Below are 57,671 nucleotides of genomic sequence, written 5' to 3'. Positions count from 1 at the left end.
CGCTGCGCCTCGGTTGCGCGGTCGACGGCGGCAGCGCATTCGTCCGCGCCGTCAATTGTGAGCTCGGCTGCAACCTCCTCGGTGGCCGGATTGATCACCCTCAGGGTGTCAGGGACGGTGGAGATGGGGGACATCGAACCAACTTTCTGTGCGTCGTTCATTTCGGTGATCGAATAAGCTTGTAAGGCAGTGGGTTACGAGAATTCGACGCAGACGTCAGATGACTCCGTCGGCGCGCAAGCCAGCGAGCTCACTGTCGTCCAGGTGTAGAAGCTGGGCCAGAATCTCGTCGGTGTGTTCCCCGAGGCCTGGCCCCAGAGTGCGAATCGTGCCCGGGGTGGCGCTCATTTTGGGAAAGGGAGCGGCCATCGGCAGCTCGCCGTATTCGATGTCGTCGACGGTCACGATGGTGCCGCGTTCGCGATAGTGCGGGTCGGACGCGATATCGGCGATGCTCATGAGCGGCGCCGCAGGCACATCAGCGTCGCTGAGTAACTTGACTGCGCCGTCGGCAGTCTGGCCAGCGACCCATTCGGCGATGATCGGATACAAGTGCTGTTGGTTCGCGACTCGGTCCGCTCTCGTGGCAAACCGTCGATCGGTCGCGAGGTGGGGTTGGCCGATCACCGTGGCGAACTTGCGGAAGAGGGCGTCGGTGCCGGCGTGCAGTGATATGCGGCGACCGTCGGCCGTGTCGAAGTCACTGGCCGGCACGATGCCGAGATTGCGGTTGCCGGCGCGTTCACGTACGTGTCCTTCAGCGCCGTAGGTCAGCAGTGCGTTCTCGCACGCGCGGAACCCTGCTTCGTACAGGCCTAGGTCGATGATCTGTCCGGGGCCACCGTGCTGGTCGCGGTGATACAGGGCGGTTACGGCGGCGAACGCGGCGAGATATGCGGACATGTAATCGATCACCGAGTAGCCGGACCGCACCGGGTCTCGCTCGGGTTCTCCGGTGACGTAGGTCAATCCGGAGAATGCGCTTGCGATGCGATCGAATGCGCCCCGCTCACGATATGGGCCGGTCAGGCCGTAGCCGGTGATGCACACAATGATGGCGCGGGGGTTGATCTCGGCCATCGTCTCGGGACTCAATCCCCACTTTTCCAGTGTGGGGGGACGGTAGTTCGTCACGATCACGTCGAAATGCGGGAGCATCCCACGGATCAGCTGACGACCCCGCTCGGTGCGCAGGTCGACGGTCACCGATTTCTTGTTTCGTCCTTCTTGCACCCACTGCAGTGATCGCAGGGAATTACTCTCGCCGCCTCCACGAATGAAGTCACCTGTGCCGGGTTCCTCGATCTTGACGACCTCGGCGCCGAAGTCGCCGAGGTACGTGGCGGTCACTGGCGCAGCCAGGACCGTTGCCATATCCAGGACGCGGATTCCCTTGAGGGGTAGCGCAGTTTCGGTCATGTTCCACCTATTAACGGTTCGTTATTAACGTTTGGTAGGTGTGGACTGTATCTTGTGAAGTGAGTCACGGCAAGCGGTGCTCGTGAACGCTTCGAGGAAGGCTGGGAGCATGGAGAACATGTCCGAAAGAGATGCTTCGACCCCCATCCGGCGCCCGCGAGGCACCAGAGAAGAAACCGAGAACGAGCTGATCGACGCAGTGCTGCGACTGCTCAAGCGCGATGGCGTTCTGGCAGGAATCACGCTGCGCGAGGTCGCTAAAGAGGCCGGGGTCAACCACGGGCAGATCTATCACTACTTCGGCACCCGCCGAGGACTGCTGCGCGCCGCGATTATGCGACTACTCGAAGGCAATCGCCCGGACCCGAAAACGCACTGGGACCAACCATTTGCAGACCGTCGCCGGGCCATGTGGCAGATCGCCCTGTCCAAGCGCGATTTCGTCAAGCTCGAGGCGCTCCTCGCCCTCGACGAGGATCCTGACTTTCAGATCTTCCCGGGTCTCGACGCCACTCGTATTGCGCTCGAACGGGACAAGAAGACGGGCGAACTCCCTGCCGACGCGGACGGCGATGTGATGCACGCGCTCAGTGCTGCAACATATCTCGGATACGGCATATTTCGTGAGAGTATCGCCCGCGACCTCGGGATCGACGCTGTCGAGCTCGACAGCCGCGCTTCCGCGGTGTTCGACCTGATGCTCGACGGGCTACGCGGCGGCCATCAATAACTTATCGCCGGAGAACTGTCGCATCTCGCCCCGGAAGACATCGACACGACAGACCCTCCCCCGCCACCGATGACGCGAGGGTCGCAAACGCCACGTACCCCCTTTGAAGCCAAGGTCATTCCATAACCCAGAGGTATTGATCATTCCTCCGCATTGTCAACCAAAGGCAGTTAGCGTGAATTCAATTGTCCGCTATTCACGGAGGTGAGCATGTCGGCGTTTCGATCCATGCTGGTTGTGGTGGCCGGCCTGGCACTACTGATCGGCTCATCCCGTGCCACTGCGACAGCTGATCCTCAGTATCCCGTTCCCTATGACCTCTTCGTTCAGGACTCGGTCCGCGATCCATACGGATCCGCGGCGGGCTCGAATGATTGGAACTGTGTACCTTCGGCCGCACATCCAGAGCCTGTGGTTCTTCTACACGGATTGGGTGCCAACCGGTTCAATATGTTCACCACAATCTCACCGTTGCTAGCCAACGAGGGATACTGCGTTTTTGCGCCGACGTTCGGGGAAAACGCGAGCCTACCGGCGCCGTTCGATTCGGTGGGCGGCCTGGGACGACTCGAGGACAGCGCCGCAGAGGTTGGGGAATTCGTCGAGCGTGTTCGCACTGCCACAGGCGCGCAGAAGGTCAGCATTGTTGGCGTTTCCGAGGGCACCCTCGTTGGCAACTATTACGTCAAATACTTTGGCGGAGCGCACGTTGTGGATAAATTTGTATCACTGGGTCCAGCCTGGAGGGGTACTCTGGGTACTGGTCCGAACGGCGACGGCCAGTGGATCCTTGATCTGGCTCCCGACGACGCACGGACTTTGATTCCGTTCTGCGCTGGTTGCCCACAAGGGCTTCCGGCGTCAGATTTCCTGGCGAAACTGTGGGCGAGTGACGCAGGGAGTTATGCAGGCCTCTACGCGCCAAGCGTGACGTACACCAACATCATGACCCGGTACGACCAACTGGTGATCCCGTACACCAGTGGATATGCCGAGGCTCCTAATGCTACGAATATCTTTGTGCAGGATGAATGTTCGCTGGACTTCTCGGACCATCTTGCCATTGCGGCATCACGGGTTGCGACAGGGCACGTGCTCAACGCCTTGGACTCGGAGAGTACCCGCGCCGTGCCCTGCGTATTGGTGACTCCGTTTCACGGGGGTTGATTCGCTCGCGGATTCACCGACAACATTGTCCGATCAAGCTTTTGAACTTATCGATTCCCGCCGAAGAGCTGAATAGCCGTGCAAATACATGGTTTTCGATCAAATCTCCGTCAAACCTGTCCGATATGTCCCTAGGAATCGAAATTATGTTCGACTAAAATTAGTTCATGGACAGTCGGGAAGCGTGGCAATACGACGGCGAGGGCCTCAAGACCGAGGTACTCGACCTCGCTCGCGCCCGACACGAGATGCAGTCCCGCATGGTCGTGATGATCACCGAGATGTTCACCCGCGACACCCTCGGCGGCCAAGGATTCCGGGCCATCGCACAGTGGCTGCACCTGTCCACCAACCTCGAGATCGGCGAATGCAGTCAACTTGTCGGCCTGGCGCGGTTGTTCATGCTCGAACCTGTTGTCGGACAATCCTTTCACGACGGTGATATCGACGCGTTGAAAGCACGTCAGGTCGCCCACTTCTGCCAGCACCCGCCCAAGAACATGAACCTCGCCGACGTCGAGAAAGCCCGCGACATCCTCCTGACCCTCGCCTCGAAAAAGATCACCGACTGCGATTCCGTCCGCGCCGCCATTCGGCGGATCCAGAAGCAGTACGGCAACCGCGCCGACGGAGTGCCGGCCGGTGAAGACTCCGAGCTCAACGAGTTCTACGCCTCCCGCGGACTGTACGGGCGAGTCAGCGTGAAAGGTGACCTCGACGCCGTCAACGGTGCCCGTCTCATCGCACTACTGTCCGCCCTCTCGGCGCCCACACCGGAGAAGGACGGTGTGAAAGACGAACGCACCCCGGCACTTCGACGCGCCGACGGATTCTGCGAAATGCTGCGCCGCTACGAAGCCGCGGGCCTCGGTCCCGTCGAAGGCGGCGTGAAACCGCACCTGACGATCACCGCCACCGCAAAAGACATGACCGATCTCCAAGCCCTCAAAGACATGTTGCCTTCCACCGAGGAACTCGGGTACGCGATCACCAACTGGGCCGGCCCCATCAGCCTCGACACCGCCCGAATGCTGGCCTGCGACTGCGAGGGCACCCGAATCCTCCTCGACGGCAACGGTGTTCCCCTCAATCACGGCATGAAGGCACGCCTTGCCAGCGTCCCGCAGCGGCGGGCCCTGACAGTTCGGGACGGCGGATGTGCCTTCCCCGGTTGCGGCACCCCGCCAGGCTGGTGCGACGCCCACCATCTGATCCACTGGCTCGATGACGGCCCAACGGACCTCGACAACCTGATCCTGCTGTGCGGTCACCACCATCGGATGATGCATCACACCGAGTGGCGAGTCGACATCGGAGACGACCGAAAAACCCGGTTCTATCCGCCAATGTCCGTGGATACGTATCAAGTTCCCGTTCCCGGGAACACACCGCCGACAGCGGCCTGAAAAACCAACGTGTGCACCGGGGCAGAAACATGCCCCGGTGCACATTGCTGCTGAGCTAGTGCATGTCGTTCGCGATGATGTTCTCGATATTCCGTTCCGCCAGAGCGGTAATGGTGACAAACGGATTCACACCGACGTTGCCTGGAACCAGGGAGCCATCCATGACATAGAGTCCCGGATACTCGGGAAGCCGGCCGTAATTGTCGGTCGCCTTACCCAGCACGCACCCGCCGAGCGGGTGGTAGGTGAGTTGATCGCCCCACGTCTGGACCGGACCGAAAAGATCGGTGCGATAGATAGTGCCTTCCTTCTTGTTGATCTTGTCGAACACCTTCTTGGCCATGGTGATCGACGGTTGATTCTGGGAGCGTTGCCAATTCAGTCCAACCTTGCCGGTGGTGGAGTTGAACTGGAATTGCGCACGTTCGGGATTCTTGGCAATTGCCAGGTACAGGCTCACCCATAGCTCGGTCCCGGCCGGGAACGGTGCAATCTCCGCGAACACGGGTGCTGTGGAATCGGCCCAGTTGTCGATACCCATCACCGGTATCGACGCTTGCTTTGCCCCTGTCGCGTCCCACATGTGATTGGCGCGGGCCACCATCACGTTACCGTTGTGGCCCCATTCCTGGCCGACGGCTCCCGGTAGGTTCGCAAGTTGCCCTTGCGCTTTCATCGACACGAGCAACTTGCTGGTTCCGATGCTTCCCGCTGCAAAGAAGACCTTGTCGGCAACAACCGTCTTGGTTCCGACTGTGTTTCCCTGCTCGTTGATCTGGTTCATCACTACCTGATACCCACCGCCGGTTGCTGCCGGCGACACACTGGTCACGACGTGCAGTGCGGAAATCGTCAGGCGTCCGGTTGCCGACGCCGCCGCGAGGTAGGTCTTGTCGAGGGACTTCTTGCCCGCGTTGTTTCCGAAAATGACCTCGGACGCCAGGGCGGACTTGGCAACCGCCCCCGAAGCCTCCTGCTTCATGTAGTTGAAGTCGTAGACGTTGGGAACGAATGTTGTTGTGTAACCCGATCTCTCGGCGGTCTTCCGGCCGGTTCTCGCGAATGCGTAATACTCGGTCGACTCGAACCAGGCAGGATCGATATTGTTCACACCCAGCGCAGCGTTGGCCCGCGGGAAGTAGGTCGAGTACATCTCTTCGGAATCGACACCGGGAAGGATTTCCTCGAAGTAGTTACGCTTCGGCGTCACCGCCATTCCGCCGTTGACAAGCGATCCGCCGCCCACCCCGCGACCCTGGTAGACCTTGATCCCACCGAAGTCCTCGGCGTCGAGAACGCCGACGTATCGGCTGATGTTCTTGTCGATCGAACCGCCCGAGAAGTGCGAAACCGGTTGTACTGTGCGATCTCTGAGCCAGAACGAACGACCATCCGGCGAGAGCGTCGGGCAGAAGATCTTACCGTCGGATCCCGGGGTGGTCCAGGATCGGCCCATCTCGACCATGTGCGTGTCGATACCGGCCTGCGTCAATCGCAGTGCGGCGACTGCTCCACCGTAGCCACTACCTATCACCAGGGCCGGAACGCGGTCACCGTCACTCAGCGCCCGTCGGGGCGAGGCCGCTGCCGTCGTCCACGACGAAGACAATGCGGCAGCGCCTACAGCTAATCCTGTTGCGGCAAGGAAGTTTCTACGCGTCAGCCCGGAAGTGGTACGCGCGTATCGGTCCTTGGATCCAGCTCGAATGCTCAAGTGACTCCTTCTTGTTCGGTTGGCCCCCGCGCAGAGATATACCGTTCCCGAACAACTCCGATGAGCAATACCCGTCGGTAACATCGAGCAGTCGTTCATTTCAAACAAAAGTGACCGGTGAACACACGGTTCACCGGTCACTTAAGGAAGATGTGGATCAGGGAAGAGCGATACGCCCCTCGACGGCACCGAGGCCGATATCGGTTCGGAAATGCCCACCGGGAAGCTTCACGAGTGCAATCTTCGCGTAGGCGTCGTCGCGTGCTTCGGCAAGATTCTTACCCACTCCGACAACACTCAGCACACGACCGCCGGCCGACACCACGGCGCCGTCGTCACGCTTTTTTGTGCCGGCATGGAGAACGCCCTCGGCGTCTGCTCCGGTGATCACGTCGCCTGTGCGCGGCGTCGCCGGGTAGTTCTCTGCGGCAATCACGACTGTGACGGCACTGCCGTCGCGCCACTGCAACGGACCAACGGAATCAAGCGTGCCGGTGGACGCGGCGTTGAGCAATCCGCCCAGCGGCGTTTCGAGCAGCGCGAGAACTGCCTGCGTTTCCGGGTCACCGAATCGGCAGTTGAACTCGACCACGGCCGGTCCGTTGACACCCATCGCGAGGCCGGCGTAGAGGAGGCCGGTGAAACCGCTGCCCCGTGCAACCAACTCCGCGGCGACAGGCTTCACGACGTCGTCGACGATCTGCGTGACCATCTCGTCCGGCAACCACGGCAACGGGGTGTACGCACCCATGCCGCCGGTGTTGGGTCCGCTGTCACCGTCGCCGACGCGCTTGTGATCCTGCGCGGGCAGCAATGGAACAACCGTCTCTCCGTCGACGAGGCAGAAGAGCGACACCTCGGGTCCGTCGAGGAATGATTCGAGCAAGACCGGGTGGCCACTCTCGAGCAGTTCGGCAGCGTGGTCACGCGCTGCGCCGCGGTCGGTCGTAACTACGACGCCCTTGCCAGCGGCCAGTCCGTCGTCCTTGACCACCCAGTTGGGGCCGAAACGATCGAGGGCCTCGTCGAGCTTGGCGGGATTGTCGACGATCTCACTGTGAGCGGTCTTGACACCGGCAACAGCCATGACGTCCTTGGCAAAAGCCTTGGAACCTTCGATGCGGGCTGCGTCGGCAGAAGGCCCGAAGCAGGCGATACCGGCTGCTCGCACCGCATCGGCGACACCGAGTACCAGCGGAACCTCAGGACCGATGACAACGAGGTCTGCCTCGACCTTTTTCGCCAACGCAGTGACAGCCTCGCCCGACGCGACGTCGACCGGGTGTTGCTCGGCGATCTTGGCGATACCGGCATTACCGGGCGCGCAGATCAGGGCCGTGACACCTGGATCGCGAGCAAGAGAGAGAAGGAGGGCATGTTCACGGGCTCCGGAGCCGATTACGAGTACGCGCACGTGAACAGACTACGGCCCCACACCGGTGCGTCTCGCAGCGTGTGCCACCTGGGGGTTCCCGGTACACAAGACAGAACAAGGTCGCGCAGTCCGATCGGGTTGACCGGACTGCGCGACCCTGCCGACGGCGCGTGTCAGACCGTCAGGTCGTAGAGAGTCACTCCATCCACTGTGGTCGCCGTGAAGTTCTCGGTCACCCATTTCGAGATCGCGGTGGCCGTTCCTTCGGCGTTCATACCGCCGCCCATTCCGCCGCCTGCGATGAAGAAGTGAATCTTCCCGTCCGCCACGTACTGCTGGAACTGCTCGAGCGTCGGCGACGGATCGCTACCGTTGAAGCCGCCGATCGCCATGACCGGAGACTCCGTCGCGAGTTGGTATCCCGACGCACTGTTCGACCCGATTGCCGCCGCTACCCAGGTGAACTGGTCGGCGTTCTCCTCGAGCTTCTCCACCACAGCCGCACCGGGGGTGCTGCCCCGCAGGAGCCCACCTGCCGAACCGCCCATGCCACCTCGAGCGCCGTCGATTGCAGTCCCCGGCGTGACAGCAGCTCCCGGGGTTGCGCCGGCACCTGGGGCCTGACCCATCCCGGTGGGCGGTGTGCCCATTGCGGCGCCCGCGCCGCCGGTAGATCGGGTGGCGCCCGCGCCGCCAGTAGGTCGGGTGCCGCCGTCGCCTGCTCCACCAAATCCCCCGCGACCACCACCCGGTCCACCCATTCCACCTTGAACACCGGGGCCGGCGGAGACTATCGAACCGGTGTGCGGAGTGTTGATCGTGTCGATCGCATAGGCGCTCGGCCCGGCGAGTCCCGTGAACAGCGCCGCGAGTACCACCGCTACTGCCAGTCGTCCCCGAGTGATCGCGGGAATCAGCATCGCCGCCGCGGCAACAATGCCGACCGAAAGAATGGTCCACCGCAGCCACGGGACAAACGACGGTGTGCGTCCCAGCAATACCCATGCCATCGCCACAGTTGCCGCCAGTGAAACAGCCAGGACGATACGAACCCACACAGTTTCGCGGCGACGCCACAAGAGCACGGAGCCCGATCCGACCAGCGCGGCAATCGCCGGGGCCAGCGCGACCGTGTAGTAGGCGTGGAAAATTCCGGCCATGAAGCTGAAGGTCAGTCCGGTTACCAGCAACCAGAGACCCCACACGATGAACGACGCGCGCTGCGTGTCGACACGAGGTGCCTTACCCCGCACTACGATTCCGGCAACAAGCAAAATGAGTGCTGCCGGAATCAGCCAGGCTATCTGGCCGCCCTGGGCTGATTCGAAAAGCCGCGTGATGCCAGTGGTACCCCACATGCCGCCACCGCCGCCTGCACCACCCGGTGCCGCTCCACCCCCGCCGACGCTGCCGGTCTCGTTGCCGCTCAATCGGCCCAATCCGTTGTAGCCGAGCGTCAATTCGAGAATGGAGTTGTTCTGCGAACCGCCGATCCACGGACGCGAATCAGCCGGCCACAGTTCCACGATCGCCAACCACCAACCGGCGGAAACGATCAGACCGCCGAGTGCGGCAAACAGTTGCAGAACCCGCTTGCCCAACTTCGGAGGACCCGCGATCAGGTAGGTCAGTGCCAGCGGCGGGACGACAAGCATCACTTGCAACTGCTTGGTCAGGAAACCGAAGCCACAGAACACACCGACCAGCACGAGCCATCGGGTTCGGCCGTCTTCGACGGCTCTCATCATCGCCCATACTGCCGCGATCATGAGGAGAACCAGCATCGCGTCCGGGTTGTTGAACCGGAACATCAGTGCGGCAACAGGAGTGAGCGCCAGAACCAGCCCAGCGAGGAGTCCGGCGGCGGCGCCGAAGTACCGGCGAACGGTAGCCCACAGCAGCGCGACCGAACCTACGCCGAGCAACGCCTGCGGCACCAACATCGCCCACGAACTGAGCCCGAAGATGCGCACGGACAACGACATGAGCCACAGCGACATCGGCGGCTTGTCGACGGTAATCGCGTTGGCCGCGTCCGAAGAGCCGAAGAAGAAAGCCTTCCACGACACCGAACCAGCTTGCACCGCAGCGGCATAGAACGAGTTCGCCCAACCGGAAGCTCCCAACCCCCAGATGTAGGCAACACCGGTACCCACAAGAAGCGCACCCAAAGCCCACGGCTCCCAGCGCACGGAACGTGGCGGTTCGGGAAGAGGCGCGACGACACTCTCCTGTTCGACAGTGGCGGTCATCGAGTAACTCCTACAGGTTGTGCGGAACGGAATACCCAGCGAAGTGCAACAAATCGACTCACTGTGGCAACAAGATTGGCGATGACCAGGACGGCCAACTCGATATGTTTGGATGCGTCAGGGGCCGCGGAATGCAGCACGAACAACGATCCACTGGTGAGAAGGAGCCCGAACGCGAATACCAGCAGACCTTGTGCCTGATGGCGCCCGGAACCTTCCGAACCTCGAATACCGAAGGTGAAGGCACGATTGGCCGTGGTGTTGAAGACCGCAGTCACCAGCAGTGCAACTGCGTTGGCCCACTGGGCACCCATCACGGAGTGCAGTGCGAGGTACAGGAGTGCGTAGGCCAGGGTCGAGACAACACCGACAACGGCAAACCTGGCCAACTGCCCGACCATCCCGCGTGGCACACCGGGAACCAGCGGCTCCCGTCCGAAGCTTGCCCGAAGGTCCGCCAGCGGCAGAGATCCGCTCGACAGTGCTCGGCCCACGCGCACTACTCCTTTGATATCGGCAACTGCGGTGGCAACGATGTCGACTCGGCTGTCGGGGTCGTCGACCCAGTCCACCGGTACCTCGTGGATTCGCATCCCGGACCGCTCGGCCAATACGAGCAGTTCCGTGTCGAAGAACCATCCTGTGTCCTCCACCAACGGAAGCAGTTGGCGCGCAACATCGAGGCGCATCGCCTTGAATCCGCACTGGGCGTCGGAGAACCGGGCGTGCAGTGCGCTGCGGAGAATGAGGTTGTAACTGCGTGAGATGAACTCACGTTTGGGGCCGCGAACGACCCGCGACGAACGTGCCAACCGGGATCCGATCGCGATATCCGAATGCCCGGACACCAACGGTGCGATCAGCGGCATCAATGCATTGAGATCGGTGGAGAGATCCACGTCCATGTACGCGACAATGTCGGCGTCGGACGCACTCCATACCTGCCGCAGCGCCCGACCCCGCCCCTTCTCGTCCAGGTGCACAACTCGGACGTCGTCGAATTCCTCGGCGAGAGAGTGTCCGATTGCCAATGTACCGTCGACACTGGCGTTGTCGGCGATCGTTATCCGCGCCGGATAGGGAACGTGGGTTCGTAGGTGGTGGCGCAACCGCCGAACGCACGTGGCGAGGCCGGCTTCCTCGTTGTACACCGGGACCACCACGTCCAGCACTACCGCCGTCGTGGAACGTCCCCCAGCGTCCGTGGTGCCCACGGTCTGCATGGCTTCTGTCGTCATGCGTCTCAGAATCGCCCGCTACGCCGTGATCACTCTGGACACGGGCTGGGAGTTTCCTGGCAACCAGATTCCCAGACGACGAGCTTTCCTGCCAACCGACGGGTTTCCTGCCAAACACTGTGCGGGATAGCCTTTGACCTATGCCTTCAGTATTCAGCGCCATCATCAACGGGGACCTACCTGGCCGTTTTGTGTGGGAGGACGACGACGTCGTTGCCTTCCTTACTATCGCGCCGGTGACACAGGGCCATGTACTGGTAGTTCCTCGTACCGAGGTAGATCAGTGGCAGGACGTCGATCCCGAACTTTTTGCCAAAGTGACCACAGTTGCACGCACGATGGGACAGGCCGTGCGCAAAGCGTTCGACGCGCCGCGCGCCGGGCTCCTGATCGCCGGTTTGGAAGTGCCGCATCTGCACGTCCATGTTTTTCCCGCATACACAATGGGAAATTTCGACATCAGTGGCGCCGATCCGTCGCCGTCGCCTGAATCTCTCGAAGACGCCCAAGCACGTCTGAAGGCAGCACTTCGCGAAATCGGACATACGAGCAACGTTTCAGCGCGCTGACGGTTAACTGTGAGAGTTGCCGCAATGTCCGATCCAGTGTTGCGGCCGTCCACTTTATTCCGTTTATTGACGGTGACCTGCACTTCCACATTCCGAACAGTCCGTTTACGTTGTCGCACAACAACGAGTTTCGCTGCTACCGTTGAGCGCTGGTCGCAGGACCAGCGCCCAACGGGACACACCAGTTGGGACCATTCGGAGGAACGGAAGCAATGCAGGAACGCGCCAAAATCAGTCGCCAGCAGATTCTCCGCGGCGCGGCTGACCGTTTCGAAATCTCTGGGTACGGCAGCACCAGCATGAATGACATCGTGTCCGCGTCACGGATGACCAAGGGCGCGGTTTACTTTCACTTCTCCTCCAAAGACGAACTTGCCCAGGCCGTCATCGACGAGCAGCATCGCATTTCCCTGGCATCGTTCTCTGCAGCTGCGTCTACCGGCGCCCCGGCATTGGAGCAGGTCATCATGGTCTGCAACGAGATCGCTCGACAATTGATCTCCGATCCAGTCGTTCGCGCCGGCATCCGACTCACCTTGGAGCTCAATACTGCCGACGGCCCCTTCGAGCCCTATCTCACCTGGATTCGAGAACTTCAAAGGCTGGCCGACATCGCACAGCAAGAAGGCGATATCCGCCAAGACGTCACACCCGAATCCGTAGGTCGTGTTGTCACGGCGACATTCACGGGCGTGCAAATGGTCTCGAACGTGCTGACGCGTCGAGCGGATCTCTCGGAGCGCATCGACGAGTTGTTCGTACTGCTCCTTGCCGGTGTGGTCTCGGAGAAGCGTCGCGGTGACATCGACACCCTGGTGAGAACCCGCCTCGAGTCCTACGTCGCCTGACCGGACTTTCCGCGAACTCGGCAGCGGTGGGTCGCGCACTCCGCGTGTGGCACTCGACACGCCGAACGTCGATTACCACTTGTCTCGTACAAGCGTGCAACTTCGTCGAGAAGTGCCTGTCGCTGGACTTGTTCGAAGATAACGCAGGTAATCGTTCTTTTTTTCACCTTCGGCGGCAGCAGTTTTCACGATCTTGTCGCCCCGGAACTACCTCGTGACCGGTCTGGCGCCAACGACGTTCGAGTGGTGTTGCGCAGTGGATGCTACACAGTTTTCTCTCCAGGTCAGTCTTCGTGGGGCTCGCGAGGCAGTTCGACCCGGAAGGTCGCACCCTCGCCGGGCGCGCTGGTCACCGAGACGGTTCCATGGTGTGCTTCCACCAACGCGGACACGATCGACAGACCGAGACCCGCACCGCCGGTTTCCCTCGTGCGGGACGTGTCCGCGCGATAGAACCTTTCGAAAATTCGTGCCGCGTCTTCCTCACTGAGCCCTTGGCCGGTATCCGAAACCTCGATGACCACAGTCTCTTCGGTAGTCCCCAATCGAATGACGATCTCAGCGTCCGGCGGAGTGTGCTTGACTGCATTTCCGACCAGGTTCGCGACTACTTGGCGCAGGCGGGCCTGATCCCCGACAACCTCGGGGGTCCCCGGCCCACCCGTCATCGCCAGCGTGACGCTCCGACCGGGCGCGATGGCCCGCGCCGCTTGAATCGAATCTGCCACAACGGCAAGGAGATCCACCGTCTTGTTGTCCAGCGGACGTTGCTCGTCGAGTCGCGCGAGCATCAGGAGGTCTTCGACCAGCAAGCCCATCCTCGACGCTTCCCCTTCGATGCGATTCATCAGTGTGGCCGTATCCGTCATGGCACCTTGGCGATACAGTTCCGAGAACCCGCGGATGGTAGTCAGCGGAGTGCGCAATTCATGGCTCGCATCGCCGACAAAACGTCGCATACGCTCTTCCGAGCGGCGTGCCGATTCTTCCGACGCCTCCGTTGCAGCAAAGGCCCGCTGAATCTGGGCCAGCATTCCGTTGAGCGCCACCGACAATCGACCGATTTCGGTACGATCGTCCCTTTCTGGGACACGTCGGTGGAGATCGCCCGCGGCAATGGCTGCTGCAGTTTCCTCAACTTCTACCAAAGGCCGAAGACTACGACGGACGACGAAGTAGGCCGCACCGCCGAGTACGAGTAACACCACCACACCGATCCCGAACTGGAGACCGATCAGGTCGTCGACAGTCTGCTCGATATCCGTCATGCGGACGCCGATTGTGGTGGTTGTTCCGTCTCGAACAGTGGAGAGCACACGCCACTTCACATCCGAACCGTCCGTCGAACCTGTCGTGACCGGCCCGTTCGTCGCGTCGACAGACAGGTCCGGCGTTGTCGACGACGATTGGTCGTTCAGGGTGATGATTTTTCCGTCCGCAGTCACCGTGCGCACGAAGAACGGGCTCGGCGGACGGGTATTCGGGCCGACGGCGCTGGGCGGCTGGACATCTCGCGAATGCGGCTTTGCCCAACCGTCGATGGCCTCGTACAGAGTCCGATCGGTACGTTGCGTCAGCGAGTTCTCGAGCGCAGACGTCACCGCCACTCCGGATGCGAGCAAACCCATACCAGCCAGAATGAGTAGTGCGGCCACAAGCGTGAATCGGAGCGGAAGCGCATGCACACGGAATCGCCTTCCCGAGGAAGGCTTTTCGGTCTGCGACTGCGAAGTCATCGCCGAGGTTCGCGCATCACGTACCCGACGCCACGCAACGTGTGGATCAACGGAGTCTCACCCGTGTCGACTTTGCGTCGAAGGTAGGAAACATAGGACTCGACCACACCCACCTCGCCGCCGAAGTCGTAGTTCCAGACGTGATCGAGGATGCGCGGCTTGCTCAGGACAGTGCCGGCATTGACCATGAAGTACCGCAGCAGAGTGAACTCCGTCGGAGACAGCGATACCAGCTCTCCGTTCTTCCACACTTCACGCGTGTCGTCGTCAAGTTCGATGTCCGCGAACGTAACCCGAGGGGACTGCTCCGGCGCAACTCCGCGCCCTGCTCGGCGCAGTATGACGCGCAACCGCGTCACCACTTCCTCGAGGCTGAACGGCTTGGTCACGTAATCATCAGCACCCAACGTGAGGCCGGTAATCTTGTCGTCCAACGCGTCCTTCGCCGTCAGAAAAAGCACCGGGGCGTCGACGCCGTCCGCACGCAACCGTCGCAGCAGTCCGAAGCCATCCATTCCGGGCATCATGACGTCCAAGATGATCGCGTCGGGACGGAATGTCCGCGCCACGTCGAGTCCTTCGGCGCCACTGGATGCGGTGGCAACCTCAAAACCTTGAAAACGGAGGCTCACGGAGAGCAACTCCACGATGGTTGGCTCGTCGTCGACTACGAGGATGCGGGCTTCACTTGGCTTGTCGGTCACAAAAACGATCTTCTCCCCTCCTACTGGATTCACGCTGCGTGTTCCCTGGGAAGTTCCTGTGAACCGTTTCGGATGTGACTGGTCTGACCGCCCGAATCAGCCTTCGACCTGCGTTCCGTTGCTATCGTGAAGTGAGTCGGTAACGACATCCGGACGAGCACACCGTACCCGGCCAGCGACAAGACGGTGTTAGGAGTGTTCGTCATGGCATGGATCGTGCTCGTAATTTCCGGAATCTTCGAAGCTGTGTGGGCCACCGCACTGGGCAAATCCGATGGATTCAGCAAGCTGTCACCCACCATCGTGTTCATACTCGGTCTGATCGTCAGCATGGCCGGTCTTGCGTACGCAATGCGGACGCTTCCGATCGGCACTGCGTACGCAATCTGGGTCGGCATCGGCGCCGCGCTGACCGTCGGATACGCCATGATCACGGGTACCGAGTCCTCGTCGATCGTCAAAGTCCTGTTGATTCTGGTCATCATCGGAGCAGTGGTCGGCCTCAAGGTTCTGCACTGACGTTCTTCTGCACTGACGCTCGTATTATCCGGGCGAGTATTTGTGTGTGACCGGTTACAGTTATTCAATGAGACTGGTCGAGATACTCACGCTACCCGTGCGCGCGGGCATCGCCGCCGCAGAAATCAGCCTGGGTATTGCCGAACTGACGGTGACAACCGTACGAGTTGTCATCTCGAACCCAGGCGCCACGACGGTCGGCGCGGCATCCCTGGCAAATCCGCGCGGGCCGTTGCAGATGATTCAACAGTTGTCGTCACTGACAGCGGACGACCGTCCCATCGGGCAGGCTCTCGCCGCCGGCGGGCCACTCGATCGACTGTTGGCCCCCGGCGGACCGGTCGACAAGTTGACTGCACCGGACGGAACACTCGAACGCCTTCTAGCTCCAGGTGGCCCGCTCGAACGCGTGCTCGCGCCGGGCGGCCCGCTGGACCGAGTGCTCGCCGAGGACGGCGCGTTGGAGCGACTGCTTGCACCCGGTGGGCTACTCGACCGGATGACGGCCGAAGACGGCCCATTGGAAAGATTGACGGCCCAGGACGGCGCGGTGGAGCGCCTCACCGCAAAGAACGGCGTCATCGATCGCGCACTGGCAGAAAACGGAATCCTCGAAACGCTGCTCGCAGAGAACGGCGCATTCGAAAGACTTATCGCCGAGGGTGGTCCACTCGATCAGATTGTTGCCCTTTCCGACACTCTGACGTCATTGGCCCCCAACCTCGAACGCATGAGTGCGAGCATCGAAATACTTCAGGACACCGTCGCGGTACTGAGTGCTGCGGTGGGCCCACTCGGAGAACTTGCCGGAAAGCTCCCCAACCGATGGCTCAAAGGCAAGAGCGAGCGGCCGATATCCGATGTAGGCATCGAACCCGCATAACGGGTTCTTACCTGCATAACAGAGTAGTTTCGCGGAGTCAGTTATTGATCACGATATTGAGATTGACGATAATTCCGCCGAAAGTCAGGATCGTGTTCGCCAGGCCGAGGGTGAATCCGCTGTTCAATGCGGCAATAAGTCCATTCATTGTCGTATCCCCTTCACTGTCTTCGGGTTACACGTACAAGTTTGTGCGCTGGCGCTGAGAATAGGCCATGCACGGAGCATCCGGGGACTTGACGAAGAATCTTGTACTACAGTCGCAACTTCTTACGGATGTGTTGCAGCACAACAGATTTAGAGCGAACTGGCGCATACCCATTTCTGCGCGTCGCCAAACGTCACCAGCCAATATGCTCGATGTCTGATTCGTGACAAAGGTAACGAATCCGACGGCAATCCACTCGTTCCGCGACTAAACAGACTGCAGACCAGGTATCCAGGTGCGAGAATGGGACAAATCACCCGAATTTGCGGGCCTGGAAGAAGGGTGTGCAAGTTATGACGCCGCCACACGCCGATATTTGCCATGGAACCGGTTACAGTGCAGGCACTTTCGTACTTCCAGCCCGATTGAGGGCAACCACCGACGCCCTGCGCTCACTCTATGCGCAACCCGATAAGCACACAGATGACGGGCACTTCCTCGAGCAAATCTGCAACCATGCCGTGGACATTATCGACAGCGCCCACCATGCCGGCATCACCGTCGCCGAGTCCGACTCCACCCATCGCACCGTCGCCGCGACCGACGAGCTCGTCCACTCGGTCGACGAGCTGCAATTTCAGCTCGGAGTCGGGCCCGCCGTGGAATCCGCCCACGCCTCATGTGTCGTGCACGCACACTCCAGCGAAGCCAACCGTCGCTGGCCGCAATTTGCCGGTGAGGCGCGGCGTGCCGGAGTGTCGAGCTTCCTCTCCGCACCACTCCCCGGACAGGGGCAGCCGCTCGGGACACTGAATCTGTACAGCCGCGACCAGTACGGATTCACCGATGCCGACGCTGCAATCATCGAACTCTTTGCCCTCACGGCGTACTTCGCGTTGCGCAGTTCGCATCGACTCGAGCTTGCCCGAGCACGCACGAGGGACCTCGAACTCGCCCTCGAATCCCGAGGCGTGATCGAGCAGGCAAAAGGCATCATCATGGGCACCAGACACGTCACCGCCGACGACGCCTTCTCGCTCCTCATCCAAGAATCCCAGACGAGCAACATCAAACTTCGTGTAGTCGCGCAACAACACATCGCCGCTGCGATCAACCCGAGCCAGGCCAACGCGGATACCCACGACACCAGGCCGTCCGCCAACTAGGTCCACCACCAAAAAGGGCGCCCCTCGGCTGATTGCCGGGTGGACGCCCTCTGTATTGGAGCCTCCTGTCGGGATTGAACCGACGACCTTTCGCTTACAAGGCGAGTGCTCTACCACTGAGCTAAGGAGGCGAAGTCGCACGCGTCGCCGCGAACGATCTTTGCGGAGCCATCATATCCAAGCCGTCACAGTGGCCGCGCGCGGGTCACATTAGATACCGTGGGCCCCATGAGCACCCCGCAGAGTCGACCACCGACGCGCCGCCCTTGATGTCGAAACTCGCCGAGGCCCTCGACCGTTTGACCGGCCACCGCCAGGCCACGCTGGACACGGTCACGTCGGCACCCGCGCCTCTACAACCGATCGACCTGACCGACGACGCAGTGGTGGCCGAAGTCCTCGACCTGGCAGTTCGGGTCGGCGAGGTGCTCCTCGCATCGGGAACGGCGGCGATGGACACCGCCGAACAGGTTCAGTTCATCGCAGCGACCTACGGTTTGGCTCAGTGCGATGTCGATGTCACGTACAACTCGATCGTTCTGTCCGCGTATCGAGGACCGACCCGCCCGCCGGCCAGCACGATGCGTATCGTCCACTACCGCTCGATGGACTTCACCCGCCTCGCTGCGGTGGACCGTCTGACGCGTCGCATCAGACGCGAGGCCATCACCCCGAATCAGGCCCACGAGGCACTGACGACGATCACAACCGCGCCCCATCCGTACAGTCGCTGGACCGCAACTCTGGCGTGGTCTGCGATGGCCGCGTCGGTGTCCGTGCTCCTCGGCGGCGGACTCCTGGTTGCCACGGTGTCATTCCTGACGACGATGGTGATCGACCGAGTTAACCGGGTTCTCAACCGTTTCGGATTGCCGTTCTTCTTCCAGCAGGTGATGGGCGGCCTGATCGCCGCTGCCCCGGCCGCAACCCTGTACACCTTTCAGGAACAGTTGGGGATCAGCATCAGACCGTCGCTGATCATCGCGGCCGGGGTGGTGGTTCTGCTCTCGGGGCTGTCGTTGGTCGGCTCGGTGCAGGACGCAATCATGGGCGCGCCCATCACCGCAGTGGCACGTTTCTTCGAAGTCGTGATGATGACGGGCGGCATCATCGCCGGCGTCGCGATCTCGTTGCGCGTCACCGGAATGTTGGGCTCGACGTTGCCACCGATCAACGTCGAAGCCTCCCCGATCACCCAGCTTCCGGTGCTGATGCTCTCCGGCGCATTCGCGTCGGTGTTCTACGCACTTGCCTGTTATGCGGAAAGGCGAGCGTTGACAGCCGCCTTCCTCGGCGGCGCGGCGGGCAGTGGTGTCTCGATCTACGTGCAGACACTCGACGTCGGGCCAGTCATCGCGGCTGCAATCGCAGCGACGGTCGTCGGCCTCGCCGGTGGTTTGATGGCGCGCCGGGCACTGACTCCGCCGCTTGTCGTGGCCGTCGCAGGCATTACGCCACTGCTTCCCGGCCTCTCGCTGTACAAGGGGCTCTATTCGTTGCTCAACGATCAGGTGCTGGTCGGGTTGACTGCCCTGTTGTCGGCCTTCGGTATCGGTTGCGCATTGGCCGCGGGCGTCACACTCGGCGAGTGGGTGGCCCGGACGCTACGACGCCCCCGGATTCTCATGCGTGTGGACTCACTGCGTCGTCCCATGGTCCGAAAGCGGAAACGCCGCACACCGGCAGCCAGCAGGTAGAACTAGCCGAACGCGAAAAGCTGGGCACCTATGTCGGTGCCCAGCTTTTGTCGCGTGTTCCAGGAACGGATCAGCTCTCCGAGCTGCGTCCTGCTGCAGCCTGGTCTGCTTCCATCGCCTCGCGCAGACTCTTGGGACGCATGTCGGTCCAGTTCTTCTCCACGTACTCGAGGCACGCTGCCCGGCTCTCTTCGCCGAACACCACACGCCAGCCCGCAGGGACCTCGGAGAACGTGGGCCACAGCGAATGCTGGTCCTCGTCGTTCACCAGCACGTAGAAGCGTCCGTCTTCGTCATCGAAAGGATTAGTGCTCATCTCGCCTCACTTGTTACGTACGTTTCTTGTGCGCTCAGACTAGCAAGCGCACCGGTCGTCTTCTGGTTGCTCAGAACGGACGCCAGAATCTCGCCCGCACGTACCGCGACGTTCGACAACAGCGACGACGTCAGTCCGTGTGTCCGTTCCGTACCACCCTGCAGGTAGATACCGCCCGTCACGTCATCCGTTACAGCCATACGATAGTCCCGACTTACGGTACGCGGAACGGACGAATCAGACACGAGTTCGCCCAACAACGTATCCAACGGGGCGGCGGTGAAGCCGGTAGCGAGGACCAGTGCGTCGCACTCGAGTGTCTCGGTGAGTCCGTCGAGATTGCTACGAACGGTCAGTTCGATGCCGGATTCGGATTCGGTGGCACTCGTGATCTCCGACGCCTTGTGCATGAACAACCGGCGCGGACCGCGGACCATTTCCTGATACTCGGTGGCATAGAGGCTGTTGATCAATTCGATGTCGACAACCGAGTAATTGGTACTGCGGTGCAGCGCCAGAATCCGCTCACGCTCAGCGGCACTTGCACCGTGCAGAGCGTCGACGGCTTCCGGATCGAAGATGCGGTTGGCATACGGACTGTCGTCGGCGGGGCTGTATCCGTAACGAGAAAAGACACTGTGCACTTCTGCGTTCGGGTAGTGGGAATGCAGGTAGTCGACGATCTCCGCGGCACTCTGGCCTGCGCCGAGGACAACAAACCGGTTGTGTGTCGGTGCCGGCATCGCGTCGAGATGGAACAGGAACTGATGGTTGTGGAAACAGCGGGAGGACAGTTGCGCCCAGTCGGGAATCCGCTCCACCAGACCAGCAGCGACCACGACGTTTCGCGCAGTGACCACGGTCCCATCGTCTAGCCGAACGTCGAAACGGTCGACAATGCCGTCGCCGTTTCGATTTCCGTCGACTGCTTCGACCGCGGTTCCGAAACTCACGTCTGCATCAACCCGACAAGCGGCCCAGCACAGGTAATCGTTGAACTCGTGACGCGTCGGGAAGAAAGTCTGGTGATTGACAAAATCGACGAGGCGCCCGTGCTCGTGAAGGTAGGAGAAGAAGCTGTATCCGCTCTGGGGATTGCGGAACGTCACCAAATCCTTGGGGAAGGCAATTTGCATAGTGGCTCCGTCGAGGAGCATTCCCGGGTGCCAGGCGAACTCGTCCTGCTTCTCGAAGAATCGTGCGGTGACACGATCAACTGCTGCACAGTTTGCGTTGTGTTCCTCGATTGCGATTGCCAAGGCGAGGTTGGCGGGGCCGAACCCGATTCCGACAATATCGACAGTGAGAGATGCAGCACTGAAGTCACTCGGTGATTCACTCATACAGGTTGTCCATCCCCGACATCACGACCAGGCGGCCGATCATCGATCCCAAGTCAGAAGCAAAGGCTATCCTTAATTAGGTGAGGGTATCAACATGGCGACCCATCGCATAGCGCTTGGCGCCCTGCCACAATGCGACGCACGTCATAGTTTGTCGGCCAGGGTGCGAATCGCCTGTTCAGCGCCGGTCCCACGGACCGAACTCGAGCAGAATATCTATCGCAAAGCCGTCATCTTGGGCACGCACCACATGTTCGAGCGCATAGACGCGGAAGCCTTCGGCAGCTCGCGCTAGATCGGAAATGCCCGGCAGGATGTCCGGCTCAGGCGGACCGCCGACCCCTCGGTGATAGTTCTCGATCGAATGCCCGAGGTACATCACTCGCCCACCCGGCGCGACCCACCCGGCGACGCGTCGCAAAGTGTCGACAAGTTCAGCGAGCGGAAGATGCAGAAAGCTCACCAGAACCAGGTCAACGTCACTTTCCGTTGTCCATGACGTCGCATCACCGACTTCCCATTTGACGGCACTGTCCACGTCCGCCGACCGCGCACGGTCGATCGCCACCGACGAGTAGTCGACACCGGTCACCGACCAACCGTGCTCCGCCAGCCAGCGGGCATGACGCCCGTCGCCGCACGCCAGGTCGACGGCAGTTCCCGGGTCCAGGTCGGCCACACGCGTAGCCACCGTTCCGGCCGGGTCGATCCCCCACGGCTGCGTCACTGCTCTGTACCGCTCGTCCCAATCCGATGCATCCATGCGCGTCTCCTCACTTTCCGAACGAGTGTCTTCATCTTCCGGCCGAAATCGACGCCTCAGCCGCTCTCCGCCGACAGCCTAAGCCGACATCGGTACCGCACTTCTCATGGTCCGAGATGTGACAACAAGATACCCCCAGGGGTATACATGAAAGCAATTCGCAAATACCCCCACCCGTATCAGGAGTTGGAATGACGACCGCAACAAGCGCCGATTCGGCGCCACCCGACCAGGGCGCACGCGACGGAGCACTCGCCCGACTCGGACGCACCATGGCCACGCATACCCGCTGGGTTATCGGCATCTGGTTGATCGCCCTCGTGGCACTTGGCGCCGCAGCACCAAGTGTCTTCACGTCATTGGCCGGCGCAGGTTGGCAAGCGAACGGGTCGGAATCGGTACAGGTCCGGGAGTTGGCAGAGCAGCATTTCGGCGGAAATTCCTCGGCCGCAGTCCAGGTTGTCGTGCATTCGGATTCGCAGCAGATCAGCGATCCGGAGTTGCAGGACACCCTCGCCCGCGCAACGGCACTGTTCGCCGAAGACAGTCGATTCGGTGACGTTGTCGCACCACAACCCGGCATGACGATCAGCCCCGACGGACACACCGGCATCCTGATTGCCGGCGCCAACGCGAGTACAGACGACATGGTGAGCGCCATCGACCAACTCGGAGGAAAACTCTCCGACCTCTCGACCAACGAGATCGAGGTGTACCCGACCGGCGCGTCGGCGTTGTGGAGCGATTTCAACGAGGCCAATCACGAAGCCATGATCAAGGCCGAAATGATGTCGTGGCCAGTCACTCTCGCGATCATGGTGCTGGCTTTCGGTTCCCTGGTCGCAGCCGGATTGCCACTGCTTTTGACCCTCGCAGGTCTCGTCGCGTCGGCCGGCGGACTGGTGATTCTCAACGAGATCACGCCGATCTCGGTGTGGGCCATGAACTTCGCGATGATGTTTGCCCTTGCACTCGGCATCGACTACGCCCTGTTCCTCGTTGCCAGATTCCGCGACGCGCTACGAAAGAACCCCGACCCCCGAGCCGCTGTTGCCGAAACAATGGACACCGCAGGCAAAGCCGTCGTTCTCTCCGGCCTGACAGTCCTCGTCAGCCTCACGGCGGTTCTGATCGTTCCCGCACCCGCAGTGCGCACGATGGCGGTGGGAATCATGCTCGCAGTGATCTTCGTTCTCGCTGCAACGCTGACCCTGCTCCCTGCAGTGCTCGGCACAATCGGTGCAAAGGTCAACGCCGGCTCACTCCCGTACGCGCGGCGCCAGCAACACCGTTCCCCACTGTTCGCGTCGTGGGCGTCACTGCTGCACCGGCATCCCTGGCCGTTCGGCATCGGTGCACTACTGATTCTGATTGCGCTCATCATCCCCGTCTTCGGACTGAAAGTGGCCATGCCGTCCATCGCGGTGGTTCCCGAGGACGCTCCGGTCCGCCAGGGATACGAATTGGTACAGCAGCAGTTCGGTGACGGCGCTCCCGGAATGCTGCAAATTGTCACGACCGCCAAGGACGCAGAAGGGACAGCACGCGTTGCCGAATCCATCGACGGCATAGCGATGCTCACTCCGGCACAACCCTCGGCAGATGGTTCCGATCTGGTTATGCTGCAGGCGGTTCCGAGCGTCGACCCGTCAGATCCCGCAATGGAGAGCATCCTCGCCGACCTGCGAGAGCGACTACCCGAATCCGCGCGTGTCGGGGGCGCCCCAGCCGAGAATCTCGATCTTCAGCAAGCATTGAACGACTACCTGCCGATCGTGATTGCCGTGATTCTGACACTCGGATTCGCCCTACTGCTGATCGCACTGCAGGCACCGCTCATCGCCGTCATCGGCACGCTGGTGAGTCTGCTGTCCACCGGCGCGGCATTCGGTGTCGCGAAGCTGATATTTCAGGACGGCCACGGATCCGGCCTGCTCGGCTTCGAACCTCAAGGCTTCTTGAACGGGTGGGGTCCGGTGTTCTTCTTCGCGATGATCTTTGCGATTGCGATGGACTACACCGTCTTCCTCCTCTCGAGCGCCAAGGAACACTACGAGCGAACCGGCGATCCCAAGATCGCTCATATCGACGGACTGGCGCACTCCGGCCGAGTGATCGCAGCAGCGGCTGCCGTGATGGTGGCCGTATTCTTCACCTTCGCGTTGGCAGACCCCTTGCCACCGAAGGAGATGGGAATCATCCTCGGCGTCGCGGTCGTACTCGACGCCGTCCTCGTCCGCCTGGTTCTTCTTCCGGTTGCGCTGCGCCTGACCGGCAAAGCGGCGTGGTGGTCACCCACGTGGCTGCGCGGGGTTCTGCCGAAGATCAGCTTCTCGCACGGCTAGATCATGTACCCGACATCACTGTTCACCAGATACCCCTAGGGGTATGCTGAATTGAAGACGACAGAAGGAGAACTCCCATGGATATCGCTCTTGGCACCAAGGTCAGCGGAACATTCGACGACGTCGTGGCCCGCACTCGCGGAGCCCTATCGGATCAAGGTTTCGGCATCCTCACCGAAATCGACATGCAAGCTACCCTCAAGGCCAAACTCGGTGAAGACATGGAGAAGTACCTGATCCTGGGTGCCTGCAATCCACAGCTCGCGCACCGCGCCGTTGGGGTCGATCGCCAAATCGGTCTACTGCTGCCGTGCAATGTCGTGGTTCGCGAAGACACGTCGACCGAAGATTCGTTCTACGTCGAGGCCATGAATCCGGATGTCATGGTGCAGGTTTCCGACGAAAGCGGACTCGAGGCGGTCGCGACCGAGGCGGCCACCAAACTACGCGCCGCCATCAGCGCACTCTGAGGCTTCGATCGTGAAGGATTCTGATCGCTGCGCGAGCAGAATCCTTCACGATCAGCTGCCATGCCCCCCGGGGTACTCTCGTCCGAGTACGAACATTCGAGAAAGGGCCACGATGACCGGCGACGAAGAGAGCATTGCGCTCGTATTGAACAGACTGCGCCGCGCTCACGGCCAGCTCGCCGGAGTGATCACGATGATCGAGAGCGGCCGTGATTGCAAGGACGTAGTCACCCAATTGGCCGCGGTCTCGAAGGCACTCGACCGGGCAGGCTTCAAGATCGTTGCCTCCGGCCTGCGTGAATGCATGACCGGCGCCGAAGGCAAGGACCCTCTTACCGAAGCCGAACTCGAGAAACTGTTCCTCGCACTGGCCTGAGCGGTTTATCCGGCCAGGAAGTCGATCAGCACCTTGTTCACGGCATCCGGTCGCTCGAGGTAACCGTAGTGACCGGTGTCCGGGATCTCTTCGTACGTCGCGGTAGCGATGCAATCTGCAACCTCGCGGGAGAGGAAGGGCGGAATCATCCGGTCATCGGCGAAGGCAACGGACAGGCAGGGACGCATGATCGCCCGGTACTCACTACGGCGATCGAACGAGCGATCCATGTTCAGCTGAGCTCGAATGCCGGGTGCTGTTGTGCCACCGGAGAATTCGAAGATGTCCAGCCAGTCCCGAGCTGAGCGCTCGTCAGCCAAGGTAGTGGGCGACAGGTTCATCACTGCTGTTACTGCAGCGCGATACTTTGCGGGCAACTCGACGCCACTGTCGACCAACTCGCGCTCCCCCTCGGACAGCGTCTGCTGGAAGTGATCCATCCGAGCATGGCCGGCGAGGAACACTGCCTTGCGGACCAGGTCCGGACGGGCCAACGTGAGTTCCTGAGCCACTCGGGCACCCATCGACGTTCCGATCACGTACGCAGGGCCGCCACCGAGATGCTCGATCAATCCTGCGGTGTCGGCAACCATGTCCGGCATCGTGATACCGCTGACACTCTCACCGGACGGCGCGATTCCACGGTTGTCGAAGGTGCAGACGCGGTACCCCGCCGCAACGAGTGCGGGGGTCTGGTGAAGATCCCACACCCGCCCAGGACTTCCAGTACCCATGATGAGCACCACCAGATCCCCATCACCTTTGACCTGGTAATTGATCGGGATTCCGTTGATAGTGGCGACCGTCATAGCTGCCTTCCTCCTCGTGTTCTGCCGCTGCATTTCTCAGCCTGATTTCGGGTTGACCGAAGCTCCCCCGCTTGCGGCAACACTATCGCGTCTCGCGACCTTCCCATGCTGTCCACAGGTGCGCGTACCGCCCGCCCGCAGCCACCAGCTCGAGGTGCGGCCCCTCCTCCACGATCCGTCCGTGCTCGAGCACGATCACCCGGTCCGCTGCCGCCGCTTGCGTAAGCCGGTGAGCGACAACAAGAGTGGTCCGCCCGGCCGTCGCCGCATCAGCAGCTGCCTCCAATTCGCGGGCACCAGCACTTCCGGCCTCCGCCGTCGCCTCGTCCAGCACCGCAACAGCCGGGTCGGCCAAAACCAACCGGGCCAACGCCAACTGTTGTGCCTGCGACGCCGTCATCTCGTGCCCACCTTCGCCGACAACGGTTGCAAGACCGTCACTCAAGGCCGCCACCCACGCAGACGCCCCGACGGTCTTCAGCGCCGACATCACGTCCTCCTCGGACGCTTCGGGCGCTGCGAGACGCAGGTCCTCGATCAGCGAGCCGGCAAATACGTGCACTTCCTGACTGACAATGCCGATGTGGCGTCGTAGGTCAGCGACGCCGGCCAACGCAACACCACCGATCAGCACGCTTCCCGACGTCGGTGCCCACGATCCGGCGGCGATCGCCGCCACCGTCGACTTCCCGGCACCGGTCGAGCCGACCAGCGCCACCCGCTCCCCCGCGGCCAGAGTGAGACTGACGCCGTGGAGAACCTCGCGGCCGTCGTAGCTGTGCCTGATGTCCCGCAATGTCAGTGAGCGATCGTGAGGTTCGGCCACGTCGATGTCGGCGCGGTCGGGTTCCGGGATATCCACGACACCCACAAGGCGTGCGAGGCTCGCGCCCGCCGACTGCACTTCGTCGAAGGTGTAGAGAAGCGAACCGATCGGATTGAACAGGCGGTGGAACAGCAATGCTGCCGTTGTGGTCTGGCCGACAGTCACGATGTCGTCGCGCACCAGCAGGAACCCGACAACAAGGATCATGGACAGGCCCACGAACTCGGCCCGGTTCCCGCGCCCGGCGAACCTGGTGAACAGGCCGAACACTCCCACCGCAAGATCGCGGGCCTTCGCCGACGCGTCGTCGATCCGTCCGAGGTGCTCCTTCTCCAGGCTGTAGGCCCGCACCGTCCGGACACCTTGCACGCTGCTGATCAATGCCTGCGAACGTGCACCCATCGCCACACGCTCGGCCGCATAGATCGGCGCCGATCGTGGCAGGTACCACTTCAGCGCCATCGCGTACATCGGGAGCGCCACCAGACCGGCCAGTCCCAGACGCCAGTCCAGACCGAGCATGGTCACCATGCTGAGCGCGACCAGCAGAACGGCTCCGATCAGGTTCGGAATCACCTCGGAGACTGCCTTGGCGATCACGGCAACGTCATCGCCGACGCGAGAAAGCAGATCACCCTTACCGACCTTCTCCAGCGTCGGCACAGGCAACCGCAGTGCCCGGTCGACGGTGCGCTCGCGTAGATCCGCGAGGATGTTCTCACCCAGCCTCTTGACCAGATACGACGCGTATCCCGTGAAAACACCACCAACGACGGCCGCCGACGCGATGATCGCCACCACCGTCAGAATTGTCGACGTGGGAGCACCCTCACGAACCCGATCGACCAGGACACCGAACACATAGATCGGTACCAACGCCATCGCGGCCGCTGCGGCCGACACCGCCACAACAAGAAAACTCTGCAGCTTCCGCTGCACCAACTCCGACCTCAACCACTGCCAGGTTTCGCGCCCGCCCGCGATCGGCAGCAGTTCGCGTGTCTCTTTCCCGGTCATCGCAGAACCGCCCCTCGATAGTCGGTGTCGTGGTGAGCGAGTTCGGCATGCGTCCCCTGTGCCACTACTACTCCCCGATCCAGAACGACCACACGATCCGTTGCCGCCAGCAACGCCGGGCTGCTCGTGATCAGGATCGTGGTGTGCAGCGCTGTTCCGCTGTGGCGCAATTCCGCGATGCCTGCCGCAATCGACGCTTCCGTTACCGCGTCCACCGCGGTTGTCGGATCATGCAGCACCAGCACGGGCGCCTTCGTGAGCAACGCGCGTGCCAGCGCGACCCGTTGCCGTTGACCGCCGGACAGGCTGGCTCCGCGGTCGGTGACCTCGAGGTCGAGTCCATGGGGATGGGAGTCGACGACATCGGCGGCGGCCGAGGCAGCCAGCACCTCCCCCAGATCCGAGGACTGCGCATCGCCTGCGCCAGCTGCGAGATTGGAGCCAAGCGAACCCCCGAACAGATCGGTCAGGTGCGGTTCCACCAGCACGGTGCGCCTGGCCAGTGCCAAGTCCATGTCCTGCAGCGAAATTCCGCCGATCCGCACAGAACCTCGGTACTCGTGTGCGCCCGGTTGCCCGGACAGCACCGTGGCCAGCGCCTCGGCGTCCTGCGGTTGGTACGCCACGACCCCCAACAATTCGCCGGCGTCGCAGTGCAGATCGACGCCGCCGAGTGAACGGAATTGCAGCCCTTCGAGAGTCAGATCGTAGCCCGGTGTCTCGGTCACCGAGCCCGGGGTCAGGATCGGATCGGCGTCGAGCACCAACGCCAACCGATCGGACGACGCGCGAGCAACCGCAAAATATCCGGGGAGAGAAGCAAGCAGGCCGAGCGGTTCGAGAAAGAACTGCGCCAGTCCGACCACGGTGATCAACTCCCCCACCGAGATTCGGCCCTGCAATGCGAAGTAGCCGGCACAACCGGCGATCCCCACAGCAAGCAAAGCGCTGACCGTCGCCGACACACCGGTGTAGATCGCAGTGGCCTTTGCCGTGTGGACCGCAGATGCGAGGGCTTCGCGACTTGCACCGCGATAGCGATCGGACGCCGACTTCTCCGCGCCGATGCCGCGGAGCGGCCGCAGTCCACTCACCAAGTCCGTTGCCATTGCCGATGCCCGGGCGATCGACGCCTGCTTCCCCGTCGCGCGGGACGTGATCAGCGGCGCCGACAGTTGCAGTAGACCGAGAATGACCGGGGTGCCGATCAACACCGCCAGCCCCAGCGTGACGTCGATCCACAGCAACGCGACAGCCGACGCCACCGCGGCGGTCAGTGCCGCTGCTGCCCGCGGCACGATGTCGGCTATCCAGGACGCCTGTTCCGCGTCGGACGTCGATACCGTGAGCAATTCGCCGGATCGCAGGTTCGTGTGTACACCTCGCGGGTCGAGAACGCGGTGTGCCACTTCGAGGCGCAATCTGTGTGCCTCCTGCTGCATCGCCGTCACGATGAACCGAGCACCGAACCGCCAGGCTGCGGTGAGCACGAGAAACAACGCACCGAGCGCACAGATCGACACGACGAGCGTGGTGGTGTCCGAAGTCTCGATTGCCCGATCGATGATGACACCGATCGAAATCGGCACCGCGGTTTCGGCGAGTTGATGCAGGCACACCAGAACGGTGCCGATGGCCAGCGGTCCCCGATTACGCACGAGAACTCGACGCAAAATCGCAGCCCCACTGCTTTTACCTGCGCCTGATTCACCCGAATCGACGGCTTCACTCACCTGGGTCGTGCTCATGGAACTCCAAGCATTGATAGGGACGAGAATGTCCGGTAGACACAGAAGTAAGTCGACCCTAATGCATGAGCAACTAGCGTTGACGTGCCCAGTTCTCATAGAGTCGCTGTAGAACCATTGCTTGCGGAACCATTGCTTGCGCCGTGCAGGCAAGCACGAGAGGAACATGATGTCTGAGAAGACGACCGTCGAAGCCGAAGTCGAGATCCCGGACGAGGAAATCGAGACCGTAGCCGAGGAAACCGCCCGTATGGCACAGCGCGTTGTCGCTGCGTACGCGGAAGACGCCGACGAGTGCAGGATGCTGCTCTCGATGCTCGGAATCAGCCCCGTCAGCAAGCTCGACTGAATCTCGATCGAGTCTCTCACCTATACCTAACGAGAAGGAACCACGTGTCTGTCAGTCCGGAATCGGCCAGCTCAATCCCCTCTGACGACGCAGTTGCTCTCTCCGCAGAGAAGACCGTGTCCGGGCAGGCCGAGTTCGTCGTAGTAGCGAACCGCCTGCCCGTCGACCTGGAGCGGTTGCCAGACGGTTCCACAAGATGGAAGCGCAGTCCCGGTGGTTTGGTCACCGCTCTCGAACCGATCTTGCGTAGCAAGCAAGGTGCGTGGGTCGGCTGGGCCGGTGTTGCCGACGCCGACATGGACCCCATCGTCGAAGACGGACTCGAGCTGTACCCGGTACCGCTCAGCGCCACCGAGATCAACGAATACTACGAAGGCTTCTCCAACGCCACGCTCTGGCCGCTCTATCACGACGTCATCGTCAAGCCCGAGTACCACCGCGAATGGTGGAACGCGTACGTCGAGATCAACCGCCGCTTCGCCGAAGCCACCGCCAAGGCTGCGGCCCACGGCGCGACGGTCTGGATCCAGGACTACCAACTTCAACTCGTACCGAAGATGCTGCGGATGCTGCGCCCCGACCTCACCATCGGGTTCTTCCTGCACATTCCGTTCCCGCCGGTCGAACTGTTCATGCAGATGCCGTGGCGAACCGAGATCATCGAAGGCCTCCTCGGCGCCGACCTCATCGGTTTCCACCTTCCCGGCGGCGCACAGAACTTCCTCTTCCTCGCCAGGCGGCTTGCGGGACAACAAACTTCACGCGGCAACGTCGGCGTCCGCTCCAAACTTGGTGTTGTGCAGGTGGGTTTCCGCACCGTCCGCGTCGGCGCGTTCCCCATCTCCATCGACTCCGGCAAGCTCGACGAGCGATCACGCTCCAAGGCAATTCGCGACCGCGCCAAGCAGATTCGCAAAGAAATCGGCAACCCCAAGAAGATCATGCTCGGCGTCGACCGCCTCGATTACACCAAGGGCATCGACGTCCGGTTGAACGCACTGCACGAACTACTCATCGACGGACGGATAGATCCCGCCGATACCGTCATGATCCAGTTGGCAACTCCCAGCCGCGAGCGCGTCGAAAGCTACGTCCAGATGCGCGGCGACATCGAGCAGATGGTCTCCCGCATCAACGGCGAGTTCAGTGAAGTCGGCCGCCCTGTTGTCCACTACATCCACCGACCGGTCGACCGCGACGAACTCATTGCGTTTTTTGTTGCCGCCGACCTCATGTTGGTCACCCCACTTCGCGACGGCATGAACCTGGTTGCCAAGGAATACGTAGCGTGCCGCAGCGACCTGGGCGGCGCTCTACTGCTCAGCGAATTCACCGGTGCGGCAGCAGAATTGCGTCAGGCATTCCTGTGCAACCCCCATGACCTCGACGACGTCAAGGACTCCATGGTGGAAGCACTGAACCAGCCGAAGGAAGACGGACGACGCCACATGCGCGCCCTGCGCCGTCAGGTACTCACTCATGACGTGGACCGTTGGGCTCACTCGTTCCTCGACGCTCTCGCGCACGGCGGCGCTGCGGGGCCGGCACTGATCGCACCGGACGAGAACCACGAAATCGACGACAACAACTGAGTACGCCGGCATGAAACAACCCGGCCGAGGGGACTCCCTCGGCCGGGTTGTTTCATGTCGAGCATGTGTCGATCAGAACGGCTGAACGCTATTCACCAACCAGCGACCATCCTGCTTCTCCAGCCCCATCTTGACGCGGCTGCCACTGGCGACTGCCTCCGGCGAATCCTTCGACGTCGTAATCTGATTGAGGAAGAGCATCGTGGTGGCGGTATCCGGTGCGGCATCGAGAACTGCCGCGCCCTGTACGACAACCTGGACGGTCAGCGCCTTCTCCTGCGCGCCGGGAATGATGACCGACTCGATCAACTCAGTGAACTGATTCTGGAAATCGCCGGTCAATCCTTCTGTTGCCGAGTGCAATTGCTGATCGACATTGTTGTGGTCGTACTGGAACATCGCGACTGCCTGGTCCGAGGACACTTGCACCACTTCTTCTCTGGTGTTGTCCGTGGCCGCCAGATCCCGAGTTCCGTCCGGACCGAAGTACAGATACGCCGACAAGCCTGCCAGTGCAATCGCCAGCGCGCTGATCACGCACAAGACGATGGTTAATGGTGACACGCGCGCGGACGTCGCGCCTGTAGCTGTAGTTGCTGGGTCTGTCGTCTCCGGGGTCATGGCACAAACTCCACATTCGAGGCAAGGAGCTGCCCGTCGGTATCGCACATGGTGATTCGCAGGCGATAGTTGCGTTCCTCGGGCTCGGGTTGCTCCGCGTTTTTCTGCATTGCACGCACCGCGACTAGCGAGGTTCCACAATCGCCGTCGATCTTTTCCAACCCGGCTTCGAGGATCTCGCCGTCCGTCTGGACGCCTACCTGTCCGAGAACGTCGACAAACGAGTCCTTACGTCCGTCGAGTTGCGATTGAAATTCCTCGGTGGTGCCGGCCAAGAACTTGTCGAGATCGGCGCCTGCAGTCTCCGAATGCAGAGTCGTCAGGTTGAGCGCTGTGGTCCGCGCACCGGCGATATATGCAGACCGTTCTTCCTCAGCGCTGGAGGCCTTGCTGCGATCCACCAAGAGCAGTACAGACACCACTGCAAACGCCAGCGCGACAATGGATGCCAGGACTATCCCGCCGACCAACTTCCGGGACTTCGGTGGCGTTGTTGCCGGAACCGGAGGTTCGGAATCCGGTGACACCGCCGCAGGCGCCTTCGGCTCTTCAGCGTGCGACTTCGGTGCACTGACACTCGCTTCGGTTTTGGTCAGTGCGACAGGTTGTTCAGCCGGTTTCTCACTGGGCACTGCCTTTTCACTGGGCACTGCCGTTTCACTGGGAACTACCGTCGACGCTGCGTCTGTATCTGCGCCGGTGGGTCCGGCGCTCCGGGACGCGCGACGGCGCACCCGCTGCTTGGGTTCTTCTTCGTTCATCAACCTTGCTGACCCTTCATGAACTCTTCGAGACTGATGTCTCCGCCGGCACCGAGTTTCGGCTGCGAGTACGTCCTCCCGTCGGGTCCTATGTACGTGCCTGTAGTCGGATCGTACCGACGTGCGGTGACGCCAGGCTCCGACGCATAGGAACTGGGGGTCGCGGTGATCGGTTGCGGCGGCCCGGTCTGCGGATTGGTGCCCAGGGGCTCGTAACCGGTCCTGCACTGTTCCACTGTCGCGGCGCGGCGCCCCGGGAATTCCGCGCACGGCAGGTTGCGTGCACCGCGCACGGCGATCGGCGAGTCCTGGGCTATGCGGCAGAACAGATCCGACGGAGTTGCGATCGGTGATTCGTCCGCGGGACTGCGCCACTCCTCGGCGGGGAGGAATCCTGTGGTGCACGGCGGCGGATCGTTGACTTCGAGGTGGAAGTCGACCAAGGCGCCATCCGCGGGGTTTCCGGAGCCGGCGACCGTAACGAGCGCTGCCGACAGCGGTGGGTAGATGACAAGGATCTGCTCGATTGCGTTGTTGTACAACACCCCGACCTCACCGACGGACACCAGGTTCGCCAAGAGAATCGGCAACGTGGGTTGAAGATCCTGGAGAAGTGCATTGGCCTCGGACGCCGCTGCCGGGCCCTTCTGGATAATCGCCCGCAGATCCGGGTCACTGGCTCGCAACTGGTCTGTGAAGGTCACCAGATCGCTTGTCCACGAACGGATGGCGTCGCTGCTGACAATCTGGGTGTCGAGCAGCGGTCCGGCCTGCTCGATCAGCGTCTTGGTGGCGTCGGAGTTGTTGTTCGCTTCTTCGACGAACAGGCGAGCCGAGTCGATCAGCTTCTGCAGATCCGGTCCCGCACCGTTGAACGCCTTGAAGGATTCGTCGATGACGGTCTTGAGTTTCGTGTCGGAGATGCTCTGCAGCAACAGATCTGCCTGATCGAGTAGCGCGCCGACATCCTGGGGCACGGAACTGCGGTCAACCGGTATGACGGAGCCGTTCTCCAGGTGACCGGATACGACGATCGCACCGGAGGAGTCGGTGTGCGGGATCAGATCGACAAACTGCTCGCCGATCGCGGACACGCTTTTGACCACGGCGTCGACGTCGGCCGGAATCTCGACTCCGCTGTCCATGGACAACTGGGCATTCACACCGGTTTGTGACAACTCGACGGCTTTCACGACGCCGACACTCTGGCCGCGGTACGTCACGTTGGAGTTCTTGTACAACCCACCGGTAGACGGTAATTCGACGGTGACGGCGTAGCGTCCGATCCCGATCATCGCCGGAACACGTACGTATTGTGTTGCCATCACGACCAGACCGATGACGGTCAATACCGCGAAGATGACAAGCTGGATGCGGACGAACTTTGTGAGCATCATGGTGCTGGTGCCCCCTGAGGAAGTCCTGGAATGGTGATCGGCGGAAGTCCCGGGATCGTGATGGTGTTCGGGTCCGCCGCGGGAGCCTCTGCTGCCGGAGCCGGAGCTGCGGGAGCCGGAGCTGCGGCCGGCCTGAGTGGATCACTCAACGGGTTGCCTGCCTGCCCGCCCAGCCCCGCTTGCGTGCCGAGAACACCTTCCGGGCCCCCTAGGGAACCTGCCAGCGGTGTACCGGTGAGGAAGTTCGCGTCGAGTCGCGGCAGCGTCAAGTCGATGGTCATGGCCAGGTTGGCGTAATCGCCTCGAATGACGTTGTCGATTCCGTTCTGCGGGAACGGGAACGTGAGCAGAACCCCGAGCACCTGCGTCAGCGCATTGCCGGAATCGGCAAGTGCTTTCAGAGTTGGAGACAGCGACCGAACATTGGTGGCAAAATCCTCGCCGCTTTCGTTGATGACGCGACTGGCCACCTCACTCAGGCCGCCGAGGGACGTCAACGCGTTGGTGATGTCCTGACGTTGTGCCACCAGGATGTCCAGTGCCGGGGGGATTCCGTCGAGCGCCTTGTTCAGAGTGTCACGTTGCGCCTCGACGGTGTACGACAGCCGGTCGATACCTTCCATCGCCGAAATGATGTCTCCGCGTTGCTTGTCGAGGCTTCCGACGAGCTGATCGAGTTGCGGGAGCAAGTCGCGAACAGCATCCTCTCGCCCGATGAGTGCCGCGTTCAATTCCGTGGTGATGTCCTGCACCTGTGCTAGTCCGCCACCGTTCAGTACGACAGACAACGAAGACAGCGTCTGCTCGGTAGTCGGGTAGGCACCCGCTCGTTCGAGGGGAATGACGTCGCCGGCCTCGAGACGCCCCTCCGGCGCCTCCTCGACCGGCGGAGCCAGTTCGATGTGCTGCGATCCGAGCAAACTGGTCTGCCCGATCTTCGCGGTCGCATTGGCGGGCAACTCGACCTCGGGGTTGAGCGACACCGTCACCAGAGCATGCCAGCCCTGGACCTCGATATTCGAGACGCTCCCCACCGCCACGTCGTCCACCCGAACGGGTGAATTCTGCGACAGGGTAGTCACATTGGGCATCTCGATCTGAACCTCGTACGACCCCTCGCCTCGACCCTGGGTGCCGGGCATGGGCACGGAGTTCAGCCCGTTCCATTCACAACCACTGGCGCCGAGAGCGACGCCGACGGCCAACGTCACCACTACTGCTTTACCTCTCGCGCGCATCAGTTGCCTCCCCCCATGTTGAAGAGTTCGGTGAGGTCCTTGGGCACGGACGGCATCGGCACGCCGTTCAACGGATCTGCTGCCGCCTGCGGGGCCGACGCGGCCTGACCCGGACTTGCCGCCGCTTCCAAACCGGGCTCCGTGTACACGATCTGGTCCGGGAAGGCCTGAACTCCGGAAACCGGGTTGAAGAGGAATCCCGGGTAATTCATGATGAGCGTGCTGAGCACCGGGCCGAGATACTCCTTACACAGGTCGGCACTTCTCTCAGCTGGACCGGTATCGATGGCTTGAATGGATCCGCAGATCCACTGAATCGGATTCTTGAAGTTACTCAGTGCAATTGCGCCGGTCATGCTGCCCTGCGCCGGCTTGTAGATCTGGTAGAAGTTGGCCAGCGACGTCGGGCCCGAGTGGAGTACCTGTTCGATCTCGGGGCGCTTGTCGGTCAGTACCTGGGTTGCGTCGGCCAACCGCGCCACCGATTCACTCAGAGCTGCCTGATTGTCGTTGACAAACCGCTGGACGTCACCCACCGCGAGGTCGAGATCGCTGAGGGCCGTGCCCAATTCGTCGGAGCTGCTTGCGAGAACACTGCTGACCGAAGCGAGATGTCCGCTGAATTGCACGATCTGCTCGTTACTCGAGGACAGCGCGGTGACAAACGCCTGCAGGTTACGGATGGTGGAGAAGAGATCCGTCCGGCCTTCCGACAGTGTGTGCATGGTGGCGGACAACTCGCGCAACGTCATCCGAATGGATTCTCCGTTGCCCTCGAGGTTGTCGCCGAGCGTATTGATGAAGCGTCCCAATGAACCTTCGTCGTCGATACCTTCCGGGCCTAGTGCCTCGGAGAGTTTGGCAAGTTCCGTTTTGATCTCGTCCCACTCGACCGGGACCGCGGTGCGTTCGATCGGAATAACGCCACCGTCTGGCATCTGGTCACCACCGGAATAGACCGGGGTCAGCTGAACGAACCGCGCAGAAACGAGGCTCTGCGCGACGATGAGTGCCTGAGCATCCGCTGGTACGTCGACGCCGCGGTCGACAGCCATCTCGACATAGGTGTCCTGATCTCGAGGCTCGATCTTCGTGACCTTGCCGACGTTGACGCCGAGTACGCGGACGACGTCGCCTTCGTACAGTCCCGTCGTGGACACGAAGTGGGCGGAGATCTTGGTCTTGCCCAGTCCCGGAATCAGAAGGTAAGCCGCGGCCGCGACGAGTAGGACGACCAGCGCCGCAGCGCCGATCAGTACCCACTTCTTACGCGAGCCGGTGGAGGCTGTTGTGTCGGTCATTCTCCTGGCCCCCTGATCGTCGGCGGAATCCCGGGAAAGAAGTCCTCGAGGTCCGACGGAATTTGTTCGGGATCAACGCTGCTGTCCACCAGGGTCTTCCACCAGTTACTGGGAAGAATGTTGATGATGAAGGCGTCGAAGAACGGTCCGCTTGCCACGGTCTCGCCGAGTGCCGTGATGTACGGGCCGAGGCCGTCGAGCGCGCCGGAGATGTTGTCCTTGTTGTTCTGAAGAACCTCGGCAACAGAATTCAGCTTCTCGAGGGTGGGACCCATCTGGGCCTCGTTCTCCACAACCAACCCCGAGAGCTGACGTGATACCGCTGAGGTGTTGACGATCAGCTCACTGATCGCGTCACGACGCAAGCTCAGCTCACCGAACAGCTTGTTTCCGTCCACCAGCAGAGAGTCGATCTGCCCGCTGCGATCCGCGAGAATCTTGGTGACGTCCTCAGCGCGCGAGAGCAATTGGAGCAAACTTTCGTCTCGCGCGTTGATGCTCTGCGAGAGCCGAGTCATGCCGTCGAGGGCTCCCCGCAACTCCGGCGGGGTGTCGGCAAGCGTATCCGAGATCGCGTTGAGAGAATCGTTGATCTGTTCTGTGTCGAGTTCCGCCGCGGTGGTACCGAGATCCCCGAGTGCTTCGTTGAGTGAGTACGGAGAGTTGGTGCGTTCCAAGGGGATCGGCGTACCGGTGCGCAACAGCCCCGGCCCCTCGGACCGAACGGCCAGCGACTTGCGGCCAAGCACGGTATTCGTCTTGATGTCGGCTGACGTCTGTTCTCCGAGTGCAATGCCGTCCTGGACGGTGAAGGTGACCAGCACGCTTTGATCGTCGAGTTCGACCTCGCTAACCTTGCCGACGTTGACGCCTGCCAGCGTCACGTTGTCACCGGCAACCAAACCGCCTGCGTCGGCGAAGTAAGCGGAGTGGCGGATACCGCCGGACAGGAACTGGAGCTGATCGTATTGCAGTGTGGCACCGACCGTCGCGACAGCCAGGACCAGACCGACGACGCCGATCTGTACGGGATTTCGTTCACGGGCAGGACTCATTGTGTCTTCGCGCACCTTCCCGTGGTCTGTACTGCCGTGGGCAGGACGATCGTGGTTCCGTCAGGGCCGGAGAATTTGAAGGTGTTGGCGCACAGATAGAACTGGAAGAACGAACCGTAGGTTCCGACGCGGATCAGCTTCTGGTAGTCCGAGGGCAGACGCGCGAGTGCGGTGTTGATGTCTTCCTTGCCCAGATCGAGTTGTGTCATCGTGCGGTTGGTTTCACCGATCAACGTCTGAATGTCCGGACGGGTAGCTCCCAGTAGCGCCGCAAGATCCCCTGTTGCACCCGCGATTTCGGTGATCGAATTTGCGATCGGACCGCTGTCCTGCGCCAGACCACTCACCAACTGCTGGAGTTGATCGATCGTGGTGGAGAACTGATCGCCCTTGTCATTGATCGTCCCGAGAACGTCGTTGAGATTGGTGATCACGTCACCGATCAACTGGTCGCGATCCGCGAGCGTATTGGTGAATGAATTGGTGTTTCCCAGAAGAGAAACCAGAGTTCCGCCCTGGCCTTGCAGGACATGAAGCAGCGCTCCTGACAGATCGTTGACTTGCTGAGGATCCAGCGCGCGCAGGAGCGGCTTGAAACCACCGAGCAACAGATCCAGGTCCAGAGCGGGCGATGTCTGATCAACCGGAATCGAACCGCCGGACGACAAAGATTCGGTCGAACCGGTGCCTTCCAGTAGCTCCATGTAGCGATCGCCGACCAGGTTCTCGTAGCGGACCGTCGCTTTGGTGCTCTTCATCAACGAGTACTGGGTATCGACGTCGAAGCTGACTTCAGCCTGGTTGGAATCATCGATGGACACGCCCGTCACGGATCCGACCGGAACACCGGCGATCCGCACCTTGTCGCCGGACTTCAGACCGGAAACATCGGCGAACGTGGCGTGAAAACCGTTGCTACTGCTGAATCGCACCTGACTGAACACGATGGCCAGTCCGGCAAAAATCACCGACATGACGAGTGTGAAGATCAAGAGCTTTACCGTTGTCGGTCTCATCACTCCCCGTCCTGTTCGTAAGAGTCCCCGAAGAGGAACTGGAAGATCGTCGGAACCGTCACCTCGAACTCCGTGTTGGGTACGAACGGCACGTTTCCGGTGTTGGTGACCGCAAACGGGGCCTTACCGTCGACCTTCGGATCGAAGGTGGGGAAGCCGTAACAATTCGGGCCGCCCGATGCGGCAACCTTGGGAAGGGACTCCGGATTGGTGTACGCCTTTGCACCCCACATGAAGCTCGCACTGAGCATCAAGGCCGCTTTGTCACCGGTGCCGGCCATCGGCTCGAATTTGATGCGCCCGTCGTTCAATCCGACGAGGAAGCACGTCAGACCGGGTGAGTATTCCTCGAGCAGCGTCGTGGTTGCCGTCAGGGTGTCCAGGGACGTGGTGAGGTCCTGCTCGTTGTCGGTCAGCAAGGCGTTACCGGTGTTGGCGAGGCCGGTGATGTTGAGCAACAGCAGATCCAGGTTGGCCTGCTCGGCCACGATGGAACCACTTGTAGTGGTTGCGTTGTCGAGGATGCGCAGTAGGTCCGGTGCCACGTCCGCGTACAGGTTGGTGACCGTGGCCGCGCTCGCCAGATCCTCTTGCAGTTGCGGCAGCGTGGGATTCATCTTCTGCAAGTAGGTGTCGCCCAATTCGAGAACCTCGCCGAGTGCTTCGCCGCGGCCGTTGAGTGCCGTCGAAATAGCACCGAGTGTTGCGTTCAGCTTTTCCGGCTCGACCTGGGCCAGTACCTCCGAAAGATGTTCGAACACACTGTTGAACTCGACGGTCACGCTGTCGGAGGTAATGACCGCACCTTCTTGAATGGGCTGTGTCGACGGATCGTCCGGGATGACGATGTTGACGTACTTGGCTCCGAAGACGGTGGTGGACTTGATCTCCACGCCGGCGTTGGACGGAATCTTCGACATCTGGTCGGGATACATCGCCAGTTGCAGACTCGCTTGATCTCCGTCGAGGGAAATCGATTCGACGCTGCCCACCTGCACGCCGCGCAATTTCACCTTGGCGTCCGGTTCCATGACAAGACCGGCGCGAGCGGACATCACGGTGATGGGGGTGCTCTCGGTGAAGCCGCCCGCAAACATGGTGAGTGCGACGGCCACGATTGCCGCGAGTCCGAGGATCAAACCGGCCGCGGCAAGTTTCTTGTGCCACCTGGGAACTGTCATTCTCTCCGTCCCCTATCCCGACAAGTTGAAGTTGCCGGACCCACCGTAAATGGCGAGTGAGATGAGCAGGGTGACGGTGACAACCGCAATCAGTGAGGCGCGCACCGCATTACCCACGGCGACGCCGACGCCGACCGGGCCACCGGTCGCGTTGAAGCCGTAGTAGGTGTGAATCAACATGACCGCTAGGGCCATGACTATCGCTTGCGCAAACGACCACAATATGTCCGTGGGTATCAGAAAGGTTGTGAAGTAATGGTCGTACACACCGCCGGACTGGTTGTACAGGTACACCGTCGCGAAACGGCTGGCCATGAACGACGCAATCACTGCCAGCGAGTACAACGGGATGATGGCGATCATGCCGGCCATGACACGGGTGCTGACCAGATACGGGATGGACGGGATGGCCATCGTCTCCAGGGCGTCGATCTCCTCCGACACACGCATCGCTCCGAGTTGCGCGGTGGAGCCGGCACCGATGGTGGCGGCCAAACCGATTCCCGCGATGACGGGTGCGGCGATACGAACGTTGATGAACGCTGCGAAGAATCCCGTCAGTGCCTCGACGCCGATGTTTCCGAGCGAGCTGTAGCCCTGCACGGCGATGGTGGCTCCGGTGAAGAGAGTCAGGAAGCCGACGATCACGACGGTGCCACCGATGACGGCCAGTGCTCCGGTTCCCATGCTGATCTCGGCGATCAAGCGAAGTGTCTCGCGTGGATAGCGCATCAAAGCCTTTGGTGCGTGTCCGATTGCTTTCGCGAAGAACAGTGCCTGATCACCGATGCTGTCGACGCCGCGAGAGACGGATCGAATCTGCCGCCGAGTTCGCGGGAAACGCCCTGCTGCTGCCAATGCCATCAGTACGCCTCCCGTCCGTCGTGGTGTGTCACAGTTCTCCTGCTCGCCGTGCGCCTCATCCGGCCGTCAACTTGATACCGATGGTGGTGATGAGCACATTGACGACGAACAGCGCCATGAAGGCGAACACGACGGTCTGGTTGACGGCGTCGCCGACGCTCTTGGCGCCGCCCTTGACGTTGAGCCCGAGATACGAGGCGACAAGTCCGGCGATCATGCCGAAGAGTCCAGCCTTGACCATCGAGAGCATCAGCTCGCCGAATCCGGTCAGCAAGGTGATGCCGTTGACAAATGCTCCGGGGTTGACGTCCTGGATGAATACCGAGAACACAAAACCGCCGAGGATGCCGATGGTAATGACCAGGCCGTTGAGCAGCAGGGCCACTCCGGTGGACGCAAGCACCCGAGGCACAACAAGCCGCTGGATCGGATTGATGCCGAGCACTCTCATCGCGTCGATTTCTTCGCGGATGGTACGGGCGGAGAGGTCCGCGCAGATTGCGGTGGCGCCGGCGCCGGCGACGATGAGGACTGTCACGATGGGGCCGACCTGTGTGACGGTGCCGAGCGCGGCTCCCGCACCGCTGAGGTCGGCAGCGCCGATCTCCCGCAGCAGGATGTTGATGGTGAAGCTGACGAGCACGGTGAACGGGATGGCGACCAGCACGGTGGGGACCATCGAGACCCGGGCTACGAACCAGGCCTGATCGATGAATTCCTGACGCTGGAAGGGACGAGAAAAGACTGCCCGCAAGGTTTCCGCTGACATCTGAAAGAAGCCACCGACCGCCCGTAATGGCACCTCGACGAGGTCTACCATCCGTCCTCCTCGTCTCTTGTTGCCGCAACACTGTCTGTTTGCATAGTCCAGCCCCCGACAGCTTGTGACTCAGGTCATATTAACTAGAACGTGTTCACCTGTCAAAAACGGGCGCATATCACCGGGAATAGCCAAATTTCACGACCGGGAAACCCTGCATCGAACACACCTCATACTGTCCGCCATTTGCGGCCAAATGATCGAAATATCATGCAAGTTAATACTTTTGGTGGATGATCAACATCGGCGATGCCGTCAACAATCAGAAAACGCGCGCTCCGTTCGCGGGTTCTACCACCCTGCCCATGACGCGCGAAATTAGAACACAGTCCACTTTTTTGAAGACCGACAGTCTCGTATTCGCGACAAATCAGTCATTCGGACATGTGACCATGCTCTTTCTACCAAAAAACACGACGACAACGGCGATATCTGTGAATTTGAGTTTCGTGTCGTGGGCAAGCCGGCAGCAACCCGCGTCAGCCCAACTCCCGAAGAGCTGCAGAAGCCGAGAACATCGTGGCGGGATCCCGGTCGGCAAAGTAATCACCGATCGCGACGGACAACGACTCGGGCGACCAGGCCGCCCCGTCGGCGTCGAACCGCCGCTCCACCACGGGCGCCGCCATCAGCGCGACCATGGGGCCGTAGACGATAAAGACCTGACCGTTGACTGCGTCTGCTGCCGGCGATGCCAGATACGACACCAACGAGGCCACATGCTCGGGTGAGAGCGGATCGATGCCCTCGTCCGGCGCGTCACCGAAAACACCCTCGGTCATCGACGTCCGTGCCCGTGGGCAGATGGCATTGGCGCGCACCCCGTATCGAGACAACCCGCGAGCGGCGGAGAGAGTCAGCGCCGTGATGCCCGCTTTGGCGGCACCGTAATTCGGCTGACCTTCCGGCCCCAGCAATCCCGCTTCGGACGACGTATTGACGATGCGCCCGTATACCGGCGCGCCGGCTTCCTTCGACTTTGTGCGCCAATACGCAGCGGCGTTGCGGCACAACAGAAAATGCCCACGCAGATGGACTTCGAGTACCAGATCCCAGTCTTCGTCGGACATGTTGAACAGCATCCGATCGCGGACGACTCCGGCGTTGTTGACTACGATGTCGACACTGCCGAACTGGCCTTGCGCCTTCTCCATGAGCGCGTCCGCCGTGGAACGTTCGCCGACATTGCCGGCTACAAATTCGACCTTGGCGCCCAGGCTACGAATCTCGTCGAGAGTTGTTTCGACGGCCTCGTTCGGCGCCAGATCGTTGACAACCACCGACGCGCCGGCTTTCGCCAGGGCGATGGCCTCGAACTTTCCGAGTCCCGATCCGGCACCGGTCACGATGGCGACCTTGCCTTCGAGACTGGTGTCCTCGCTCTTCACAGCATTCATCGACGCGTTCTCCCAGTTCTGTGCGATCGTGAACCCGACCGTCTCGGCGGAGCCTGTCGGGCCTCACGACTTCGCAACTTTAGAACGTGTTCCTGTTTTGGGCAATAGCCCTCACGGATGTTCCGTCAATGCGGCGCGTGGGCACTGGGCGATCGCGGAACGAACATCCTCCCAGCGATCCTCCGGTGGACGCGCCGAACTGATCACCAACTCCTCGTTGTCGTCGAGGTCGAAAATATCGGGGGCGATACCGACGCAGACTCCGTTGGCCTCACAACGGTCCAGATCAACCCTGACCTCCATGGGTATTCCTCTTCTCTACTCACACATTTGGGCGCCACAGACTAGTGGAGAAACGGGCATCGCAGGGCTGCGCTCCGCACCGTTCCTGCCATAACACTAGAACCTGTTCCACCTCGTGTGCAATGATTCGGAAAAGTAGCAGAAACGAGTGCCTGGATTCGCCCACGTGCGTGCCACGCCCGGAGAACCTGCCTATAGAACCTGTGCCAGATAGTCGATTTGTATCTCTACTTCGAGAGGCAACCATGCACATCACCTACACACCTGAGCAACAAGCGCTTCAGGAGGAGTTGCGCGCGTACTTTGCTCAACTGATGACCCCGGCTCGCCGCGAAGCCCTCGCAGCCACCACCGGCGAGTACGGCGAAGGAAACGTGTACCGCGAGGTTGTGGCACAGATGGGCCAGGACGGCTGGCTCACGCTCGGCTGGCCCAAGGAGTACGGCGGGCAGGAACGATCCGCCATGGACCAGCTGATCTTCACCGACGAAGCTGCGATCGCCGGAGCGCCGGTGCCCTTCCTGACCATCAACTCTGTGGCCCCGACAATCATGCATTTCGGCACCGAGGAGCAGAAGGCATTCTTCTTGCCGAAGATCTCGCGCGGCGAACTGCATTTTGCCATTGGGTATTCCGAGCCCGGAGCCGGAACCGACCTGGCATCGCTGCGCACATCCGCCGTCAAGGACGGCGACGACTACATCATCAACGGTCAGAAGATGTGGACAAGCCTCATCCAGTACGCGGACTACATCTGGCTCGCCTGCCGCACCGATCCGGAAGCCAAGAAGCACAAGGGAATCAGCATGCTGATCGTCCCCACCACCGCCGAAGGATTCTCCTACACACCGGTGCACACCATGGCCGGACCGGACACCAGCGCCACCTACTACCAGGATGTGCGTGTTCCGGCGTCGTCGATCGTCGGTGAGGAACACGGCGGCTGGGGCCTGATCACCAATCAGCTCAATCACGAACGTGTTGCGCTCACCTCGGCAGGTCCGATTCTGACGGCGCAGCGTGAGGTCCGCGAGTGGGCCCAGAACACCAAGCTTCCCGACGGCCGACGCATGATCGATCAGGAATGGGTTCAGATCAACCTGGCGCGGGTGCATGCCAAAGCCGAGTACCTCAAGCTGATGAACTGGGAAATCGCGTCGACCACCGATCACTCCCCCGGTCCGGAAGCGGCATCGGCCAATAAGGTGTTCGGCACCGAATTCGCCACCGAGGCTTACCGATTGCTGATGGAAATCCTCGGACCGTCGGCCGTCATCCGGCAGAACTCCCCCGGCGCGGTCCTACGTGGACGAATCGAACGGATGCACCGTTCCTCGTTGATCCTGACGTTCGGCGGCGGCACAAACGAAGTGCAGCGCGACATCATCGGTATGACGGCCCTGGGCTTGCCGCCCTCAAAGCGATAAGGACACCTCGCGACATGGATTTCACCTTCACCGAGGCCCAGAACGATCTGGCCGGCCTCACCCGCGGAATTGTCACCGAACTGGTCACCAACGACCGCCTCCGTGAACTCGACGCAGCGCAGGACCGCACCGACCGCACACTGTGGGCGGCGCTCGCATCGTCCGGCGTTCTCAGCGCAGCCTTGCCGGAATCGGTGGGCGGAGACGGATTTGGTGTGCTCGAGCAGTGCAGCATTCTTGTCGAATTGGGCCGGGCTGTTGCACCGGTGCCATATCTGACGTCCATCGTGTCGTCCGCCGCCGCGATCGCGGAATTCGGCGACGACAGCCAGCGCGCCGACTGGGCTGCGCCCGCAGCACGCGGCGAGAAGATCCTGACAGCAGCGCTGTCCGAAGAATGGGGCGACAATCCAGCTCTCCCGTTCACGCATGCGAACCGAACGGAAACCGGTTGGGAGCTGACCGGCACGAAGATCGTGGTCGACAGCGCACCGATAGCCGACCTCTTCCTGGTCCCCGCAAGTACCGACGACGGTGTTGTCGTGTTCCTGGTGCAGCCGGGCGACGTCGGTGTCAGTGTCACGCGGCAGTCGATAGTCGACTTCGGCAGCGCAGGCCAGGTCGATCTCGATGCGGTCCAACTACCGGACGACCGGGTGCTCGGCTCGGTGGCTCAGGGCTCCGAGATCAGCGAATGGATCGTCGAACGTGCCCGACTCGGTTCCAGCGCATACCAATACGGTGTACTCGATCAGGCCCTGAAATTGACCGCGGAATACGCGCGCGAGCGAGTCCAGTTCGGTCGCCCGATCGGCAGCTTCCAGGCTGTGGCTCAACGACTGGCCGACGGGTACATCGACGTCAAGGGAGTGCGTCTGACTCTCTGGGCAGCGGCCTGGCAACTGAGCGAATCTCTCCCTGCCACCGAGTCCGTCAAGACCGCGAAGTTCTGGGCAGCCGACGCCGGCCACCGCGTCGCACACACCGCTGTCCACGTCCACGGCGGTGTCGGATTGGACGAGGATCACCCGATCCACCGGTACTTCCTCGCTGCCAAGCGTCACGAATTCCTGCTCGGCAACACCACCGATCTGCTGCGCAGTCTCGGTAAGGAACTCGCTGACGAACCCGCGTGAGCTTGTCTCACCAATCGGAGTCCCACCAAGCGGAATACCCGGACCTGGTCCTCGACGAATCGGTAATGATGCAATTATGAGTGAGAGCCCCACCGTTTCAGATCTGCTCCTCGGAGTCAGTGAGATCGACTCGTACGGCATCCGATTCGAGGACCAGGCCATCACCTGGCGCGAGCATATCCAGGCCTCGTTCGACCGCGCCGCGATGCTCGATGCTGTGCTCGACCACGAGCGTCCACGACACTTCGGTTTGTTGATGGAGAACATTCCGGAGTTCTCGCTGCTACTGGGCGCAGCGGCCTTCTCCGGCACGGTGCTGGCCGGACTGAACACGACGAGGCGGGGGCCGGCGCTGGCTCGAGATGTCGCATTGGCCGACTGCCAGATCATCTTCACCGAGAACAGTCAGGCGCACCTTCTCGACGGGGTCGACCTCGGCGACGTTCGGGTAATCAACGTCGACTCGCCGGAGTGGGCGGAACTGTTGGCGCCCTTCGCCCGTTCCCCGCACAACGCCTGCGCAGTCTCTCCCGACGACCTGATGATGCTCATCTTCACCTCGGGGACCAGCGGCGATCCCAAGGCTGTTCGTTGCACGCACTCCAAGATCGCAGATCCCGCGATCATGCTCGGCGATCGATTCGAACTCGGGCCGAGCGATGTCATCTACATGGCAATGCCGATGTTCCATTCCAACGCGATCATGGCAGCGTGGGCAATCGCACTGCATCGCAAGTGCGCAATTGCCATGCGCCGCAAGTTCTCCGCTTCGGGATTTCTCCCTGACGTCCGCAAATACGGGATCACCTACTCCAACTACGTCGGCAAACCGCTTTCCTTCATCGCCGCGACACCCGAGCAGCCCGACGATCACGACAACACTCTGAAGATCATGTACGGCAACGAGGGTGCCGCTCCCGCAGTCGCCACGTTTGTCCGTCGCTTCGGCGCGCGCGTCATCGACGGATTCGGTTCCACCGAGGGTGGAGTGTCGATCGGCGCAGCGCCTATCCCCCGTGCCGGCACTCTCGGACTGCTCCCCGAAGGCGTGAAGATTCTTCACCCCGAAACCGGAGTTCCCTGCCCACCTGCAGAATTCGACGCGGATGGCCGGATCGTCAACGCAGACGAGGCAACCGGCGAAATGGTCAACGTGACCGGTCCGGGAGCCTTCGCCGGGTACTACAAGAACCCCGAAGCCGACGCCGAACGTATGCGCAACGGTCAGTACTGGACCGGCGACCTCGCGTACGCCGACGCCGACGGATATGTCTACTTCGCGGGGCGCAGTTCCGGGTGGCTGCGCGTCGACGGCGAGAACATCGGCGCCGCCCCCATCGAACGCGCGCTCACCGCCTACCCCGGCTTTGCGCAGGTGTCCGTCTACGCAGTCCCGGACAGCGATGTCGGCGACCGAGTGATGGCGTCGGTCATCCCGGTAGGTGATGTCAGCAACTTCGATCCCGAAGCGGTTGCCGCATACATAGATTCACGTCCTGAGCTGGGCCCGAAGCAGAAGCCCACACTCATCCGGGTCTGCAGCGAATTTCCGCGGACCGCAACCTTCAAAGTTGTCACCCGAACCCAGAGCGCGGAGCGCTGGAATACCAGCGATCCGGTCTGGATCCGTCAACGCGGCGAGGCCGAATTCCAGTTGCTCACGCCTGAGCGGGCGCTCACTCTCGAGAAAGTCACGGTCGGAGCACAGTGAAGGTGCCGCGTCGGCTCAGTAGTGTTGCGCGAGCGGCTTGTGCGCTGACACCGTCTTGTAGAACTCGGTGAGCTGAAGCTTCGACGCCGCGGCTTCGTCGACGACAACTGTTGCGTGTGGGTGCAATTGAAGAACCGATGCGGGACAGACCGCGGCGAGGGGTCCTTCGACCGCGGCGGCGATCGCGTCTGCCTTGTGTTCTCCGGTTGCGATCATCACAAGATGCCCTGCGTCGCAGATCGTTCCGAGACCCTGTGTGATGACGTGGCGCGGAACGTCGTCGAGGCTCTCGAAGAATCGTGCGTTGTCTATCCGGGTCTGTTCGGTCAACGTTTTCACCCGTGTGCGTGAGGTCAGCGACGACGTCGGCTCGTTGAATCCGATGTGGCCGTTTGCCCCGATGCCGAGGAGTTGTACATCCACCGGACCGTTGGCGGCGATCGCGCGATCGTAGGCTGCGGCAGCGCCGAACGGGTCTCCGGTAGTTCCGTTCGGACTGAACACGCGAGCACTGTCGAGGTCAAGGTGATTGACCAGCTCGGTCCGGATTACCTGCGCATAGGACTCGGGGTGTCCATCTGGGAGGCCGACGTACTCGTCGAGCAGAAAAGCCTGCAGGCCGGCAAAACTCAAGCCTTCCTCGCGGTGGCGCCTCGCAAGTTCGCGGTAGACGGAGAGCGGCGACGATCCAGTTGCCAAGCCCAAAGTTCGTGCGCCGGAGCGTACTGCGTGGTCGAAGATATCGGCGACAACCGTGCCGGCTGTATCCGCGTCGTTGACGATGACAATTTCCATCGGAGTTCTTCCTCTCAGCTTTCCATGGTGTTCGTAAGCCAGTTTCCCGAAGCCATGACTGCTCGGGGCAAAAGTTTTTTGTCGGTAACGACAAGATCGGCGCGGCATCCCGGGACGAGGTCACCGACAATCCCGGTCAATCCCAACAGCGCGGCGGGAGTTGCAGTTGCGGCGGTGACCGCCGCGAGCAGATCAACCCCGGCATCGAGCACCGTCCGACGCACGATGTCCATCAGCCTGCTGGTACCGCCGGCTATAGCAGTGTCGCCTTGTCCGGCAAGTCGGGCCACTCCGTCGACAACGTCCACGTCGAGTGGACCGAGCGGGTACCGCCCATCCGGCATACCTGCTGCCGCCATGGCGTCGGAGACCAGAGCAATCTGATGTGGGCCGACAAGATCGAACACCGTGGAGACAGTTTCATCGGCCAGATGGACACCGTCGCCGACCAACTCGACCACCATCTGGCCACGGGCTGCGGCCGCCAGGCAGGCAGCCACTGCGCCAGGCTCACGGTGGTGCATAGGCGCCATTCCGTTGAAAAGGTGTGTGGCACTGAGCGGTGCGTGAGCCGAATGTGCGATCGATCGGGTGGCGGTCGGATTGGACGCGTCGGTGTGACCGATGCTGACCACCACGCCGTTCTCGGTCAGCATGGTCGACAGTTCGGCAAAATGCGCGGTCTCGGGTGCGATGGTCATCGAGCGGATGTGACCGCGCCCGGCAGCCAACAGCGACTCGAGCAGGGCTGGATCGCCGTCGAGAATGCTTGCAGGATCCTGTGCACCACAACGCAGTACCGACAGGAACGGACCTTCCAGATGGATTCCGGCGAGCGTGCCGCGCTCCACAAGCGACGCCAGCAATTCGATGCGGCCATGCAAGACATTCGGCGGCGCCGACACCAACGACCCGATCACCGAGGTCGTTCCGTTGTGTCGGTGGTGATCCGCCGCTGCGGTGGAACCGTCGCGATCGGCTTCCGGGAAACCGAATCCGCCGGCCCCATGGCAGTGCACGTCCACGAGACCGGGAATGATCGTCGTGCCCGGATCAGCAGGTTCCGGGAGCTGGTCCGTCCGCTCCGACGCGGGTCCGGCCCACACCACTCGATCACCGGACGTCTCGACAACTCCGTCGGCCAGCATGCGGCCTCCGGTGATCAGCTTTCCACGCAGGATCACGACATCACCTGTGTTGCAACAGAACTGTCCATGTCGGCGATCCCCAACTCGCGAAGTATCGCGTCCGCGAGCACATAGTGCCCGTTCTCGTTCGGATGGAACGCATCAGCCAAGAGTGACGGCGGCGGACCCTCCGGTGAATCCGCGAACCACTGCTCGTAGTGATCGATGAAGATCGCGCGCGTCGACGCGGCAACCCGGCGGGTCATCTCGACGTAGTCGATCAGCGCGGATCGCGTCGGCGCGTTCGGGACGTCGATGGGCGGCGGCGTCTGCAGAATCGGAACGGCACCGAGCGCACGTGAGCGGAAGATGATGTCGGACAGGTCTTCCCGGAATCGTTCGAGATCGACGCCGCCGCCGAGAGCGTCGTTGGTGCCGAGCATGATCAACACCACCGACGGCTCGAAGATCTCGATGCGATGGGCAAATCCGTCACGGACGTCGGACGAGCGGTTACCGCTCACGCCGGTGTTGATCACAATGTGATTGAACAACGACATCTCGCCACGGATGCGTTCCGCAAAGTGTTCGACGTAGCTGCGCTGCCCGTTTGTGTGAGCCAAACCCTGCGTGATGCTGTCGCCGGTGAACACCCACCGGATCGGTGTGGACGAATCTTTCAGCAGTGCTTCGACTCTGCGACGCTCAGCCGTCATCGACCATCGCTCCGCGCGCCCGCGATCGCCTTGGCGAACGTCGCGGTAATGAAGGCTGGATCGGTGATCGCGGTACCCACCACTACCGAATCCGCACCAAGCGCAATCGCCTGCGCTGCATGCTCCGGGCTGTGGTAGCGACCTTCCGCGATCAGCACTGCATCGGGAAGTGCGTTCCTCAGTTCCGAGATCAGCTCCAGATCGGGACCACTGAGCCGTCGACTGTTCTCGGTGTAACCGGCAAGGGTACTCGAGATGATGTCGGCGCCGGCCTCTGCGGCCGCAATGCCATCTTCGAGCGTTCCACAATCAGCCATCACCAGAGCGCCTCGCGCATGGACTGCCTCGACGGTATCCGCGAATGTCAATCCGTCCGGGCGTTGGCGCAATGTCGCGTCGGCTGCAACGATTTGTGCACCGGCGTCGACAACGTCCAACGCGGATTCTCGTGTCGGAGTGATGAACACCCCGGAGGATCCGATCTTCGTCAGACCGATCACCGGCACCGTCACAGCAGCGGCGACAGCGGCGACATCGGGTGTTCCGCCCACTCCGCCGCAGCGAATCGCGGCAGCGCCGCCGTCGACGGCAGCCCTGGCCATCCGCTCGATTGTTGCCGTGTCACGCAGCGCGTGCCCATGGCCAGCCTGGCACGAGACGACCAGCTTTCCGCTGATGATCTTCAGTAACTCGTCGAGTGTCATCGTGATACCTCTGTTCGTGTTGCGGCGGCAAGCAGTCCGGCGCCCACCAATGGCGCGTCGGTGCCCAACCGTGCCGGGAGAATGGCGGTCTCGGCGATCGGCTTCATCGCTTCGACTCGGAATGCCGACATCAAGGGCGACAGCAGATCTGCTCCGATCTGGGCGGCGCCGCCGCCGATCACGATCACCTCGGGATCGAAGGCCGTTGCCACTCCGGCCAGAACCCGGCCGAGTAGTTCACCCGCATCGGTGATCACTGCGCGGGCAATCGGGTCACCCGAGTGCATCAGTGCAACCACCTTCGGCAAAGGCTGCACGGGAACACCAGCCCTGGCGGCATACTCGGCAGCCATGGCGGGTCCGGAGGCAACCGCTTCGAGGTGATCGGTGCGGCCGCAGCCACAGCCGATGGCACCGGCCGCGGGAACGAGCAGATGTGCCAGTTCACCTGCCGTGCCGTGAGCGCCATGACGGAGTTCACCGCCGATGGACAGCGCGCCACCGATGCCGGTGCCGATCGAGACGAACAAGACGGAACTCCGACCGTGGCCGGCACCGATCATGTTCTCCCCGTGCGCCATAACTCGCACGTCGTTGTCCACGGTCACCGGCAGCGACGTACGCGCTTCGAGCTCACTGCGCACCTCTGCGCCCATCCACCCGGGCAGGATGTCGGAAGCGAACACCACTCGACCACTGGACCGATCGACGATTCCCGGTGCACCAACACCGATTCCGTCAACAGTGTGTGTGACGCGTAACTGGTCGATCAATGCAGCTGTAGTGTCGAGCACCGCATCTCGGCCCGCCGCCGGTGTTGCTGCGCGAACGGATTCGAGCACTTCACCTGAGGAGGTAACCACGGCTGCAGCTACTTTGGTGCCCCCGATGTCGACACCGATCCAACGCTCCTGCCCGTGCGTCATCGTCAGATCAGTCCGGCGCGTTCGAGAATGACCTTGATGGTTGCGGCCTCGGACTCGTCGAGAGACAGCATCGGAGCGCACATCGTGTTGCTCGAGATGACACCGCGCAGAGCCAGTGCAGTCTTGAAGGCGCCCAATCCGGCAGCACCTGCACTGACGCGGCCCGGCGTCGGCGCGTCGACGATGGAGAAGAGATCCGTGAGCCGGTCCTGCTCGACCTTGGCGGCAGCCCAGTCGCCGGCCTGCGCGGCGCGCCACAACCGGACGTAGCCGTGGGGATCGACGTTTGCCAGGCCGGGCACCGCACCTGATGCACCCATGAGCAGGCAGCCGTCGACTACAACCTCGTGGCCGGTGAAGACGGCAAAGTTCTCCAGGCCGACGGACTGACGCAGCAGCATGCGGAAGCTGACGTCGTCGCCGCTCGAGTCCTTGACACCGGCAATGACACCTTCGCGGCCGAGTTCGACCAGCATTGCGGTGGAAAGCTTGCTGTGAACACGGACCGGAACGTCGTAGGCAAACAGCGGAAGGTCCACTGCCGCATGGATGGAGCGGAAGTGCGTGGCCGTCTCTTCGGCGTTGGTGATCGCGTAGAAGGGAGCTGTCGCGACGATGGCGTCTGCACCGGCCTCACGTGCCTGCTCGGCAACTGCGATGACGCGGTTCGTCGTCATGTCGTTGACACCGACCAACACCGGCAACTGGCCGCCGACGTGTCCGATGGCCGTCTGCACAACCTGGGCGCGCTGAGCATCGGTCAGGTAGCCGACCTCGCCCGAGGAACCGAGGATGAACAGGCCGTCGACGCCCGCCTCGATCTGCATCGACAGGAGGCGCTCGAGCGACTTCGTGTCGACGTCACCGTCAATGGTCAAGGGTGTGACGATCGGAGGAACAATTCCGCTGAAGGTCGTGGTGTCCGTGCTCATGGGGTCTCCGTACGTTGATTATCGGATTAAATTGCGGGGCAAAACACTTGAAGGTTGATCACACGGAAACCGGCTGCCCGCACGCGGCGGACCGGTAGGCGGCGTCGATCACGCGCATCGATGCGCGAGCGTCGGCAACCGAGTAATCGGGGTTGATCCGGTTCGGCAGTCGATCGAGTAGGTGAGCGAGGAAGCTCGACACCGCATTGTCGGATCCGAAGCCCCCGATGGGTAGTGCGGTGACATCACCGGAAGCACCGAACTGCATGAGCGCTGGTTTGTCGTCGTCCGAACTGGCGTAACCGTGCGATCCGAGTACCCGAACCGTTGCGGTATTGGCACCGAAACCTGGTGCTGCGGGGATTCTTCCGACTGTGACGGTCGCAGTGACGCCGTGTGCCAGCGCGAGTGAAATGAGCGCGGTGTCTTCCACACCGAACTTCTCGTGTGCGCCGCCGTACAACGTGCTTGTCTCCGCGTACACCTCGGTGACGTCGAGTCCGGTGAGGTAACGGAGGTAGTCGGCGGCGTATCCAAGGAAGTTCACAACTTCTCCCCCGCCGGACAGTGCTGGGTCGACAACCAACTCCGGCCGTTCCACGGATGTCGCAAAATGTGTTCCGCTGGCGAGGAACTCGATGTCCACGTGGCGTGGAAGTCCGAGGTTTCCCGCGTCGATCCAGCGGCGCAGTCTCCGCAGGGCGGGTGAATGCGTGCGGTTTACTACGGTGCAGATGCGCCCGTTTGCCTCAGCTGCTTCCTGAACCGCCGCGGCTTCTGTCTCGTCGATTCCCACCGGCTTGTCCACGAGGACATCAAGTCCCGCGTTCAAGGCAGCTATAGCGAGCCTCGCATGCCGAGTCGGTTCGCTGCAGATCACTGCCAGGTCAATCCGGTCGGGGTCGAGAAGCTCACCGAGGTCGTCGATCCACGCGATGTCGGCGGCAGCGGCCATCTTCATTCCGTCTTCGCGGATCCAGTCGGGCACCGATGATTCGTCGGCGACACCGACCAGGTGCACGCGGGGGTCGGCTCGCAACAAGTCCGCGTAGGACCCGGCATGCCTTACGCCGCTGATGAATCCGACACGGATCGAACCAGTGCTGGTCATTGCTGCCCTCCGATTGCAACGGCGCGCCCGGTATCAAGCGATTGTTGCGCGGCGACGGCTGTGGCGAGCGCCGCGCGCACCTGCCAGTTCTGGACCAACGGCGTCTGAGAACCGTCAAGAGTGCCGATCCAGTGGCGCATCTGATGCGTCATGGCGTCTTCGATCGACGACGGCGGCGCGTTGGTGGTGTCGGACATGAGCCCCGGATCATCGCCCGTGTCGTGCGCGAGAGTGCCCTGCGTGCCCGAGACGACGATGCGACGCAACATCTTTCCCGATTGTGGCAGCGCGTACGCCAACTCGATCAACGCCAAGGAACCGTCCTCGAAGCGGACGGTCAGATGGAAGCTGTCATGAACGGGCATGCCGGCGGCAAACGTCGGAAAGCTGCGAGCGAAAACGCGAATCGGCTTGCGGTCGATCAGCCAGGTCACCAGATCGAGTGCGTGCGTTCCGTTGTGAACGGGATGCCCACCGGAGCGTTCCTTGTCGTGTTGCCACCCGCGCCAGCCGCCCGGCCAGACGTGGCCGGTGTACCAACTCAAATGGATCAAGCGGGGATCCCCGATAGCGCCCTGCGCGACGGAAGCGCCGATCGAGGTGATCGACGGCTGGAACCGCACGGTCTGACCGACCATCAACGACGTACCGTTGCCTTCGGTCGCTGCAACCATGGCGTCGAAGTCGGCGACGCTCAGCGCGGCCGGCTTCTCCACGTGGACATGCTTTCCCGCACGGCCTGCTGCAATCGTCACCGGCGCATGATCCGGAGTTGCCCCGACGACGTTGACAGCCGTGATCGACGGATCTGCCAGAACTCGGTCCAGGTCGGTGCTCGCCTGCGCGCCCGGTGCGAGGGCAGCCACCGATGCAGCCCGGTTCAAGTCACTACCGACTACGTAGGCGACCTCCACTGTCGGCAGGCCGGCGAGCGAACGTACGTGGTCCCGCGCGATTCCGCCGCTGCCGATCACGGCAACGCGGACGCTCATCGCGCAGCTCGAATGTCCGCGGGCTCGGCTTGTCCGAGACGCACCTGCTGCGCCACGACCAGCGCTCGGTCGGTGTCCGCCGTGAGGGGCGATTCGGCGCCGGAATCGAGAACCCGTGCGATCTCGTCGATTTCGTGGCGGATCGCGGCCTGCATCCACACCGACGACGCCGCGCCGCCGGAGTTGTACTTCTGCGTCTTGGTTGCCGAGTCGATCAAGGACTGATTCTCGTCCGCGTCGTCGAAGATGGGCCAGGATTCGACAACCTGACCTCCGGTGAAGCGCTGCACAAGTCCGGTACGGAAATCCGCCCGAAGCGCGCCGTCCGATCCGTTGACCGTCAGATCCCACGACGACGTGTGCGAGCGGGTCGAGATCGTGTGGGTGCCGACCGCGCCGTTGGCGAACTTCACGACCGTCGTCCGGAATCCGTCGTCCGGTGTCGCGATGCTCGACACGCCGTCGACGTCACCGCCGAGCCAGCACATCAAATCCAGTTCGTGAATCTCGTGAGTGAGTTCGCCGCCGGTCTGACTCTTGTCGAGCTTCCACCACTGTGGGTCCGCGCCGGCGGTGTCTATCCACCGGGACCTCGATGTCTCGATGGCATTGACGTCACCGATGTCTCCGGACCGGACCGACGCGGCCAGGGCTCGCACACCCGGCATCATCCGCATGATGTGTCCGACCATGAGCGTCGAACCGTTGGTGTCGGCGCACTCGATCATGCCGCGAGCTTCGGAGAGCTCGACTGCGAGTGGCTTCTCCACGAACACTGCCTTGCCCTGTGTCAGTGCGGCAAGTGCCGGTTCCGCATGGGTGTGATTGGGCGTCGCGACTACAACAAGGTCGATCGTCGCTTCAGCCGCCACCGCACCGTGATCGTTGGTGGGGGTCGCACCGAATTCTCCCGCGGCTTCCGTCGCCCGCTCTATATCTCGGTCGCAGAGCATCGTGAGTTCGAAACGTGGATGGGCAGCAAACTCGCGTGCGAGTGAACTACCGAAGAATCCGCAACCGACCACGCCGACTTTGTATCGGGTCATGAAGTCTCCAAAGATTGGATAAGGGATGTCCTATGTTATACGGCCAGTGAGATCGACCGTCAATTCGAGGTCGGTAACACAGTCTTCATCTATGCAGGTGAGAGCACTAAATGGTGAATGAAACTCGCCGAAATACGAAATTTCTCCCCGCAAGTTCTCACGACTCTCTAGACGCGTTCTGATCCACAATGTAGGTTACGCAACATCGGACGTCGAACATAGGACATCCCCTATCCCACCCGAGATGTCCCGCTCCCCGCCTTGGAGGCCGCCTTGAAGAACCAACGACCGCTGAGCTCCGCCATCACCCGCCGGGACCTGTTCCGGTACACCGGCCTGCTCGGAGCAGCTGCAGGTATCACCGCAACACTCGCAGCGTGCGGCGGCGGCCCCTCGTCGACCTCGGCCGTGGGCGGCTCCTCGTCCACGGGCGACCTCACCACCGCCATCGGTTACGGAAACGACCAGAGTTTCGATCCGATGCAGACCGCATCCGGCTTCCTGATGGCCGCGGTCAACCACGTGTACGAAGGCCTGCTCGAGAACGATCCGGCCACCGGCGAGACGTATGCCGCGCTGGCGAAGACTGTTCCCACCGACGCCACCGCGTCGAGCTGGACCATGCAGATCCGCGACGGCGCCACCTGGCACGACGGCACCCCGGTCACCTCGGACGACGTTGTCTTCAGCTTCGAGCGCATTCTCGATCCCCAGCAGAACGTGCTGATCCGCGCCTTCTTCTCTTCCTGGTTGCAGTCCGTCACCAAGGTCGACGACCAGACCGTGACACTCAACTTCAACTACCCGTTCAGCGCTGCCGCTCAACGCCTTTCGATTGCCAAGATCATGCCCAAGCATGTCTTCGACGGCCATTGGGACGAAGCCAAGTCCGGCGCGCTCGTGGTCGGCTCCGGTCCGTACAAGGTGACCAGCCATACTCCCAAGAGCAACACGGCATTCGAGGCCTTCCCCGCGTACAACGGCCCGCGTCCGGCCAACTTCACGACCATGAACTGGCTGTCCATCGTCGACACGTCCTCGCGTATCGCACGAGTATCGGGCAACAATGCCGGCGCTCAGCTCGCCGACAACATCCCCGTTGCGAACGTCCCGACGCTGACGTCCGGTGGACGTACCGTCGAGGGCAATCCGGGCATGAACCTGATGTACCTGCTCTTCGACACGACGCAGGCACCGTTCGACGACGTTCGCGTTCGCCAGGCGATGTTCTACGCTCTCAACACTCCGAAGATGATCGAGATCGCCCTGGGCGGCAAGGCCGCTCCGGCCACGAGCTACCTGTACGAGCGCAATCCCGACTACTCGCGCGCGTCCACCGTCTACTCGTACGATCCGGACAAGGCACGCTCGCTCCTCGCTGCCGCCGGCGTCAGCGGACTCGACCTCACGTTGCTCTCCACCAACGTCAGTTGGCTCGCCGATTGCCTCCCCACTATCAAAGAGTCCTGGGACGCAGTCGGATTCAACACCACGCTCGAGCCGCAGGACACCAGTGCGATGGTCAGCAAGCTCAACAGTGGCCAGAAGTTCCAGATCGCGGCCGGCACG

General features: G+C 61.8%; 53 protein-coding genes, 1 tRNA gene and 1 riboswitch (2 of these 55 running past the window's edge). Of the genes, 18 read left to right on the top strand and 36 right to left on the bottom strand.

Going from position 1 to position 57,671, the window contains the following annotated elements; genetic code table 11:
- Together RG2_RS16560 and RG2_RS16555 are read right to left on the bottom strand one after the other, a co-directional pair.
- Positions 1-161, bottom strand: the 5' portion of a protein-coding gene (locus RG2_RS16560; RefSeq protein ID WP_051730454.1) for an aldehyde dehydrogenase family protein. It extends 1,300 nt beyond the left edge of the window; the window shows 161 of its 1,461 coding nt (coding positions 1-161); its start codon is at positions 159-161; its stop codon lies off the left edge, out of view.
- Between the two features lie 55 nt (positions 162-216).
- The gene (locus tag RG2_RS16555) at positions 217-1,419 is read right to left on the bottom strand and encodes a CaiB/BaiF CoA transferase family protein (RefSeq protein ID WP_033233912.1); all 1,203 of its coding nucleotides are present in this window, start codon (positions 1,417-1,419) and stop codon (positions 217-219) included.
- Between the two features lie 118 nt (positions 1,420-1,537).
- Between RG2_RS16555 and RG2_RS16550 the strand changes: the two genes are divergently transcribed.
- The 3 genes from RG2_RS16550 to RG2_RS16540 all read left to right on the top strand — a co-directional run bounded on the left by RG2_RS16550 (position 1,538) and on the right by RG2_RS16540 (position 4,722).
- Entirely contained in the window at positions 1,538-2,149 is a 612-nt protein-coding gene (locus RG2_RS16550) for a TetR/AcrR family transcriptional regulator (RefSeq protein WP_162487754.1), read from the top strand.
- 210 nt (positions 2,150-2,359) lie between these two features.
- Complete coding sequence (locus tag RG2_RS16545) at positions 2,360-3,316, top strand: esterase/lipase family protein (RefSeq protein WP_080711701.1); 957 nt, start codon at positions 2,360-2,362, stop codon at positions 3,314-3,316.
- Between the two features lie 167 nt (positions 3,317-3,483).
- Entirely contained in the window at positions 3,484-4,722 is a 1,239-nt protein-coding gene (locus RG2_RS16540) for an HNH endonuclease signature motif containing protein (RefSeq protein WP_072782592.1), read from the top strand.
- 55 nt (positions 4,723-4,777) lie between these two features.
- Here the strand turns inward: RG2_RS16540 and RG2_RS16535 are convergent, their stop codons facing one another.
- From RG2_RS16535 to RG2_RS16520, 4 genes are all read right to left on the bottom strand, one after another.
- Positions 4,778-6,436 (bottom strand): GMC oxidoreductase, encoded by a 1,659-nt coding sequence (locus tag RG2_RS16535; RefSeq protein WP_033232261.1) that lies wholly within the window; start codon positions 6,434-6,436, stop codon positions 4,778-4,780.
- Positions 6,437-6,593: 157 nt separating this feature from the next.
- Positions 6,594-7,850 carry a phosphoribosylamine--glycine ligase gene (purD, locus tag RG2_RS16530; protein WP_033232262.1) on the bottom strand — a complete coding sequence of 419 codons (1,257 nt, stop codon included), beginning with the start codon at positions 7,848-7,850 and terminating at the stop codon, positions 6,594-6,596.
- Between the two features lie 134 nt (positions 7,851-7,984).
- On the bottom strand, positions 7,985-10,063 hold the full coding sequence (locus RG2_RS16525; protein ID WP_033232263.1) for a glycosyltransferase family 39 protein: 2,079 nt from the start codon (positions 10,061-10,063) through the stop codon (positions 7,985-7,987).
- The gene (locus RG2_RS16520) at positions 10,060-11,301 is read right to left on the bottom strand and encodes a bifunctional glycosyltransferase family 2/GtrA family protein (RefSeq protein WP_033232264.1); all 1,242 of its coding nucleotides are present in this window, start codon (positions 11,299-11,301) and stop codon (positions 10,060-10,062) included. The genes RG2_RS16525 and RG2_RS16520 overlap by 4 nt, the downstream gene beginning before the upstream one ends.
- Positions 11,302-11,441: 140 nt before the next feature.
- On the opposite strand from RG2_RS16520, the gene RG2_RS16515 reads away from it, so the two are divergent.
- Positions 11,442-11,870 carry an HIT family protein gene (locus RG2_RS16515; RefSeq protein ID WP_033232265.1) on the top strand — a complete coding sequence of 143 codons (429 nt, stop codon included), beginning with the start codon at positions 11,442-11,444 and terminating at the stop codon, positions 11,868-11,870.
- Between the two features lie 212 nt (positions 11,871-12,082).
- Positions 12,083-12,718: a ScbR family autoregulator-binding transcription factor gene (locus RG2_RS16510; protein WP_033232267.1), complete on the top strand. Its 636-nt coding sequence runs from the start codon at positions 12,083-12,085 to the stop codon at positions 12,716-12,718.
- A gap of 284 nt (positions 12,719-13,002) precedes the next feature.
- Here the strand turns inward: RG2_RS16510 and RG2_RS16505 are convergent, their stop codons facing one another.
- Positions 13,003-14,454: a sensor histidine kinase gene (locus RG2_RS16505; protein ID WP_051730353.1), complete on the bottom strand. Its 1,452-nt coding sequence runs from the start codon at positions 14,452-14,454 to the stop codon at positions 13,003-13,005.
- Positions 14,451-15,158: a response regulator transcription factor gene (locus RG2_RS16500; protein WP_033232268.1), complete on the bottom strand. Its 708-nt coding sequence runs from the start codon at positions 15,156-15,158 to the stop codon at positions 14,451-14,453. Before RG2_RS16500 ends, RG2_RS16505 begins: the two co-directional genes overlap by 4 nt.
- A gap of 130 nt (positions 15,159-15,288) precedes the next feature.
- A riboswitch (guanidine-III (ykkC-III) riboswitch) is annotated at positions 15,289-15,351 on the top strand.
- Positions 15,352-15,362: 11 nt separating this feature from the next.
- Between RG2_RS16500 and RG2_RS16495 the strand changes: the two genes are divergently transcribed.
- The 3 genes from RG2_RS16495 to RG2_RS16485 all read left to right on the top strand — a co-directional run bounded on the left by RG2_RS16495 (position 15,363) and on the right by RG2_RS16485 (position 17,874).
- Entirely contained in the window at positions 15,363-15,677 is a 315-nt protein-coding gene (locus RG2_RS16495) for a DMT family transporter (protein ID WP_033232602.1), read from the top strand.
- Positions 15,678-15,744: 67 nt separating this feature from the next.
- On the top strand, positions 15,745-16,560 hold the full coding sequence (locus RG2_RS16490) for an ABC transporter (RefSeq protein WP_033232269.1): 816 nt from the start codon (positions 15,745-15,747) through the stop codon (positions 16,558-16,560).
- Between the two features lie 501 nt (positions 16,561-17,061).
- Entirely contained in the window at positions 17,062-17,874 is an 813-nt protein-coding gene (locus RG2_RS16485; protein WP_051730354.1) for a GAF and ANTAR domain-containing protein, read from the top strand.
- Between the two features lie 56 nt (positions 17,875-17,930).
- Here RG2_RS16485 and RG2_RS16480 read toward each other — a convergent pair.
- Positions 17,931-18,005 (bottom strand) — tRNA-Thr (locus RG2_RS16480).
- 138 nt (positions 18,006-18,143) lie between these two features.
- Between RG2_RS16480 and RG2_RS16475 the strand changes: the two genes are divergently transcribed.
- Positions 18,144-19,571, top strand: a complete 1,428-nt coding sequence (locus RG2_RS16475; RefSeq protein WP_033232271.1) for a threonine/serine exporter family protein — start codon at positions 18,144-18,146, stop codon at positions 19,569-19,571.
- Between the two features lie 70 nt (positions 19,572-19,641).
- Here RG2_RS16475 and RG2_RS16470 read toward each other — a convergent pair whose 3' ends face one another.
- From RG2_RS16470 to RG2_RS16460, 3 genes are all read right to left on the bottom strand, one after another.
- Positions 19,642-19,887: an MbtH family protein gene (locus RG2_RS16470; protein WP_033232272.1), complete on the bottom strand. Its 246-nt coding sequence runs from the start codon at positions 19,885-19,887 to the stop codon at positions 19,642-19,644.
- The gene (locus RG2_RS16465; RefSeq protein ID WP_033232273.1) at positions 19,884-21,230 is read right to left on the bottom strand and encodes a lysine N(6)-hydroxylase/L-ornithine N(5)-oxygenase family protein; all 1,347 of its coding nucleotides are present in this window, start codon (positions 21,228-21,230) and stop codon (positions 19,884-19,886) included. The genes RG2_RS16470 and RG2_RS16465 overlap by 4 nt, the downstream gene beginning before the upstream one ends.
- 178 nt (positions 21,231-21,408) lie before the next feature.
- On the bottom strand, positions 21,409-21,993 hold the full coding sequence (locus tag RG2_RS16460) for a class I SAM-dependent methyltransferase (protein WP_033232274.1): 585 nt from the start codon (positions 21,991-21,993) through the stop codon (positions 21,409-21,411).
- A 191-nt stretch (positions 21,994-22,184) separates the two neighbouring features.
- Here RG2_RS16460 and RG2_RS16455 point away from each other — a divergent pair, with 191 nt between their 5' ends.
- The 3 genes from RG2_RS16455 (at position 22,185) to RG2_RS16445 (ending at position 25,184) form a co-directional block, all read left to right on the top strand.
- Complete coding sequence (locus RG2_RS16455) at positions 22,185-24,338, top strand: MMPL family transporter (RefSeq protein ID WP_033232275.1); 2,154 nt, start codon at positions 22,185-22,187, stop codon at positions 24,336-24,338.
- A gap of 77 nt (positions 24,339-24,415) precedes the next feature.
- Positions 24,416-24,808, top strand: a complete 393-nt coding sequence (locus RG2_RS16450; protein ID WP_033232277.1) for a DUF302 domain-containing protein — start codon at positions 24,416-24,418, stop codon at positions 24,806-24,808.
- A gap of 112 nt (positions 24,809-24,920) precedes the next feature.
- Positions 24,921-25,184, top strand: a complete 264-nt coding sequence (locus tag RG2_RS16445) for a metal-sensitive transcriptional regulator (RefSeq protein ID WP_033232278.1) — start codon at positions 24,921-24,923, stop codon at positions 25,182-25,184.
- Between the two features lie 5 nt (positions 25,185-25,189).
- Here the strand turns inward: RG2_RS16445 and RG2_RS16440 are convergent, their stop codons facing one another.
- From RG2_RS16440 to RG2_RS16430, 3 genes are all read right to left on the bottom strand, one after another.
- Entirely contained in the window at positions 25,190-25,993 is an 804-nt protein-coding gene (locus RG2_RS16440; protein WP_033232280.1) for an alpha/beta fold hydrolase, read from the bottom strand.
- A gap of 82 nt (positions 25,994-26,075) precedes the next feature.
- Positions 26,076-27,836: an ABC transporter ATP-binding protein gene (locus RG2_RS16435; RefSeq protein ID WP_033232281.1), complete on the bottom strand. Its 1,761-nt coding sequence runs from the start codon at positions 27,834-27,836 to the stop codon at positions 26,076-26,078.
- Entirely contained in the window at positions 27,833-29,584 is a 1,752-nt protein-coding gene (locus RG2_RS16430) for an ABC transporter ATP-binding protein (RefSeq protein ID WP_045068717.1), read from the bottom strand. The genes RG2_RS16435 and RG2_RS16430 overlap by 4 nt, the downstream gene beginning before the upstream one ends.
- A gap of 169 nt (positions 29,585-29,753) precedes the next feature.
- Between RG2_RS16430 and RG2_RS16425 the strand changes: the two genes are divergently transcribed.
- Both RG2_RS16425 and RG2_RS16420 read left to right on the top strand, forming a co-directional pair.
- Positions 29,754-29,933 carry a hypothetical protein gene (locus RG2_RS16425; protein WP_371851322.1) on the top strand — a complete coding sequence of 60 codons (180 nt, stop codon included), beginning with the start codon at positions 29,754-29,756 and terminating at the stop codon, positions 29,931-29,933.
- A gap of 116 nt (positions 29,934-30,049) precedes the next feature.
- Positions 30,050-31,525, top strand: a complete 1,476-nt coding sequence (locus RG2_RS16420; protein WP_275586642.1) for an alpha,alpha-trehalose-phosphate synthase (UDP-forming) — start codon at positions 30,050-30,052, stop codon at positions 31,523-31,525.
- Positions 31,526-31,597: 72 nt separating this feature from the next.
- On the opposite strand, the gene RG2_RS16415 is transcribed toward RG2_RS16420, so the two are convergent.
- From RG2_RS16415 to RG2_RS16360, 12 genes are all read right to left on the bottom strand, one after another.
- The gene (locus RG2_RS16415; protein ID WP_230590044.1) at positions 31,598-32,062 is read right to left on the bottom strand and encodes a twin-arginine translocation pathway signal; all 465 of its coding nucleotides are present in this window, start codon (positions 32,060-32,062) and stop codon (positions 31,598-31,600) included.
- An 80-nt stretch (positions 32,063-32,142) separates the two neighbouring features.
- Positions 32,143-32,907, bottom strand: coding sequence for an Rv1363c family protein (locus RG2_RS32020; protein WP_080711643.1), 765 nt, complete (start codon positions 32,905-32,907; stop codon positions 32,143-32,145).
- Complete coding sequence (locus RG2_RS16405) at positions 32,907-34,304, bottom strand: MCE family protein (protein WP_033232285.1); 1,398 nt, start codon at positions 34,302-34,304, stop codon at positions 32,907-32,909. The genes RG2_RS32020 and RG2_RS16405 overlap by 1 nt, the downstream gene beginning before the upstream one ends.
- The gene (locus RG2_RS16400) at positions 34,301-35,542 is read right to left on the bottom strand and encodes an MCE family protein (RefSeq protein WP_033232286.1); all 1,242 of its coding nucleotides are present in this window, start codon (positions 35,540-35,542) and stop codon (positions 34,301-34,303) included. Before RG2_RS16400 ends, RG2_RS16405 begins: the two co-directional genes overlap by 4 nt.
- Positions 35,542-36,843: an MCE family protein gene (locus RG2_RS16395; RefSeq protein ID WP_033232287.1), complete on the bottom strand. Its 1,302-nt coding sequence runs from the start codon at positions 36,841-36,843 to the stop codon at positions 35,542-35,544. Before RG2_RS16395 ends, RG2_RS16400 begins: the two co-directional genes overlap by 1 nt.
- Positions 36,840-37,898 (bottom strand): MCE family protein, encoded by a 1,059-nt coding sequence (locus RG2_RS16390; RefSeq protein WP_033232289.1) that lies wholly within the window; start codon positions 37,896-37,898, stop codon positions 36,840-36,842. Before RG2_RS16390 ends, RG2_RS16395 begins: the two co-directional genes overlap by 4 nt.
- Positions 37,895-38,914 (bottom strand): MCE family protein, encoded by a 1,020-nt coding sequence (locus RG2_RS16385; protein WP_033232291.1) that lies wholly within the window; start codon positions 38,912-38,914, stop codon positions 37,895-37,897. The genes RG2_RS16390 and RG2_RS16385 overlap by 4 nt, the downstream gene beginning before the upstream one ends.
- A complete protein-coding gene (locus RG2_RS16380) occupies positions 38,914-40,095 on the bottom strand; it encodes an MCE family protein (RefSeq protein ID WP_033232292.1) in 1,182 nt (393 codons plus the stop codon). Before RG2_RS16380 ends, RG2_RS16385 begins: the two co-directional genes overlap by 1 nt.
- A gap of 12 nt (positions 40,096-40,107) precedes the next feature.
- Positions 40,108-40,959, bottom strand: coding sequence for an MlaE family ABC transporter permease (locus RG2_RS16375; RefSeq protein WP_033232293.1), 852 nt, complete (start codon positions 40,957-40,959; stop codon positions 40,108-40,110).
- A gap of 55 nt (positions 40,960-41,014) precedes the next feature.
- Positions 41,015-41,779, bottom strand: a complete 765-nt coding sequence (locus RG2_RS16370) for an MlaE family ABC transporter permease (RefSeq protein WP_033232294.1) — start codon at positions 41,777-41,779, stop codon at positions 41,015-41,017.
- 479 nt (positions 41,780-42,258) lie between these two features.
- Positions 42,259-43,176, bottom strand: a complete 918-nt coding sequence (locus RG2_RS16365) for a 3-oxoacyl-ACP reductase (protein WP_033232295.1) — start codon at positions 43,174-43,176, stop codon at positions 42,259-42,261.
- Between the two features lie 111 nt (positions 43,177-43,287).
- Positions 43,288-43,479 (bottom strand): ferredoxin, encoded by a 192-nt coding sequence (locus RG2_RS16360; protein WP_033232296.1) that lies wholly within the window; start codon positions 43,477-43,479, stop codon positions 43,288-43,290.
- Between the two features lie 245 nt (positions 43,480-43,724).
- Between RG2_RS16360 and RG2_RS16355 the strand changes: the two genes are divergently transcribed.
- The 3 genes from RG2_RS16355 (at position 43,725) to RG2_RS16345 (ending at position 47,753) form a co-directional block, all read left to right on the top strand.
- Positions 43,725-44,906: an acyl-CoA dehydrogenase family protein gene (locus RG2_RS16355; protein WP_033232297.1), complete on the top strand. Its 1,182-nt coding sequence runs from the start codon at positions 43,725-43,727 to the stop codon at positions 44,904-44,906.
- A gap of 14 nt (positions 44,907-44,920) precedes the next feature.
- The gene (locus tag RG2_RS16350) at positions 44,921-46,042 is read left to right on the top strand and encodes an acyl-CoA dehydrogenase family protein (RefSeq protein WP_033232298.1); all 1,122 of its coding nucleotides are present in this window, start codon (positions 44,921-44,923) and stop codon (positions 46,040-46,042) included.
- A 76-nt stretch (positions 46,043-46,118) separates the two neighbouring features.
- Positions 46,119-47,753, top strand: a complete 1,635-nt coding sequence (locus RG2_RS16345; protein ID WP_033232299.1) for a long-chain-fatty-acid--CoA ligase — start codon at positions 46,119-46,121, stop codon at positions 47,751-47,753.
- A gap of 15 nt (positions 47,754-47,768) precedes the next feature.
- On the opposite strand, the gene nagB is transcribed toward RG2_RS16345, so the two are convergent.
- From nagB to RG2_RS16300, 9 genes are read right to left on the bottom strand one after another with little or no spacing between them, the layout of a single operon-like run.
- On the bottom strand, positions 47,769-48,548 hold the full coding sequence (nagB, locus tag RG2_RS16340) for a glucosamine-6-phosphate deaminase (protein ID WP_033232300.1): 780 nt from the start codon (positions 48,546-48,548) through the stop codon (positions 47,769-47,771).
- Between the two features lie 14 nt (positions 48,549-48,562).
- On the bottom strand, positions 48,563-49,732 hold the full coding sequence (locus RG2_RS16335; RefSeq protein ID WP_033232301.1) for an N-acetylglucosamine-6-phosphate deacetylase: 1,170 nt from the start codon (positions 49,730-49,732) through the stop codon (positions 48,563-48,565).
- Entirely contained in the window at positions 49,729-50,391 is a 663-nt protein-coding gene (locus tag RG2_RS16330; RefSeq protein WP_033232302.1) for an SGNH/GDSL hydrolase family protein, read from the bottom strand. The genes RG2_RS16335 and RG2_RS16330 overlap by 4 nt, the downstream gene beginning before the upstream one ends.
- Positions 50,388-51,095, bottom strand: a complete 708-nt coding sequence (locus RG2_RS16325; RefSeq protein ID WP_033232303.1) for an N-acetylmannosamine-6-phosphate 2-epimerase — start codon at positions 51,093-51,095, stop codon at positions 50,388-50,390. The genes RG2_RS16330 and RG2_RS16325 overlap by 4 nt, the downstream gene beginning before the upstream one ends.
- A complete protein-coding gene (locus RG2_RS16320; protein WP_033232304.1) occupies positions 51,092-52,021 on the bottom strand; it encodes an ROK family protein in 930 nt (309 codons plus the stop codon). The genes RG2_RS16325 and RG2_RS16320 overlap by 4 nt, the downstream gene beginning before the upstream one ends.
- A 2-nt stretch (positions 52,022-52,023) precedes the next feature.
- Positions 52,024-52,953 (bottom strand): dihydrodipicolinate synthase family protein, encoded by a 930-nt coding sequence (locus RG2_RS16315; RefSeq protein ID WP_033232306.1) that lies wholly within the window; start codon positions 52,951-52,953, stop codon positions 52,024-52,026.
- A gap of 58 nt (positions 52,954-53,011) precedes the next feature.
- On the bottom strand, positions 53,012-54,064 hold the full coding sequence (locus RG2_RS16310) for a Gfo/Idh/MocA family protein (protein WP_033232307.1): 1,053 nt from the start codon (positions 54,062-54,064) through the stop codon (positions 53,012-53,014).
- Positions 54,061-55,056 carry a Gfo/Idh/MocA family protein gene (locus RG2_RS16305; RefSeq protein ID WP_033232308.1) on the bottom strand — a complete coding sequence of 332 codons (996 nt, stop codon included), beginning with the start codon at positions 55,054-55,056 and terminating at the stop codon, positions 54,061-54,063. Before RG2_RS16305 ends, RG2_RS16310 begins: the two co-directional genes overlap by 4 nt.
- On the bottom strand, positions 55,053-56,102 hold the full coding sequence (locus RG2_RS16300) for a Gfo/Idh/MocA family protein (protein WP_033232309.1): 1,050 nt from the start codon (positions 56,100-56,102) through the stop codon (positions 55,053-55,055). Before RG2_RS16300 ends, RG2_RS16305 begins: the two co-directional genes overlap by 4 nt.
- A 273-nt stretch (positions 56,103-56,375) precedes the next feature.
- Between RG2_RS16300 and RG2_RS16295 the strand changes: the two genes are divergently transcribed.
- Positions 56,376-57,671 carry the 5' portion of an ABC transporter substrate-binding protein gene (locus tag RG2_RS16295; protein WP_051730369.1) on the top strand. Its footprint extends 330 nt past the window's final position, so 1,296 of the gene's 1,626 nt are visible here — the first part of the coding sequence; the start codon lies at positions 56,376-56,378; its stop codon lies beyond the right edge, outside the window.

This window comes from Rhodococcus globerulus NBRC 14531 (assembly GCF_001894805.1).
Lineage (GTDB): Bacteria > Actinomycetota > Actinomycetes > Mycobacteriales > Mycobacteriaceae > Rhodococcus_F > Rhodococcus_F globerula.
This window is presented reverse-complemented; position numbering and strand designations above follow the sequence as displayed.

Coding starts and splice junctions, on each gene's coding strand:
- RG2_RS16555 (WP_033233912.1), bottom strand. CDS start 1,419: ATGACCGAAACTGCGCTACCCCTCAAGGGAATCCGCGTCCTGGATATG.
- RG2_RS16550 (WP_162487754.1), top strand. CDS start 1,538: ATGTCCGAAAGAGATGCTTCGACCCCCATCCGGCGCCCGCGAGGCACC.
- RG2_RS16545 (WP_080711701.1), top strand. CDS start 2,360: ATGTCGGCGTTTCGATCCATGCTGGTTGTGGTGGCCGGCCTGGCACTA.
- RG2_RS16540 (WP_072782592.1), top strand. CDS start 3,484: ATGGACAGTCGGGAAGCGTGGCAATACGACGGCGAGGGCCTCAAGACC.
- RG2_RS16525 (WP_033232263.1), bottom strand. CDS start 10,063: ATGACCGCCACTGTCGAACAGGAGAGTGTCGTCGCGCCTCTTCCCGAA.
- RG2_RS16520 (WP_033232264.1), bottom strand. CDS start 11,301: ATGACGACAGAAGCCATGCAGACCGTGGGCACCACGGACGCTGGGGGA.
- RG2_RS16515 (WP_033232265.1), top strand. CDS start 11,442: ATGCCTTCAGTATTCAGCGCCATCATCAACGGGGACCTACCTGGCCGT.
- RG2_RS16510 (WP_033232267.1), top strand. CDS start 12,083: ATGCAGGAACGCGCCAAAATCAGTCGCCAGCAGATTCTCCGCGGCGCG.
- RG2_RS16505 (WP_051730353.1), bottom strand. CDS start 14,454: ATGACTTCGCAGTCGCAGACCGAAAAGCCTTCCTCGGGAAGGCGATTC.
- RG2_RS16495 (WP_033232602.1), top strand. CDS start 15,363: ATGGCATGGATCGTGCTCGTAATTTCCGGAATCTTCGAAGCTGTGTGG.
- RG2_RS16490 (WP_033232269.1), top strand. CDS start 15,745: ATGAGACTGGTCGAGATACTCACGCTACCCGTGCGCGCGGGCATCGCC.
- RG2_RS16485 (WP_051730354.1), top strand. CDS start 17,062: ATGACGCCGCCACACGCCGATATTTGCCATGGAACCGGTTACAGTGCA.
- RG2_RS16475 (WP_033232271.1), top strand. CDS start 18,144: ATGTCGAAACTCGCCGAGGCCCTCGACCGTTTGACCGGCCACCGCCAG.
- RG2_RS16470 (WP_033232272.1), bottom strand. CDS start 19,887: ATGAGCACTAATCCTTTCGATGACGAAGACGGACGCTTCTACGTGCTG.
- RG2_RS16465 (WP_033232273.1), bottom strand. CDS start 21,230: ATGAGTGAATCACCGAGTGACTTCAGTGCTGCATCTCTCACTGTCGAT.
- RG2_RS16460 (WP_033232274.1), bottom strand. CDS start 21,993: ATGGATGCATCGGATTGGGACGAGCGGTACAGAGCAGTGACGCAGCCG.
- RG2_RS16455 (WP_033232275.1), top strand. CDS start 22,185: ATGACGACCGCAACAAGCGCCGATTCGGCGCCACCCGACCAGGGCGCA.
- RG2_RS16450 (WP_033232277.1), top strand. CDS start 24,416: ATGGATATCGCTCTTGGCACCAAGGTCAGCGGAACATTCGACGACGTC.
- RG2_RS16445 (WP_033232278.1), top strand. CDS start 24,921: ATGACCGGCGACGAAGAGAGCATTGCGCTCGTATTGAACAGACTGCGC.
- RG2_RS16440 (WP_033232280.1), bottom strand. CDS start 25,993: ATGACGGTCGCCACTATCAACGGAATCCCGATCAATTACCAGGTCAAA.
- RG2_RS16435 (WP_033232281.1), bottom strand. CDS start 27,836: ATGACCGGGAAAGAGACACGCGAACTGCTGCCGATCGCGGGCGGGCGC.
- RG2_RS16430 (WP_045068717.1), bottom strand. CDS start 29,584: ATGAGCACGACCCAGGTGAGTGAAGCCGTCGATTCGGGTGAATCAGGC.
- RG2_RS16425 (WP_371851322.1), top strand. CDS start 29,754: ATGTCTGAGAAGACGACCGTCGAAGCCGAAGTCGAGATCCCGGACGAG.
- RG2_RS32020 (WP_080711643.1), bottom strand. CDS start 32,907: ATGAACGAAGAAGAACCCAAGCAGCGGGTGCGCCGTCGCGCGTCCCGG.
- RG2_RS16405 (WP_033232285.1), bottom strand. CDS start 34,304: ATGATGCTCACAAAGTTCGTCCGCATCCAGCTTGTCATCTTCGCGGTA.
- RG2_RS16400 (WP_033232286.1), bottom strand. CDS start 35,542: ATGCGCGCGAGAGGTAAAGCAGTAGTGGTGACGTTGGCCGTCGGCGTC.
- RG2_RS16395 (WP_033232287.1), bottom strand. CDS start 36,843: ATGACCGACACAACAGCCTCCACCGGCTCGCGTAAGAAGTGGGTACTG.
- RG2_RS16390 (WP_033232289.1), bottom strand. CDS start 37,898: ATGAGTCCTGCCCGTGAACGAAATCCCGTACAGATCGGCGTCGTCGGT.
- RG2_RS16385 (WP_033232291.1), bottom strand. CDS start 38,914: ATGAGACCGACAACGGTAAAGCTCTTGATCTTCACACTCGTCATGTCG.
- RG2_RS16380 (WP_033232292.1), bottom strand. CDS start 40,095: ATGACAGTTCCCAGGTGGCACAAGAAACTTGCCGCGGCCGGTTTGATC.
- RG2_RS16375 (WP_033232293.1), bottom strand. CDS start 40,959: ATGGCATTGGCAGCAGCAGGGCGTTTCCCGCGAACTCGGCGGCAGATT.
- RG2_RS16370 (WP_033232294.1), bottom strand. CDS start 41,779: ATGGTAGACCTCGTCGAGGTGCCATTACGGGCGGTCGGTGGCTTCTTT.
- RG2_RS16365 (WP_033232295.1), bottom strand. CDS start 43,176: ATGAATGCTGTGAAGAGCGAGGACACCAGTCTCGAAGGCAAGGTCGCC.
- RG2_RS16360 (WP_033232296.1), bottom strand. CDS start 43,479: ATGGAGGTCAGGGTTGATCTGGACCGTTGTGAGGCCAACGGAGTCTGC.
- RG2_RS16355 (WP_033232297.1), top strand. CDS start 43,725: ATGCACATCACCTACACACCTGAGCAACAAGCGCTTCAGGAGGAGTTG.
- RG2_RS16350 (WP_033232298.1), top strand. CDS start 44,921: ATGGATTTCACCTTCACCGAGGCCCAGAACGATCTGGCCGGCCTCACC.
- RG2_RS16345 (WP_033232299.1), top strand. CDS start 46,119: ATGAGTGAGAGCCCCACCGTTTCAGATCTGCTCCTCGGAGTCAGTGAG.
- nagB (WP_033232300.1), bottom strand. CDS start 48,548: ATGGAAATTGTCATCGTCAACGACGCGGATACAGCCGGCACGGTTGTC.
- RG2_RS16330 (WP_033232302.1), bottom strand. CDS start 50,391: ATGACGGCTGAGCGTCGCAGAGTCGAAGCACTGCTGAAAGATTCGTCC.
- RG2_RS16325 (WP_033232303.1), bottom strand. CDS start 51,095: ATGACACTCGACGAGTTACTGAAGATCATCAGCGGAAAGCTGGTCGTC.
- RG2_RS16320 (WP_033232304.1), bottom strand. CDS start 52,021: ATGACGCACGGGCAGGAGCGTTGGATCGGTGTCGACATCGGGGGCACC.
- RG2_RS16315 (WP_033232306.1), bottom strand. CDS start 52,953: ATGAGCACGGACACCACGACCTTCAGCGGAATTGTTCCTCCGATCGTC.
- RG2_RS16310 (WP_033232307.1), bottom strand. CDS start 54,064: ATGACCAGCACTGGTTCGATCCGTGTCGGATTCATCAGCGGCGTAAGG.
- RG2_RS16305 (WP_033232308.1), bottom strand. CDS start 55,056: ATGAGCGTCCGCGTTGCCGTGATCGGCAGCGGCGGAATCGCGCGGGAC.
- RG2_RS16300 (WP_033232309.1), bottom strand. CDS start 56,102: ATGACCCGATACAAAGTCGGCGTGGTCGGTTGCGGATTCTTCGGTAGT.